Below are 57,671 nucleotides of genomic sequence, written 5' to 3'. Positions count from 1 at the left end.
CGGTGGAAGCAGCGAGAGCTTCTTTTGAGCGAGGTACCTGGGCGGACGCGGCCCCGGGCGAGCGGGCTGCGGTTTTGCTGAAAGCCGCGGATCTTTTGGAACAGCAGGCCCAGGAATACGCCGAACTGGAAACCCGCCAAACCGGTAAGCCTTTGAAGCTGTCGGCATACTCCGACATCCCCGCGGCCATCGATAACATTCGCTTCTTCGCGGGGCTCGCCCGGCATATAGAAGGAAAGGCCACCGGGGAATACCTTCCGGGATACACATCTGCGATCCGCCGGGATCCCGTGGGGGTTGTCGCTTCCATCGCCCCTTGGAATTACCCGCTGCTGATGGCGATATGGAAGCTGATGCCGGCCCTGGCCGCCGGGAATTCTGTGGTGATCAAACCCGCCCCTAACACGCCGCTGACGACGCTGAAATTCGCGGAAATCCTGCATGAAGCCGGCCTTCCCGACGGTGTGATGAACGTCGTGACCGGCGACGGCCCCACGGTGGGCGCGGCCCTGACGAGCCACCCCGCCGTGAACATGATCTCTTTTACGGGATCGACCCAGACCGGGGCGAAAATCATGCAGGCGGCATCAGATACCACGAAACGCCTCCATTTGGAACTGGGGGGCAAGGCGCCGTTCATCGTATTCGACGATGCGGATCTCGAGGCGGCCGTTCAGGGGGCAGTGGTGGGCGCTTATGTGAACAGCGGCCAGGATTGTACTGCGGCCACCCGGTTTTATGTGCATCACTCGGTATATGACACCTTTGTGGCACAGTTCATCGATCGGGCCCGGAAGGTGCGGGTGGGACTGCCTGGGGACTGGACCACGGACATGGGCCCTGTGATCTCCCAGGTTCACCGGGACCGCATCGAAGGATATGTGGAGCGGGCCCGGGCGGCAGGTGCTGAGGTTCTGCTCGGGGGCAAGCGTCCGGCGGATCCAAAGTTGGCCGCCGGGTCCTACTATGAGCCGACGATCTTGGCCGGACTTGCCGACGACGCGGAAGCGTGTCAACGGGAGATCTTTGGGCCGGTGGTGGTGGTGATGCCTTTCTCCGACGAGGAGGAAGTCATTCGCCGGGCCAATGGGGTCGTTTATGGACTCGCCTCATCTGTCTGGACCCGAGATCACCAGCGGGCACTGCGGATGTCGAAGGCCCTCCGCTTTGGGACGGTGTGGATCAATGACCACCTGCCCCTCACGTCGGAGATGCCCCACGGCGGATTCAAGCAAAGCGGATTTGGAAAGGACCTCTCCGCCTATGCCCTGGAAGACTATACCGTGGTTAAACACGTCATGTCCGAACTGAGCGGGCAAGCGGTCAAACCCTGGCATTTTACAATCTTTGGCGACGTACCCCAGGAATGAAAGCGAGAAGATGCCTCAGGGCCCCCTCTCCGGTCTCAAGGAGGGGGCTCGTGAGTGGCTGGCTCTTACGAGTTTCCGCCACATGAGCGGACTGCACGTATGCGTCCCGGGCCCGGTCCGCCCCCGCGTTGTAAAAATCGACAGTGTTCAGTTCGTCCCGAATGGCGAACTTTACTCCTTCCTCAAAGGATGACGGTTCCGGACCCCGTGGTCCATGTACATCGCCTGGAATCCCCCTTTCTCCCACCCATCTGATGGTCATCCGTCCATGAAGGTGCCTTTCTCCCGGCCACCCAAGGTTTTCCGCCTCATCCGGACATACTAAAAGCAGCGCGGCCCGCCGGGCGGGCCGCGGAATCAGAGCTGCAGTGAGCTGTCGAGGAGGCTCAAACATGGATCAATACCATCGGATACCGTTTGCTATTGCGGGTGAGGGGGAGGAGACACCGGGCGCCCCTCCTCAGGCCACACCGCCCCCTTCCGGCCCTTTACAAGCGTTAGAACGATTGGGGCAAACCCAGGTTCCGGATGTGGACAGCGATCTGTATTGCATCACTATTATCGGGCAGATCGAAGGCCATATCGTTTTGCCCCCGCAGAACAAGACGACCAAGTATGAGCACGTGATTCCACAACTGGTGGCGGCGGAGCAAAACGACAAGGTGAAAGGGGTGCTCATCGTTCTGAACACCGTCGGAGGGGACGTGGAGGCGGGGTTAGCCATCGCCGAGATGATCGCGACCCTCACCAAACCGACGGTGACTTTGGTGCTCGGCGGGGGGCATTCGATCGGCGTGCCCATCGCCGTGGCCGGGCAGTACAGCTTTATCGCCGAATCGGCGACCATGACCATTCACCCGATCCGATTGACGGGTATGGTCATCGGCGCGCCAGCTTCCTGGGAGTACCTGGAGCGCATGCAGGAACGGGTGGTGCGCTTTGTGGTGGATCACTCCAAGATCTCTGAAGCCCAGTTTCGGGAATTGATGATGAAAACCGGAGAGTTGGCCCGGGACATCGGAACCACCGTGGTGGGCAAAGATGCCGTCCGCTACGGCCTGATCGACGAGATCGGCGGCATTGGTCGGGCGCTCGGAAAATTGCGGGAGATGGTGGACGCGGCAGCAACACGCCAACCTCCCCCGGGAAAGCCGGTGATCCAATGATTCTCTACACCGCGGTGCCTCTTTCCCTTGTTTTTGCAGGAGAAGCGCGGCCTGCTGCCCCCAAAATGGAAATCCGGGTCGGGTCCGCCTGCCTGGAAGTGGAGTCCATCGGCGCGGATCGCGTGCGGATCGTGCGTTTAATCAGCCCAAACCCCGCCGATTATCTCCGGCCGGAATACCAGCCGGGCCGCGAACTTTGCCTTTATCCCGGAATCCCATAACAATTTTGCCGATGCCAGCCGGGGCGAAACCGGCCCTGGAACCTCGTCCGGAAGGAAAAGCCGACTCCCTTGGAGAAATGTAGTAGAACGTACAGCGGTTTTTCCGAGGGAGTGGGCATGGCGTGAGTAAGGTCGAGCAGGCCAAGGAATGGATGAAAACGGAGATTACGGGGCTGGTCATTGTTGCGGCCTCCTTGATTTGTCTAGCGCAGCTGGGGTGGATCGGCCGATCTCTCGCTCACCTCGCCATGTGGGTGGCGGGGGGGTGGTATGTCCTCGTCCCCCTGGCCATGCTGTGGGTCGGGGGCTATGTGATTGTCAAAGGCCGCGCCCCTTCTTGGAACCTTCGGGTGACGGGAGTCTTTCTGTTTATCGCCGTTCTTCTCACCTGGGAGCAGCTCAACCTCTACACCTCCCTTATCCGCAGCCATCCTTTGACTCCACCGGATCTGTGGACGATCACCACCCACCGGATTGACCAGTTGTATTTGGCCAGCACCGGTGCAACCGAAGGCGGGCACCCCGTCGCACCCCCGGAGCGTGTGGGGGGTGGGGCGGTGGGGTATGCCCTTTTTTCTGCCACTCACTTTTTATTCGATACTTTAGGCACCGAGATCGTGTTGCTCATATCCGCCATGGTGGCGATCATTCTGGCCACCGGCCGGTCGGCCCTGTCAGTGTGGGAGACCTTGAAAAGGTGGGGTGTCCAGTTGGCTCAGGGGATTTCCACCCGCATCAAGGCCCTCGCCGACGCCTGGCGGGCGGCTTCCGAAGCGGATGCCCGAGCGGCCGGACGCCGTCGAACACCAAAGGGGGGCCGAAAGGCGTCCGAAGAAGCGTTTCCCATTCGCGATTTTTCCGAGGCCGGGGCGTGGGTCGAGGAGGAAGCGCAACCCGACACCGTCGTTGCTCCACCCGCTGTCGATGCGGGAACAGAGGCCGACGAGGACGACCCGGTTGCCGTTGTCGATGAGGCCAAATCCCGGATTCAAGTACGGCTGTCCAAGGACCGGCCATCTGGAGTTGGGCCGACCCCGGAGGAAGGAATCGTGGTGTCCTCCAGTCCCCTTGGACGCACGTACCACCTGCCGTCCATCGGGCTATTAAACCCTCCGCCGCCGGGACGACACGGGTCGGATCTGAAGGACGTTGCGGCTAATGCCCACAAACTTGAGCAAACCCTCGAAAGTTTTGGCGTAAAAGCAAAGGTGTTGCAGGCTTACCGGGGGCCAGCGGTTACCCGTTATGAGATCCAACCGGCCGTGGGCGTTAAAGTATCCAGGATCGTGGCCCTGACGGATGATTTGGCTTTGGCTCTGGCGGCCCCGGATATCCGCATGGAGGCTCCCATCCCGGGTAAGTCGGCCATAGGCATTGAGGTTCCCAACCGGGAAATCGCGATCATCCCCTTGCGGGAGGTGTTAGAAACCCCGGAGTTTAGTCAGGCGAAAAGCCCGCTCATCCTGGCTTTGGGCCGGGATATCGCTGGCGCGCCGGTGATGGCGGATCTCGCTAAGATGCCCCATCTACTCATCGCCGGTGCCACGGGATCCGGTAAGAGCGTATGTATCAACAGTTTGATCATCAGCCTGCTCTTTCGCGCCGACCCGGATCAAGTGAAACTTGTCATGATTGATCCGAAAATGGTGGAACTGGGGGTTTACGGGGGGATCCCCCATTTGATGGCTCCGGTGGTCACCGACATGAGGAAAGCGGCCGCCACTTTAAAAAAAGTCGTGGAGGAGATGGAAGGGCGGTACGCCTTGTTCGCCCGGGAAGGGGTCCGGGACATGGAACGGTACAACGAATTGGCCCATCGATTCGGACGCCCTCTCTTGCCATACATTGTAGTCGTGGTGGACGAGTTGTCGGATCTGATGATGGTCGCTCCTGGAGATGTGGAGGATGCGATCTGCCGCCTCGCCCAGATGGCCCGGGCGGCCGGGATCCACCTGATCGTCGCCACCCAGCGGCCTTCCGTGGACGTGATCACCGGGCTCATCAAGGCCAACATTCCTTCCCGGATCGCTTTCGCGGTCTCCTCCCAGGCAGATTCCAGGACGATCCTCGACATGGGCGGTGCAGAAAAATTACTCGGCCGGGGGGACATGCTGTTCCTTCCCGTCGGCGCTCCAAAGCCGATTCGGGTACAGGGTGCTTTTGTGTCCGAGGCGGAGGTGGAACGGGTGGTGGAAACGGTGAAAAACCAAATGCCGGCCCAGTACCGAGAAGATTGGGATGTGCCGGGCGGGGAAGAGAGTCCTCAAGAGGATTTGGACCCTTTGTTCGACGAGGCCGTCGCCCTGGTGGTGGGATCCGGGCAAGCATCGGTATCCCTTTTGCAGAGGAGGCTCCGCATCGGATACACCCGGGCCGCCCGGCTTATCGATCAGATGGAAGGGCGCGGCGTTGTCGGCCCTTTTGAAGGCAGTAAACCCCGGGAAGTTCTGTGGACTCCGGCACAGCTCGAACGGCGCCGGGGCTCTCAGCACTCCTGATGCCAGGCATCCTCGCACCCGCTGGCTCAGTTTTCGTAACCGAGGCGTCGGCCTTGTACCACCGGAGCGAAACCGGCGGCAAAGGCGGCACAACCGGCGGCAGTCAGAAAAAAACCGAGGCGAAAGGCGGTTTCGGTGGGCAAGACCAGAGCGCCAGCCATGAGAATCGTCAAAGATCCGAGGCGTCCGGCCGTGAGAAACCACTCTCGCATCAAAAAATATTGTCCCATGTGGGTGTCCGCTTGAGGAAGACCGCCTATGATATCCATGCTCGCGGCCCCGTAGGAGGCGGCGGCAAAGGGCACAGCCAGCGCATTGGCTGCACCAAAGATGTAGAGGGCTACCGAGCTGGGAAACAGGGTGGGCCCGAGCCCGGCTATGACGAGCACCGCAGCGGACAGCCACAACAGTCGACGGCGGGACCGGGCAGTGAGCCATCTTTCCACCAAGAATCCGCCCATCAGCGTCGCGGTGGAAGAAAGGATGAGATAGAGACCGCTGGCCGTCTCGGTGCCGGTGATGACGTACACGAACACGAGAGGGAGAGCGAGCACCAGTGACTCTCGGCTTCCCCACAGGAGACTCGCACCGAGGAGGCCCCGCCAGCTGCCGGACAGGGGAGGTACTTCTTTCCAATCGAATGGCTCCGGCGATGGAGGGGCGAGACGTCTGGATGTCCGGTATAATAGGACCAGCAACACAGTAACGAGGCCAAACAGGAGAGGGTGTTCCCCTCGCGGCAACGTGCGGAACACCATTTCAGCGGCCAAGGGCGTAGCAATCGAGGCCGTGGAGGCGGTGAAAGTGTGAAGCCGCTGGTAATGGTCCCGGGTGCGGGGGGCGGTGGCCCGTAGCCACTGTTTGTTGAATCCCCACCAGTAGAGGCCGATCCCTGAGCCGTTCAGAAATCCCGCCACGAGGGGGCGGTGCCCCAACCAGTGTTCCGCCAGAGCCGCCCAGACGGCCAGGGCGGCGAGGACCGCCGCCCCGGCGCGCATAGGGATGCCGGGGTCGAAGCGCTCCAGGATCCCTGCAAAAGCAAAACCGAGTCCGGCGAACAGAAACACGGCGGCTTGGTAGGTTAAAAAGGGAACCAGATCTGGGTAGGACGTCCAAATGACCAGGTTGAGCAGTGCCGTTTCCAGTGTGGTGGCGGCGGCAAACAGCCCGCCGACGAGGGCCAAGGTTCGCCCGGGGTTGACACCGCGGTTGCGGGCCATGCCAATCCCCCCTCTCCTTCTTTGAGACTAACCGGATTCACCACGCTTTACACACTGGGGATTTCGGGATTTTTTTGACATGGGGAGGAGCTCGAATTCATGGAGGACTGGTACTTCGAGTACGACATTCACAAAAACCGCCCCGGGCTTCTGGGGGATATTTCTTCTCTCCTGGGTATGCTATCCATAAACATCCTCACAATCAACGGCGTGGAAAACACTCGTCGGGGTCTTCTCATTCAAGTCGAAGACCGGCAAAAAATTTCGGTGCTGCGCCAATTGCTGAGACATGTGAACAGCATCCAGGTCACCGCTCTCCGGCAGCCCACGTTGATCGACCGCATCGCCCTGCGCCACGGCCGATTTATCGCCCGGGAGTCGAGTGATTTAAAAACCTATAAATTTACCCGAAACGAGTTGGGAATCCTGGTGGATTTTTTGGGGGAGCTGTTGAAGCGACCCGGGCATCAGGTGATTGGGGTGCGGGGGATGCCCAGGGTGGGGAAGACGGAGTCCATCGTCGCGGCGAGCGTTTACGCCAATAAACATTGGACCTTTGTCTCGTCGACGTTAATCAAGCAAACCGTTCGCACCGATTTTGACCCGGACGAGCGCAATCCGTCCACCAACGTCTATATTATTGACGGCATTGTGTCCACTCGAAGGGCCGGGGAAGAACACCGCCGGCTGGTTCGAGAAGTCTTGAAAATCCCTGGTCCGAAAATCATTGAGCATCCGGATATTTTCGTGCGCCATTCGGAGTACGGATGGGATCTGTTCGACAGGATCATCGAATTGCGGAATACCCCGGACGAAGAAATTACGTACGAAGAGTTGCCTTGTGTGTTGAGTGATTATGAGTAAAACCACCGCCCAAGGAGGAGGAGCCATGGAGGACGTCGGGCAATTGCTCCGGAAAACCCGGGAGGGCCGGGGGTTGACTCTGGAGGAGGTCGCCGAAGCGACGAAAATCCGTTCAGTATACCTAGAGGCGATTGAACGGGGGGATCTGAGTGCGCTGCCCCCAGGGGTTTATGCCCGAGGGTTTGTACGGGCGTACGCTGAGTTTCTCGGATTGGACGGAAATGAGGTGTTGATCCAGTCGGGACTGTCGGCGCGTGCCGCCCCGCTGTCTCAGGAAGTCTCAGGGAATGGGGACGTGAGTACCCTGTCTCAGCCCGGCCGCATCCGCCGAGCCATCCCACAAATTGCCGCGAGCGCGGCCCTCCTGGCCGTGTTGCTTGGCGGGTACTGGTTTCTCGCAAACCGGCACCCCGGTTCGGCGCCCCCTGCGTCCCAACCGAATGGCACGACCGCTTCACAGTTGCCAGCAACCCCGCCGGCTACCCAACGTCCTCCTGCCCCCGCGGCTCCTCAACCGGTGCTTCAAGTGGTGAAGCGCAATGCTTCTCAATATATGGTGGATGTGGAGAGGGTGGATCAATTACAGGTCGTTTTACGGGTCGGACCCCATCCGTGCTGGATTGATGCGGAAGCGGACGGCCACCCGGTCGAGCAGAGGACATTGCAACCGGGGGAAACCAGAACCTTTACAGGAAATCAGGAGGTGAGGATTGTGGCGGGTCGGGCGTCCTCGTTAACCGTCACGGTCAATGGTCAGGAGCTCGAGCCGGTTACCTGGGACGTCCTGACCTATACGGTGAAGAAAAGCTCCTCCTGAGGCACGGCGTCGGGGAGGCTGCGCATAGTTGCGATCGGTGCGGCGATACTAACGGTACCTAGGGTGAGAGGGGGACTGTCATGGATCGCCGTACGTTGATCGCCATGACATTGACAGCGACCATATCGTTGTTTGCAACTGGATGCGGGGTATCCCGAGAGGCCAATCCTGGAACTCCGGCCCCGGCGCCCGCGCCGGCTCCAGCACCGGGGGGGGCTCCGGCTCCGGTGCCCGCGCCGGCACCCCGTGCAATGGGCGTGCGGGTGGCGGACGACCTGGCGCAAAAAGTCGTTCAGATTCCCGGCGTTCGCGCCGCTACGGTCTTTGTGTCCGGAGATACCGCCTATGTGGCCTTGGATCAGGGAACCACCCAAGGACGGCCGCCGGCACCCGGTGGTGTGGCGCCCGGACAGCCAGCGCCCAGTCCTTCACCCAGCGGCGGAGCCACTTACGGACAAACCGATGTGGCGGTGTCCAATCAATTGAAACAACGGGTCACCGACGTGATTCGAAAAGCGGATCCGTCGATTCGCATCGTCCGGGTCAGCGCCAACCCGGCGGTGATGCAACGGTTTCAGACGTTCTCCCAAGATCTTCAAAACGGTCGACCTGTTTCAGGGGTTGCCGATCAATTTCGGGCATTCGTCCAACGGCTGTGGCCGGCACCTTATTATTGAGGCACTACAATCACAGGCAAAGCCAGATTGGTGATGAATGCTCCCGGTTGACATCGGCGGCTCTGCGAACCCGGAAACCACCCGGTTTCCGGGTTTCCTTTTTTCTCCCTGGACTGTGGTATAATATACCGTGGTGATGGGAGGGAGTGCCGTGGCCAAAGAGAATAGTTTTGATATTGTCTCCAGGGTCGACCTCCAGGAAGTGGATAATGCCGTCCATCAAACGATGAAGGAACTGGAGACCCGTTTTGATTTCAAAGGCAGTGTCAGTCGCGTGGAACGCCAGGGGGAGGAACTGGTGATTCTCAGCGACGATGAATATAAACTCCGCAGTGTCATCGATATTCTTCAGGGAAAGCTGATTAAACGCGGAGTGTCGTTAAAAGCGCTGCAATCCGGCAAGATTGAGCCCGCCGCCGGGGGAGCGGTGCGCCAACGGGTGAGTATTCGTCAAGGGATTGATGCGGAAAACGCCAAACGGATTGTCAAAATCGTGAAGGATAGTAAGCTCAAAGTCCAGGCAGCTGTTCAAGGCGATCAAGTGCGGGTTTCCGGAAAAAGCCGGGATGACCTGCAAAAAGTCATTCAATTGGTCAAAGCTGCGGACCTTCCGTTAGATGTCCAGTTTACCAATTTTCGTTAAAATGGTAATCTGAGCGCCTGTACACGCCCAACAGGTTTGGAGTATACTGTAGTGTACATGTCAATCGACGGCGGTTGGAGGATTCGTAATGGGGCGTCGGATTGCGGTGGTCACCCTCGGGTGTGAAAAAAACCAGGTGGATTCCGAGGTGATGATGGGCCTCATGGAACGCTGGGGGTTTTACTTGGTCGCTGATCCCCAGGAGGCCGATGTCATCGTCGTGAATACCTGCGGGTTCGTCGACCAAGCCAAGGCCGAATCGGTGAACACGATCCTTCAGATGGCTCAGTATAAAGAAACCGGTCATTGTAAAGCCTTGGTGGTGGCCGGATGCCTCGCCCAGCGTTATCAGGAGGAACTCATGCGGGAGATTCCCGAGATTGACGGGATGCTTGGAACGGGCGAGTTTCACCGCGTCCCGGAAGTGGTGGAACAGGCTTTGGCGGGCAGGCACCCGATGCGATTTGGAAATCCTGTGTATCTCTATGACGAGGTCACTCCTCGAAAACGAATTGGTCTGCCGTATTCTACCTATGTAAAAATCGCCGAAGGATGTGACCACGGCTGCACTTTTTGTGCCATTCCCTTAATGCGCGGAAAGTTTCGCAGCCGCCCGATCCCGTCCATCGTTGAAGAGGCTCGGCGCCTGGCCGCGGATGGGGTTCGGGAGATCAGTCTGATTGCCCAAGACTCCACCCAGTACGGTTTGGACTTGTACGGTCGGCGAAGGTTGCCCGACCTGTTAACAGCCTTAAACGATGTGGATGGATTGCGGTGGATTCGCCTGCATTATGCGTACCCGGGTTATTTTACCGACGAGTTGATCGACGCGATGGCCGGGTTGCCCAAGGTGTGCAAGTACGTAGATTTGCCGCTGCAGCATTCCGAAGACGAGGTTCTTCGGGCCATGCATCGCCCGGGCCGAAAAAGTCAAGTTCGGAAGCTGTTGGAGCGGATTCGAACCCGCATACCGAACGTGGCGATACGCAGTTCGTTTATCGTGGGGTTTCCCGGGGAAACCGAAGAACAGTTTTTGCGGCTGGCTGATTTCGTAGAAGAGATGGCTTTTGACCGGATCGGAGTTTTTGCCTTCTCACGGGAGGAAGGTACCCCTTCAGCTTCCATGGAAGGCCAGATTTCCGAAGCGGAAAAGGAGCGCCGGGCAGCCTGGTTGATGGAAGTGGGGCGAAAAGCCTCGGCGGCCCGTGGAGCGGCCCGGGTGGGCCAGGTGATCGATTGCCTGCTCGAACGTCAAGACGACCGGCGCCCGGATATCTGGATCGGTCGCTCCGAGTACGACGCTCCGGAGATCGACGGACAGGTTTTTGTGTCTGGTGTAAACGGGCGGCCCGGGGAATTCGTCAAAGTGCGAATCACCCATTCCTTCGATTTTGATCTGGCCGGGGAGGGCGTCTAGGTGAATCTGGCCAACCGCATCACCATCGCCCGCATTTTCCTGGTGCCGGTTGTCATGTTTTTCCTCTTGGTGCATTATAACTTCGGTCGAGTGTCTCTGGCGGGGCATGTGCTGACGGTCAATGAAATCGTGGCTGCGCTGATTTTTGTCGTCGCCGCAAGCACCGACGGGTTGGACGGGTACATTGCGCGAAAGCGAAGGATTGTCACGAACTTCGGGAAGTTCCTCGATCCCTTGGCGGACAAACTCCTGATTTCGGCGGTACTCATTTCCCTGGTGGAAATGCACCGGGTCGAAGCCTGGGAAGCGATCGTCATCATCAGCCGGGAATTCGCGGTGACGGGATTGCGGTTGGTGGCGGCAGCGGAAGGCACAGTCATCGCCGCAAGTCGGATGGGTAAGTTGAAGACGGTCACCCAGATCGTGGCGGTCGTCGCGTTAATGATGAACAATTTGCCTTTCGCGTACGTCGGCATTCCGGTGGCAGCCTGGATCATGTACCTGGCCGTACTGATCACTGTCATTTCCGGAATCGATTATTTCGTGAAGAATAGACACGTGATCGGGTTTGGGAAAACTTGAGCGAGCATGACGGGAAACTCGAATCACGAGGCGGGGGCAGCGGGATGAAGGCGGAAATCATCGCTGTGGGTACGGAACTCTTGCTGGGGCAGATTGCCAACACCAACGCCCGGTTCGTTTCGGAACAATTGGCTCTGGCGGGGGTTGGGGTATACTTCCATACAGTGGTGGGGGATAACCGAGGCAGGCTGTTGAGTGTGTTACAGACGGCCCGGCAGCGATCCGACCTCGTGATCTTGTGTGGCGGATTGGGGCCGACCGAGGACGACTTGACCCGGGAGACGGTGGCGGAGTTTCTCGGGCGGCCTTTAGAGCTTCACCCGGAAGCGCTTCGTGCGGTGGAAGGGTATTTTTCTGGGTTGGGCCGGGACATGCCGGAAAACAATCGCCGCCAGGCCATGGTCATTCAGGGAGGGAACATGATTCCCAATCCCCGGGGAACGGCGCCGGGACAGTATGTGGAGGCGGAGGGGCGGCGGTACGTCCTTTTACCCGGCCCCCCCACGGAGTTAGAACCCATGGTCAGGGAATCGGTGATTCCGTTGGTGCAAACCTGGATGGGCGGGAACGAAACCATTCGTTCCCGGGTGCTTCGCCTTTACGGGATCGGCGAATCACACCTGGCGGAACGGATTGCCGATTTGTTGGCCGCCCAAGATAACCCGACGCTGGCCCCTTTGGCCGCCGAAGGGGAGGTCACTCTCCGGTTAACCGCCCGGGCTGCCTCGGAAAAAGAGGCGTGGGAGCGGATCGCGCCGCTGGAGGCAGAGCTGCGCCGGCGCTTGGGGCGATATATCTACGGCGTCGACGAGGAAACCCTGGAGGTGGCCGTGGGGCGAGTTTTACAAGCCCGAGGAATGACCGTTGCCACCGCCGAGAGCTGCACCGGCGGGCTCCTGGGAGAGATGATCACCAACGTTCCTGGGAGTTCCCGGTATTTTGTCGGCGGAGTGATATCGTATAGCAATGATGTGAAGAAAGCGGTTCTGGGCGTTTCCGGGGAGATCCTGGAACGGCTCGGAGCGGTGAGCGAACCGGTGGCCATCCAGATGGCTCAGGGAGTCGCCGAGCATCTCGGAGCGGACTGGGGAATTGGAATTACCGGGATCGCTGGGCCGGACGGCGGTACGGAGACAAAACCGGTGGGTTTGGTGTATATCGCAGTCCATCATCGGAATGCGGATTCTTGGGTAAAAGAATTTCGATTTCGTGGAGACCGCCGCCAAGTGCGCATTCGGGCCGCCAAAGCGGCACTGTTCGCCCTGTGGCGAAAACTCGGGGCGATGGATGAAGGGTTAAGTCCTGCAGAAAGGTGAGAGAATGACAACATTTACTGATTTTCAATTGAGCCGAAGAGTGCAGCAAGCCATTGATGATATGGGATTCGAAGAACCTTCTCCGATTCAGGCAGCTTGTATTCCTCTGGTGTTGCAAGGAAAAGACGTCATTGGTCAAGCTCAGACGGGAACGGGGAAAACTGCGGCCTTCGGGGTGCCGATTATTGAGATGATGGGTACGGGTCGGCACGTTCAGGCCTTGATCCTCACTCCTACCCGGGAATTGGCGATCCAGGTGGCCGGGGAGTTGCGCAAAATCGCGAAGTATGCCAGAGTGAGGACGCTGCCGATCTATGGCGGGCAATCCATTGGTCACCAGATTCGGGCGCTCCAGCAGGGCGTGGGAGTGGTCATTGGAACTCCCGGGCGGGTGTTGGACCATTTGCGCCGGGGTACCTTGAAGTTAGACAAAGTGCGCACCGTGGTTCTGGACGAAGCGGATGAGATGTTGGATATGGGGTTCATCGAAGATATTGAGGCGATTTTGAAGGAGACACCCCAGGAACGCCAAACGCTCTTGTTTTCGGCCACATTCCCCCACGAAGTGAAACAGTTGGCAGTCCGGTACATGAAAAATCCGGAGCACGTGACGGTCAACCGGGGGGAAATGACCGTCCCCCTGATTGATCAGATCTACTATAAAGTGCTGGAACGCAACAAGCTGGAAAGCTTGTGCCGGATCATCGACAGCGAGGACGTGTCGCTCGGCATCATTTTTTGCCGCACCAAGCGTGGGGTGGATGAGCTCACCGAGGCACTCCTGTCCCGGGGGTATCTCGTCGACGGACTTCACGGCGATTTGTCCCAGGCCCAGCGGGATCGGGTGATGAAAAAATTCCGCAATGGGGATATCGAGTTTCTGGTGGCCACGGATGTCGCGGCCCGGGGGATCGACGTGACCAATGTCACCCACGTGATTAACTATGACATTCCCCAGGATCCAGAATCGTATGTGCATCGGATCGGCCGGACGGGCAGGGCCGGTCGGCGGGGACTGGCCATTACCTTGGTAACACCCCGGGAGTTCAAATTGCTGAAACAAATCGAGAGGGAGACCAAAGCTCCCTTGGTGGGGCGGGAGGTCCCCACGTTGGCGGATGTGGCGGAACGGGTAGCTGAAAACTGGCGGGAGCGGTTGCGGCGCACGGTCCAAGAGGGCGGAATCGCCAATTACCGCGCCATTCTCGGCTCTCTCGTAGACGAGTTCGACCCGGTGGATCTGGCCGCCGCCGCTTTGAAACTGGCCAGCGCCGACGATCTGCACACCGGTGAGGAGGAGGACTACGATTTTGGCGAGACCGGGGCATCCCCTGGCATGGTCCGCTTTTTCCTGAACATTGGACGCAGCGCCAATGTGGGACCCGGGGATCTTGTGCGGATGATTTCGGAGGAGACGGGCATCCCCGGTCAGGCGATCGGCAAGATCGACTTGTATGATCGGTTCGCCTTCGTCGAAGTGGAGGAGGAATCGGCACCCTTTGTATTCGAGGCGCTGCGCCAGGCGCGCATCAATGGACTTCGGGTGAACTTGGAACCGGCGCGCCCTCGAAGCCGCCGGGCCTGAAGGCCCGGGCGGTGAATCCCCGCCCCGGCGGGGATTTTTTTCGCCACAGATCCCAAACGAATGTTCGTGACGGTCAAGCTTTGCTATAATAAAGACGCACAAAGGTTAGCAGGAACGGACGGGCCCCGGGGCGAATTAGTCAAGCGAGAAGAAGGGAAGGAGTGGGCAGGGGTGGCGGATCGGAAGGCGGCACTGGACATGGCGCTGCGCCAGATTGAGAAACAATTCGGGAAAGGTTCGATTATGAAACTGGGAGAGGCCCAGGCGAGTATGAACGTCGAAGTGGTCTCTACCGGTGCTTTGGCGTTAGACATTGCTTTGGGGGTCGGTGGATTCCCCCGGGGGCGTGTGATCGAGATTTACGGTCCGGAGTCTTCGGGCAAGACGACGGTGGCTTTGCACGCCATCGCCGAGGTACAGAAGTTGGGCGGACAAGCGGCGTTTATCGATGCTGAGCACGCCTTGGACCCCGTGTATGCCCGCAATCTTGGCGTCAACATCGATGAGCTGTTGATTTCCCAACCGGATACGGGGGAACAAGCTCTGGAGATCGCCGAGGCTTTGGTGCGCAGCGGCGCAGTGGATATTATTGTGATTGACTCGGTGGCTGCGCTGGTTCCCAAAGCCGAACTGGAGGGGGACATGGGAGATTCCCACGTGGGTCTGCAGGCCAGACTCATGTCCCAAGCGTTGCGTAAGCTTTCCGGGGCGATTTCCAAGTCCCGGACGATCGCAATTTTTATCAACCAGATTCGGGAGAAAGTCGGCGTCATGTTCGGCAATCCCGAGACCACCACCGGTGGGCGGGCGCTGAAGTTTTACTCCTCAGTGCGCCTGGAAGTGCGGCGAGCAGAGGCTCTCAAACAAGGGAACGAACTGGTCGGAAACCGGACTCGGATTAAGGTGGTAAAAAACAAGGTCGCCCCTCCTTTTAAACAAGCGGATGTGGACATCATGTTCGGGGAAGGAATCTCCCGGGAGGGCAGCATTGTCGATTTGGGAGTGGAGATGGATGTCATCGAAAAGAGCGGGGCCTGGTATTCCTTCGAAGGTGAGCGATTGGGCCAGGGCCGGGAAAACGCCAAGCAATTTCTAAAGGAACACCCGGAGATCGCCGATCGTATCGAAGGAAAGATTCGCAGCCTGTGCCACGCCGAGGGCTCGGCGGGGGCCCGCCCCGCATCGGGCTTGATCGGGTCGGACGAAGGTGAGTTTTTCGATGAGTGAAACTACCGGCGAAGTCGAAGCGTGGAACCGCGCGCTCCAATATTTGGCGCGAAGGTCCCGGTCGGCAGCCCAGGTGAGAGAACATTTGCAAAGACAGGGCCATCCGGTTGAGGTGGTGGACCGGGTGATTGACCGCTTGCGGGAGCGAGGGTGGATCGACGACGTCGCCTACGCCCGGCGCTGGCTGGAGATACGCGTGGAGGCGGGCCGGACCAGCATCTGGCGAGCTCGGTGGGAATTGACCCGTCAGGGGGTCCGGGGCGAAGACATCGATCGAGCCCTGGCGGCCATCCCGAAAGACCGGGAAAAACAAGCGGCCATAAGGTGGTTGCGCCTTCACCGCCGCCGGCATCGGAACGACGACCTCACAACCTGGCGGGCCAAGGCGTATCGAGGGTTGATGCAGAACGGGTTTGACCGGGATCTGGCTTTTAGTCTGGTGGCATCCTGGGATGATGAGCAGATGGGCGGTAGTTGACAACTATTGACACACCCCGTACAATAGGTAATGCGTATGAGAAGTTTTTCCGGTCTCTGCCGAACGCGGCGGCCGTAGCATACCGATCCGCACCCGGTACAAGGGATGGGTGCCGGCGTGTGTTCTGCGTCCATGCTCAGGTCCGTTATCCTGAGCAAAGGGGCGATGGATCGTGTGGATGTATGGGGTGTCTATCCTGGCCGCATTATTGATCGGGGCCGGGATTGGATATTGGATTCGCCGGGCTGTGGCTGAAGGAAAGGTCCGCACGGCTGAACAACGCGTTACAGACATGTTAGAGGAAGCGGGCCGGGAAGCGGAGCGCACCCGGAAGGAAGCGCTGATCGAGGCGAAGGAAGAAGCCCATCGAATTCGCTCGGAGGCGGAACGGGAGATTCGCGAACAGCGAACCGAGTTGCAGCGGCTGGAGCGGCGCCTTCTTCAGAAAGAGGAACACCTGGACCGAAAAACGGAGTCCGTGGAACGAAAGCTCGAGGCGGTAGCCCAGCGCGAGCGCGAGGTTGAACATCTCCGGGCGGAAGCGGAGCAGATGGTGCACCGGCAGATGGCGGAGTTGGAAAGAATCTCCGGCTTAACCCGGGAGCAGGCGAGGGAGACGATCCTGGGGAGCGTGGAGCGAGAGTGCCGCCACGACGCGGCCATCATGATCAAAGAGATTGAGCAACAAGCGCGCCACGAAGCGGAAAAGAAGGCCCGGGATATTGTGGTCACCGCGATCCAGCGCTTTGCCGCCGACCACGTCGCGGAAACCACCGTGTCGGTGGTCAACCTGCCCAATGACGAGATGAAAGGCCGGATTATCGGTCGCGAAGGGCGAAACATCCGGGCCCTGGAAACCCTGACGGGGATTGATCTGATCATCGACGATACCCCGGAAGCTGTGATTCTGTCGGGTTTTGATCCCATCCGGCGGGAGGTTGCCCGGGTGGCTCTTGAAAAACTGGTGGCGGACGGCCGCATTCATCCGGCCAGGATTGAAGAGATGGTGGAGAAAGCCCGTCGGGAAGTCGAAGAGCGGATTCGGGAAGAAGGGGAGCAGGCGGTGTTTGAAACCGGGGTGGCGGGCCTGCACCCCGATTTGGTGAAGATCCTCGGCCGGCTGAAGTACCGGACCAGCTATGGGCAGAATGTGCTGAAACACTCTGTGGAGGTTGCTCATCTGGCGGGTTTAATGGCAGCCGAACTCGGCCTTGATGTACAATTGGCGAAACGGGCCGGTTTATTGCACGATATCGGCAAGGCGATCACCCATGAAGTGGAAGGGTCCCATGTTGAGATCGGTCTGGACCTGGCCCGAAAGTATAAGGAGCATCCCGTGGTGCTCAACGCCATTGGAGCCCATCACGGAGACACGGAATACACCTCGGCGATCTCCATTCTGGTAGGGGCAGCGGATGCGATTTCCGCAGCGCGACCCGGGGCCCGGAGGGAAAGTCTGGACGTGTACATTAAGCGGCTGGAGCGCCTTGAGGAGATTGCGGAGTCCTTCGAAGGTGTGGAGAAGTCCTACGCCATTCAGGCCGGCAGAGAGATTCGTATTATCGTCAAACCTGAGCTGATCGACGACGCAGAATCGGTACGCATGGCTCGGGAGATATCCAAGCGCATTGAAAACGAGCTCGACTATCCTGGGCATATTAAAGTCACGGTGATCCGCGAGACCAGAGCCGTCGAATACGCAAAATAAGGTAGCCGTCAGGCTACCTTATTTTTTAGAGAGGATGTCACAGGGTGCGGATTCTATTTATCGGGGATATCGTGGGAAGCCCGGGAAGACAGGCTGTGGAGCGCTATCTTCCCCGGGTTCAGGACGTGGTCCAAGCGGATATCGTGATTGCAAACGGCGAGAATGTCGCGGACGGGCGGGGAATCACTCCCAATCTGGCCGAATGGTTGTTTGACCACGGGATCGACTTTATAACCATGGGAAATCACGTCTGGGACCACCCCAAGATTTTCGATTTCATCGATCAGGAGAAGCGCCTGGTTCGGCCCGCGAATTTTCGCCTGGCTCCCGGCCAGGGTTATGCGCTGTGTTCCGTTGGCGGCCGTCAGCTCGCCATTGTCAACGTATTGGGCCGGGCTTTCATGGGGGAATGGGACGATCCCCTGGCGGTCCTCTCCGCGGTGCTGGAAGAAATCGCCGACCAGGCGACATGGATCGTGGTGGACGTGCATGCGGAAACCACGTCGGAAAAGCAGGCGCTTGCGTGGTATTTTGACGGCCGGGTCAGCGCGGTGGTGGGAACCCACACCCACGTGCAGACGGCGGACGAGCGAATTCTGCCAGGGGGCACGGGATATATCACCGACGTAGGAATGACCGGTCCCTTTAACGGCATCATCGGCATGAAAAAAGAGCCGATTCTTCATAAAATGATCACCCATCTGCCGGCGCGCTTTGAAGTGGCCGATGGGGATTGCCAGTTTTCGGCGGCGATCATCGATTGTGAAGACGAAAACGGACGCTGCGCGGCAATCCGCAGGGTGTTCATTACCCCCGACCATCCCTGGCCCGACGGGGCGACTTTTGAACGCCCATGATCCGGGTCGGGTTTCCGGGAGAAGAATTTTTCGAATAATAGCCATTGAAAAAAGGAATTTCCTAAAGGAACCGCGAATATAAGTATCAATGTCCTTCTCAACCCAACAGCAAGGGAGGAACCTCACGATGGAAGTATTAAAAGTTTCAGCAAAATCCAACCCCAATTCTGTTGCCGGAGCCCTGGCCGGCGTATTGCGGGAACGCGGCGCGGCGGAAATCCAAGCGATTGGGGCCGGGGCCCTCAATCAAGCAGTGAAAGCCGTAGCGATCGCACGAGGATTCGTAGCGCCCAGTGGAATCGACTTGATTTGCATCCCCGCCTTCACCGATATTTTGATCGATGGGGAAGAGCGGACGGCGATCAAGTTGATCGTCGAACCTCGCTGAGGCACAGGGACCGACATCACCGATGTCAAGATGATTATTGGACAACGCCTGTTTGCTCCTCTTGACAAACAGGCTTTTCGTTTGTTCGGATCTAGGGGGGGAAACCGGTTGGAGCGCAGAGTATGGGATGCCCATGCCGATGTGCTGTGGCGTATCGCCGCCGAGCGGGAAGATTTCTACGGGTCGACATCGTCATTGGCAGCGGGTTGGCACCGCTTGGTGCAAGGTGGAGTCAAGGTTCTGGGGTTTCCCCTGTTTGTGCCCCCGGACCGCCCCGCCGCCGAAGGGTGGAACATGCTCCTCACCCAGGCAGCGTCCTTTCACGATCGGATCGTGGGGGATGGGGAGCGGGTACGTCCCCTTTTGTATCGGGAGGATGTGGCCCTGGCAGAGAAATCTCAGACGATATACGGCTTGTTGTGCCTCGAAGGGTGTTCCGCACTCGAGGGCAGTGTCGAGCGTCTCTCCCTGTGCATGCACCTCGGGGTGCGGATAGTGGGACTGACGTGGAACGAGGCCAACGAGTTGGCCGATGGTGTCGGAGAACCCCGGGGGGGCGGGTTGACGGCTCTGGGGCGCCGCTTTGTTCGGGAGGTCTGGCAGCGGTCCGGCGTGGTGGATGTGGCTCATCTGGGCGAGGCGGCCTTTTGGGATGTCCTGCGGGAAGCCCGGGGGCCGGTGGTGTGCACCCATGCCGGGATAAAAGCGGTCTGGCCCCATCGCCGCAACCTGTCCGATGGCCAACTCAAAGCGTTAGCCGAACTCGGCGGCGTACTGGGCATAGCCTTTGTACCCGCGTTTCTCGGGCCCAAGGGGGGATTGGATGATCTTCTTCGGCACATCGAGCACGCTCTGGAGGTCGCCGGGGATCGCCATGTGGCCTTCGGATCGGATTTTGACGGGACCGACGAAGTCTTGGAAGGCATGGAGACCGCAGCCCAATATCCGGCCTTGGAGCGGGCCCTGAAAGCCCGTTTCGGCGAGGAAACAGCCCGGCGATTATTGTGGGACAATTGGCGGGATCTCTTTGATCAGGCCCTGGCTCCGGGTCCCTCGGGAACGTGAGAAGTTCCCCGCGCAGAGGGAGACGAGCAAGGGACGCCGGTGGGTTGAAAAGAAAGGGGGCGCCGATCTCCGCGGAGGGATCGGCTTTTTTCGTGGGCACGGGGACGACCGGGCCGCAGCACCAAAGGCAGATGCCCCGCATAGAATTGGTACTAAACATGCGCCTGTTTTTACCGTCCTCACCAACCCCGGGCGTTGCAGAGAAGAACTTGGCATAAAGGGGAGGGAGTATCGTGGCAAGCACAGCGAGAGACGCAGGGTGCCGCGAGATCATTACCGATGCTGTGTGCGGTCGAGGCAGCCGGTATTCGCAAATGACGTACACGATTCATCCCACGAACCGACCGTCCACCATCGGGGGATGTTGGGTAATGAATCACACCTACGAGGGTCATTTGATCGGCGACTTGGTGGAAGTTCGGGGGAGAATGGACATCAATGTCTGGTATGCATACAACAACAACAGTGAAACCGCTGTGGCAAAAGACACCGTGTCTTATGTGGAGCAGATTCCCCTGCGGGATCTGGACCCCCACTGTCTGCAGGATCGCCGGGAAGTGATGGTCAAAGTTATTCAGCCGCCCCACTGCCTGGATGCTGTAATTGCATCCGGCGGCACCGACATTGCCGTCCGGGTGGAAAAAGAGCTTGCGGCAGAAGTAATCGGACGCACGAAGCTGTTCGTGATGGTCTGCGAACCGCCGGGTAAAAAAGATGAAGATGAAGACCTGATCGAGGACGAAGCCGAGGAAATGGCGTGAGCCGGCGCGGGGTGGCGACGGGATGGGGTGTTGCCCATGGTGGAAGGGCCCTTGCGGATCGAATCCCTGGTACACACCCGGGACGTGATTTATGCTGCGGCGCCCCTGCTGCGTCGATATGGCATGCAGCAGGGGTCGTCCGTGCAGATCCGAGCCGGTTTGGGGCCAGTTTGTACAGTTCAGATTCGGTCCCACATTCTCGATCCGAATATCTTGTTGATGGCACGCCCCGTGTTGCGCCGGCTGGGCCTGCAGCGGGGCGACCGAATTCATGCAAAATGGGGCGGGACACAGCTCGAGCTCGGTCCCGTCGTTGCTTTATGGTTGCCGGTTCGCCGTCGATCGCCTACCCCCGCCTTTGGCGCCCAGACTGCTTGGGCTCGGGACGCCCTGGTTGGAGCCAGGGACATGGGCGTCCTCGCCTACGTGCTCGATCCCCAATCGTCACCGGACAGCCTTCGGGCATGGGGGTGGTCCAGCAAAAACGGCTGGATACGACGACCGGGCCCCATGCCCGATGCCCTGTGGAGGCGGGGAGAACGTTTGGGTCCTCCCCGTGGGTTACGAGAGGCCAAAGAGACGGGTCTCCTAAACCTTGCACCAGATATCGGGGATAAATGGAGAATCACAAAATTTCTCCTTTTACAAGGTTTCGGCGATCACATTCCCTGGACGCGGCCCATGTCTCTCCGCCGGGCGGAGGCCGCTCTTCTTCGCTTTGGCCGGGTTTACGCCAAACCCCGCCGGGGAAGCGGCGGCCGGGACCTCTTGCTGTTGGAGCGGCGGGGGGAAACGATTCGATGGTGTCGGTTCGACCCGAGCCCAGCCCAGGGCATGTGGACTATTCCGCTCCGCCTGTCGGATTGGCACCGGGTGGCAGGGCACCGGGCTTACATCGTCCAAGAGGCCCGCATCCCCCTGACGGCTTTTGGACGCCCCGTGGATTTTCGCTGGTTCGTCCAACGCGGGGGATCCGGAGCTTGGGATGTCACCGCCGTGGTGGCACGTCTTGCTCCGGAGGAGGATGGCCCCACCAATGTCTCCTTAGGAGGGAAGGTTCTCCCCGTCGACGAAATCCTTCAGGATGGGGAACGGGAACGGGGAACTGCCCTGGCCTTATCGGTGGCTGAAGCAGTGGGCGAGTTGTTCCCCCACCTGGTGGAACTCGGGATGGATTTGTTGCTGGATAAGAGCGGTGAATGGTGGATATTGGATGTAAATCCACGTCCGGGTCGATCGACCCTGAAGCAAATCGATCCAGCCTTGCGCCAATTGTCAATTCGAAAGCCCTTCGAATATGTTAAATACGCAACTGGGTACATGACGGCGGATCTGGCCGAAGAGAGAACCGGCCCATCGGAGGAGTGATGACCTGTGGCGCAGGTGACCCGTTTAATGGTGCACCGGGCGGACGGTTTACAGGGAATATTGACCGTTCCGGATACCCTGCTCGGTGGACGCCGGTCGGAGGTGACATTGCGACACGGTCACCATGAAACCATCGCCCGGCTCGTTCCGATGAAGGAAGCGAACGGGGTACACCTGGCCGGAGACATCTGGAAAAGGTTGTCTTTGCCTGATGAAAACGTGTTGGACGTCCATGTTCTGTGGGATGAAGCGGAAAACCTCTTACGGATCGGTCCACTTCTGGCCATCATGGCCCGAGTTCGCCGGAAAAAAGGGCAACTCACCGGGGCTCAGGCGCCAGTTTTTGAACGGCTGTCCGAGGCTGGACGGACGCTGGGCGTCTTAACCTACGTTTTTTCTCCCTTAGAAATTCAATGGACCAAGGGCACGGTCCGGGGAGTTTATTGGAATGACGAACGAAAATGGACCATGGGCACATTTCCCTTGCCGGATGTGGTTTACGATCAGGTGGTTTCTCGCAGATTTGAGGACCGCCCGGATGTCAAAGAATCCAGGACCAAACTCATCCGGCTTTTGTACCCGCGCTATTTTAACGCGGGTTTCTTTGACAAATGGACGATGTTCCAATGGCTCTCCGCCGATGACCGCACCCGCCGCCAACTCCCGGCTACCACTCTTTACCGGGCGCCGGGCCAGGGGACCCAATTTCTTGTGGAATGGGGAGACATTTACATGAAACCGGCCCGGGGGAGTCTGGGGCAGGGGTTGGTCCGGGTGCAACTGGCGGTCAACGGGCAGGCCTTGTACCGCTGGCGTAAAGGTCCCGGGCGGACAGAGACGGGGGTCGCCAAGGATCCCCGGGCGTGGTTTGAACAGCATCATCGTTTCCTCCGTCGCCGGCGTTATATTCTACAACGAACGATCCCGATTCCTTCCCTCGAAGGTCGGGTGTGGGACGTTCGGGCATTGATGCAAAAAGACGAGTCCCGGGCCTGGAAGCGCACCAAAATGTTCGTGCGCATCTCACATCCCGGTGAGGTCGCTTCCAATCTGGCCGCCGGGGGGCGGGCGGAGCGTGTAGAAAAAGTGCTGCCTCACATGGCTTTGGGTCTTTCGGCGGAGCGAGGGTTGGTGCGGCGGTTGACTCGCACGGCGCACAACGTGGCGCAAGTGGTGGAGGAGAGCTCGGGCCTCCAATTGGGGGAGATGGGTGTGGATCTCGGGGTGGACGACCGCGGCGGTGTTTGGATTATCGAGGTGAATGCAAAGCCGTGGAAATCGCCGGATACCGACGAAGGCGATGAACGGCTGCTCGAGAGATCATTTCTCCGCCCAGTCGCTTACGCAAAATCTCTCGCCGGGTTTTCTCCCTGACGGCCGTCGATAGGGCGGCCGGCGTTTTGGGCCGGAATGTCCGGCGGACGTGGGAAAGGGGGGAACCGCGTGCCAGTCACCGTTATCCACACCGGCCAGGCCTCGGCAAAACGGCTAGAACGTCTATTGTCACAAAGGTTTGAAGACCGGGAGTCTGTCCGGGAGCCCGACGTGACCATTCGATGGGGCCTGACCGATGTTCCGGACCCTCCGGGAGTCGTCCTGAACAGTCGCCGGGCTTTGGCCGACGCTTCGGTGCGGGAACGGATATGGACGCTGTTGGCCCGCTACGGCATTCATACCCCAAAGGAGTCCCCGGAATCGGAGATTCGGCGGTTGAATCTGATCCGCCAATACCGAATTCCGGTTTTCGACCACGCGACCCTGTCTTGTTTTCGCTCGGAAGACCGCAATATCTGGCTGAACAAGCGACTGAGCCGAATTCGGGATGATTATGTGGAAATCCCGGAGGATGCGGACCGAGAGACCATTCGCGCCTGCCGGCTGGCGCTGCGAGCCACCCATGCCCTTGGGTTGGATTTTGGCCTGGTGAGCCTGGGGGTTGGTCCAAAGGGGCGCCTGTTCGTACTGGACGTATCACCCACCCCGGTCTTGACCGGCCGGCTTCTAGACCTGTTCAAGAATGGAATTGCGCGGTATGTAGAAACTCTCGCCAGGCCCCGGGGTTCGGCTCGATTGATGTTGGGGGCGGACCTGGAGTTTATGCTTCGGGGCAAGACGGGCAAAATCGTGCCGGCGTCCCGTTATTTTCCACGAAAGGGCGAAGTGGGATGCGACGATCGCACACTGCATGGAGATGCCAGTCTTTTACCTTTGGCGGAAATTCGACCGCCGGCTGCCACCTCACCGCTGAGACTCGTCGAACATATCCGGAGTGCATTGACGGAAGCCGCCCAGCTGTGCCCTTCGCGAAAAATTAAGTGGGTGGCGGGATCGATGCCCTTTCGGGGTTTTCCCATCGGCGGGCATATACATTTCAGCGGGGTGGCGCCCGGAAGCCGATTGGTGCGCATGCTAGACACCTATGTCGGCCTTCCGGTGGCTTTGCTGGAAGAACCTCTCACCGCCCGGGTGCGCCGGCAAAAATACGGGTTTCTGGGGGATATCCGGCGAAAACCCCACGGTGGGTTCGAGTATCGGACGCCGGGCAGTTGGCTCGTCTCCCCGGAAATCTCCACCGCCGTGTTATGTCTCGCCGACATCGCGGCTCGGGAGTTCGAGCATTTCACCGAATGGCCTTTCCTCGACCCAGAGGTTCAAGAAGCCTTTTACACGGGAAATCGTTCCGTTCTGAAGCCGGTATTTTTTTCGGTGTGGGAGCACTTAAAACGTTCTTCCCTATTCGAGACCTATGAAGATTATCTGTCGGTCATTCCTTGGATGATTGAGCAAGATCTGACATGGGATGAATCAGTGGACATCCGAGAAACGTGGGATATTTCGATACCAAAACGAAAGGCCCGGGCTAGGGCCGCGGCTCGATGACGGGATCGGAAAAGGAGGGGGCAGGTATGGGGCATGCGGATTCGGTGATCGTCACGCTCCCGCTCCCGTGGGCACGGGAACTCGGGATCGCCCCTGGGGAGATGACCCAGTTGCGATTCGGCCACTGGCGGGGGCCGGCCCAGGTCGATTATGCCCGCAACCCAGGCAACTCCGTCGAAGTGATATGGAACTGGCCGGATACCCAGGAACGGATCCCCATTCCTTCCCACCATAAGCCCCGGCAAGTTCGAGGGGTTCTGGATCTTGGCCCGGTTCTGGCGGTCCTCATCGGGGCCAAGGCCAAGGACGTGGGCCATCGGCGAATTCCGCGGTGGGCGCCTTCGCTGTTCCGGGCGGGAAATCAAAAAGGCATGCCGGTCTACGTGTGTTATGCCGATGAAATCGACTGGCAGTACGGCCGGGTTCGGGGCGGGCGGAGGTGGAGACCAGGCACAGGGGTGGATTGGCAGTGGTGGCCCCTGCCCGATGTGATCTATAACCGGGTTCCTCACCGGTGGGAGGAAGATCTGGCACCGGTGAAACAGGTGAAAACCGAAGCCGAGCAACGGGGCATCGCGGTGTTTAATTCCGGTTTCTTAGACAAATGGAGCACGTTTCGAATCCTCCACCGCGTTTCCCACCTTCGTCGATTCCTGCCGCGGACTGAACGAATGGGGGATCCGGGAGCGATCGGCGCTTGGGTACAGGCCGGTCGAGCGTTTTTTGCAAAACCCGTTCACGGAAGTTTGGGAGAGGGGCTGGTTTTTTGCGAACCCCATCCCGACGGTTGGCGAATCGGTACCCAACAGGAAGGCCGGGTCCAGCGGGCCGTGGTAAGCCAGGAACGGTTGATTCATAAATTAACTGCTCTTACCAGTCGCCGGGCGTATTTGCTTCAGGAGAAAATCGAGTTAAAAACTTATCACGGGCGGAAAGTGGATTTCCGCGTGCACCTGCAAAAGGACCGCCACGGGCGCTGGAGGATGGTGGCCGCTGCGGGGAAAGGGGCGCATCCCGAGGCGCTGTCCACCCACGTGCGGTTTGGCGGGACGGTCTGGCCCGCAGAGGAAATACTCAGCCATTGGTTCGCTCATGACAGCGATACCTGGCTGAATCGCTTCTCTGACGTGGGGTGTGCGGTGGCCCGGAGCCTGGAACGGGTTGTGGGAGGGAATTTCGGCGAAATGGGGCTTGACATGGGAATTTGTACGGAAGGTCGCCTGTGGATGTTCGAAGCCAACGCCAAACCCGGACATCATATTTTCCATCATCCGGAATTGAAAGGCCGACGCACGCAGTGGGCACAAATGGTCATCGACTATGCCTCCAGGTGGAGCCGGAGCCCGAGGGGGATGACCGAATGAAACTGGCCGTTCTCCTCTGGGAAAGGCACCGGCGGCCCCTCGGCAATCTCCGGCTGTGTCGGGAACTCGCCGTAGCCGGGGAAAAACTCGGCTGGGAAATATCTGTCGTCACTCCTGGGGGTCTGTTGCACTCCTCACCTCGGGAGTATCGCTGGAACGGAACAAACTGGGTAATGCGGCCGTTTCGAGGGGCGGACGCCGTGTATAACCGGGTGCCCCACCGCCGCTTTGAGGCGCAGCCATCCTTTTTTTCGGCATTGGAGCAATTGCGCCTGTGGGGCACCCCGGGGTGGAATCCGGGATTTTTCTCGAAGGACCAAGTGATCCGGAGTTGGCTGGCCCGTCCGGATCTAGCCAAGCGGGTTCCCGGGACCCAACTGGACTTTGAGCCTTACCAGTTAATGTCGGAAGGAGATCGCTGGCTCCTGAAACCCTGCGACGGCCGGGCAGGAGAGGGGATCATTGAAGTCCATCGGGTATCCCAGAATACCTGGGCCTGGCGTTGGCAGCGCCGAGGTAGAGTGAGCAAAGATCGGGGAAGCCTGGAGCGGTGCTCCGCGTTTGTGCGTCGCTACACCCGGGGAAGACACTATCTCGCTCAACGCCAAATCGCTCTCGCGACCTGGCGGGGACATCCCTTTGATTTTCGCACCCTTTGGCAAAAAGATTCGGCAGGGCGCTGGCGCCTCAGAGGGGTCGGAGCCCGGGTGGCGGGACGGGATCGCATGACCACGCACGTCCCCTGGGGAGGCCGCATTGCCCATCCCCATCAGACTCTCGAAGATTCCTTCGGTACCCGGGCGGAAGAAATCCTGGATGAAGTCCTCAAGACAGCGGCTTCCGCAGTTGCGCAGCTCGATCGGTCCCAGGCGGGACGACTTGGTGAAATGAGCATTGATCTCGGATGCGACCGGGAGGGGAACGTGTGGCTGTTTGAAGCCAACGCCAAACCCATGCGCTTTGATGAGCCGGAGATCCACCCGGCTTACCTCGACGGAGTCTTTGAAACCGCACGTTGGGCCAAGGGGCATCTCACCGGACTCGGCGAATCTGAAGGTGCCAATCGTCCACCAGTTTCCGGGCGGCCTGCGGCGCGCGGAGTGCCACGATCCATTCGTGATTGACCTCAAACGCCCTCCGGGTCCAGTTGGCACTGCCGATAACGAGGATATCTTGATCGATCACCGCAGCTTTCGCATGCAGTCGTTCCCCGGCGCTTCGGTACAAATGCACATCCGCCCCATCCTGGAGAAGACGGCGTTGTGCCACCGCCCGATCGGGCTGGCGGGGATCGAGGAGGACGTGCACCCCCACGCCCCTTCGGGCCGCCTCCCCCAGTGCTGCGAGCAAGGATTCATCGTTAAAGTCGAACATCTCCACATAGATCGAAGAGCGGGCTTCTGAGATCAGGGCGAGCAGCAGGTTCCGAGCGGGTTTTCCGGAGTAGGTCCAAGAACCGGCCTCGTCCCGGTGGCCGATCCGTCCCGACCAGTCCCGGTCGAGGTGACTCTTGGACTCCTGGCAGACGGGGTGCTGGGGGTCGCCGATCCACAAGGCAAAATCGTGGTTTGCCCAGGATCCGGGGCCCCAGTTGACGCTGCCGATGACGCATCCGCCATCGGTGACGAGAATCTTGGCGTGATCGATTCCGCCGGACACTTCCGCTTTTCGAAGCTGGACACCGGTCCCTTTGAGAAGTTGCGCGGCCTGCCGGCTGTGAGGTTCACTGGCATCCACGATGACCCTCACCGAAACGCCCCGGGCGGCGGCCTCAGCCAGTGCGGTCACCACGGCGGGGTCTCCGAGCTCATACATTTCGACGTCCACGGATCCTTTGGCGCCGTGGATGGCTCGAATCACGACATCCCGCAATTGTTCTCCCGGCAGTAACTGGGGGGGAGAACCCTGGGTGCCACAGCCCGGCAAAAGAAATAAGATCATGAGACCCACTAGGGCTGCGACAAGAAACCGTGGCAAGCGGACTGGGGGCAGTCGGCGGGATCTTCGGAGGAAAAGCTCCCGGTTCACGCGTCGGCCTCCTTGCCAGAGGGGGCATAATCGGCCGATCGCCACATAAAGTAGGAATGTGCCTCGACGTCTTTCTCGCTGTGCCGACTTCCTCCGGGAAGTCGGTTTTTTTGTCGGCCGCTCCCTCTCCCGGAATCATTGGTGAAAAGTCAACAATCTCCTTTGTTTGAACAGCAAGTCCCGGATTTAACGGATAAAAAGGTGCAGGACGCGCCTGCACCCTCCCATACCGACACGCTTCGAAGTGTCAGTTTTCCTTACCAGAGGAGTAAAGCGAAGGCCAGCAACCAGGCCCAGGCTATCCACCACCACCACCAGCCGCCGTACCACCATCCGTATCCCGGAGCAACCCACCCTACGGGCTCAGCGTTCAGATAGGTGTCGACGGGCCGGGCCAACGCATGACGAATCTGATGCAACTGTTTGACATCTCCCCCGGACACCGGAGCGCTGGCCCAAGCCTGGGCGAAGGCAAACCGGGGAGCATAGTGACGCGGCACGCTGACCAGAACACCGTGAGGAGAGACCCGACGAATAATGCCGCGGTGCCTGCCCCAGGGTGTGCGGAAGTCCATCCACCGGCCCACATGTCGGCTGCAGACGGCGTACGCGTGAGCAGCAGCCATTCCAAGCACCTCCTTCCGTCGTCCTCTAATAAGAAATGTGGCAGAGAACGCTGCGGCAACGGACAACTGTACGGAAGGCACGGCAGCCTAGTCCCATTCGCCGTTCGGTGCGCCTGCGGCGCCAAGCCCAGGCCGGCCCGGTCAGATGCGGGGCGGTGTCAAATATGGTATGATAAAGACAATGTGCATGTCTGGAAAGGGGTCGTTCGTCATGAGCGAGCTCATTCAAATAAATGACATTGTCCTGGAGCGGCACCGGCCGGGTCCCGAAAGATCGCAAAGGGTCGATTACCGGGCGATGGCCCAAGCGGTCCCCGCCGTGGGAGTCGGAAAGCGCTACTGGATCCGCACCTACGGATGTCAGATGAATGAACACGATTCGGAGATCATGGCCGGCATGTTGCAAGAGATGGGTTATCGCCCGGCCTCGGCCCCCGAGGAGGCCGATCTGATTCTCTTTAACACGTGTGCCGTCCGGGAAAACGCCGAGGACAAGGTGTTCGGGGAGATCGGCCGGATCAAGCCCCTCAAGCGCCGCCACCCGGAACTGTTGCTGGGGCTGTGCGGTTGCATGGCCCAGGAGGAAAAGGTGCGGCAGTTTGTGCGGGATACGTTTCCCTATGTCGACCTCGTTTTCGGAACCCACAATCTCCACCAACTCCCGGAGTTGGTGGTACAAGCCATGGCCAGTCAGGAAACGGTGTTCGCCGTATGGGATCGGCCGGGCCAGGTTGTGGAAAACCTGCCCAAGCTCCGCCAAGACGGGGTGAAGGCCTGGGTCAATATTCAATATGGGTGCAACAAATATTGCACGTACTGCATTGTTCCGTTCACCCGGGGTCGGGAGCGAAGCCGGCTGCCCGAGGACGTGGTGGCTGAGGTGAAACAACTGGCCGAAGAAGGGATTCGGGAAGTCACCCTGCTGGGGCAGAATGTGAACGATTACGGACTGGACCTGGGGGATGTGGATTTTGCCGACCTGTTGCAATATGTGGCGCGGATCCCGGGGATTGAACGAGTGAGGTTCACCACCTCCAACCCGTGGAATTTTACAGACAAACTGATCGATGTCATCGCTGCGGAAGAAGCGATTTGTGAACACATTCATCTGCCCGTCCAATCCGGGAATAACCGTATTCTCAAACGCATGAATCGGGGGTATACCCGGGAGACTTATTTGCAGCTCGTCGAGCGGATTCGCAACCGAATCCCCGGGGTCAGCCTCACGACCGACATCATCGTGGGATTTCCGGGTGAAACGGAGGAAGAGTTCCAGGACACGCTGGACCTCGTTCGGACGGTGCAGTTCGACAATGCCTTTACGTTCCTGTATTCCCGGCGACAGGGGACGGCGGCGGCCCGCATGAAGGATGAGACCTCCTTGGAGGCAAAAAAGGATCGCCTGCGCCGGCTCAACGAACTACAAGCGACGATATCTCGGCGGTATCACGAACAGTTGGTGGGGAAGACGGAGGACGTGCTGGTGGAGGGAGAAAGTAAGACGAATCCGGAGATCTTGGCGGGACGGACCCGAACGAACCGTCTGGTCCTGCTTCAGGGATCCCGGGAGTTGATCGGTCGGACTATTCCAGTCCAGATCGTCGGGGCACAAACCTGGCTGTTGCGGGGGGAACCGCACCCCGCGATCCGGGAGGTCACAGGATGAGGTGCGAGACGGCGGAGGAAATTCGCCAAAAGGCACAGATCCTGGCTCAGATGATTCGGGAGTCCGAGGAAGCGGCCCGCTACCGGGCCTGCCGCCAGAAGATCGCCAGCAACAGTGAGGTGCAAAGTTTGTTGAAGTCGCAGAAACGCTTGCAGATGAGCGTCTCTGCCCTGAAGATGCGCTGTGCGCCGATGGAGAAAATCCGCGCGGCGGAACGCGCCCTCGAAGAGGTGGAGGGGCGGCTCAGGGCTATCCCGGCGGTGGGACAGTACCAGGCCGCTCAAGAGGAGGTCAACCTCTTGGTGCAAGGGGTGGCCGAGATCATCGCCCAGACGATCTCTTCCCGGTTGCCCGTAAAAGTTTCCGCAGGAGGGTGTTCCGGGGGCTGCGGCGGATGTACCACGTGTGGGGTGCAACCGGTGCCGTAAATCCCCGCCGGATTGGGGATGTCGAGAAAACGGGATAGCCGTCGGCGTGTCGGCGGCTCTTCCATTTTATTGTCGGTTGTGCGAAACAGAGATCACGGAAAGGAAGTCGGGACAACATGTCTTACACCCCGATGATGCAACAGTACCTGGACGTCAAAGGCCGTTGTCCGGACGCCTTGCTGATGTTTCGCCTGGGGGATTTTTATGAATTATTTTTTGAAGATGCGGAAATTGCCGCCCGGGAATTGGAGATCACATTGACCGGCCGGGAAGCCGGGGGTGGTCGGCGGGTTCCCATGTGCGGCGTCCCGTACCACGCGGTGGAGGGCTACATCGCCGCCCTGGTGGAGCGGGGCTATAAGGTGGCGATTTGCGACCAGATGGAGGATCCGGCCCTCGCCAAGGGATTGGTCCGGCGGGAGATCACACGAATCGTAACGCCGGGAACGCTTCTGGAAGACCGGGGGAAAGAAGAGAAGGAGCAACGCCTCATTGGCGCCGTCATTCCGATTCCGGAAGGGTGGTCTGTAGCTTTTGCCGATCTCTCCACCGGAGACCGTTGGGCCGGGGCCGCCCACAGCATTGAGCAGGTGATGGATGATGGGCTCCGGTACCGACCCGCCGAATGGCTCATTCCCGAGGAAGCGGCTGGCGAGCCTTGGGTCACTCAACTTAGCAAGTCCACGGAAGCCATTCTGACACATCGGGGCCACGGAAAAAAAACATTCACTCGGATGGAGAATGGGGGCTGGGACGACCTTCCGGAAGCCGGTGGGGAAGAGGCTCTTGCAGCCATCGCGTCGTACATCGAGGAGACCCAGCGGCGCCAGCTCGTTCACTGGAAGCCCGTTCAACCCCTCCACGACGCCACCTACATGGCGGTGGACGCCTTTGCCCGGAGAAATCTGGAGTTGGTTCAAACGGTTCGGGAGGGACGGCGGACGGGGTCATTGTTGTGGCTGTTGGATGAGACGGTGACCGCCATGGGCGGGCGGCTCCTCCGGCAATGGCTGGAAAGGCCTTTAATCGACCCTGGCGCCATTGCCAGGCGCCAGGATGGTATCGAAGAGTTGGTTGGACAGTGGATGCGGAGAAATCAACTGCGAGAGGACCTTCGCTGCGTGTATGACCTTGAGCGGTTGCTGGGCCGGGTGAGCTATGGCAGCGCCGGGCCCCGGGATCTGCGCGCCGTGGCCCAAAGCTTGAGCCAGGCTCCAAAACTGGCCGCCGGGCTGGCCGGCGCCAGATCCTCCATCTTGGCCGATATTGAGAGACGCCTGGACCCTTGTGAAGAAGTGCGGGATCTCCTGGACCGGGCCCTGGCCGACGACCCTCCGGCCACAGCGAAGGAACCGGGCGTCATCCGGGACGGGTTCTCTCCAGAACTGGATGAACTGCGCCGGGCATCCCGGGAAGGGCGAAGCTGGATCGCCGCCCTCGAACAGCGAGAGAGGGAGCGAACGGGAATCAAATCCCTCAAAATCGGTTATAATCGCGTATTCGGCTATTACATAGAAGTTACCAAAGCCAATCTCGCCCTGGTTCCAAGGGAATATGAGCGCCGTCAGACCTTGGCCGCCAGCGAGCGGTATGTGACCCCGGAATTGAAAGAGATGGAAAGTCGTATCCTCGATGCCCAGGAGCGGGCGGAGACCATCGAGTACCAGTTGTTCGTCGAGCTGCGGGGCACCGTGGTAAAAGCGCTCCCCCGCCTCCAGCGTCTGGCCGGGGCGATGGCCGAATTGGACGTCCTTTGTGCTCTCGCCGAGGTGGCGGCAAAACGCCGATACACCCGTCCTGTTGTGGATGACAGTTCGGTCATTGAGATTCGCGGCGGCCGACACCCGGTGGTGGAGGCGGTCCTGCCCGATGGCACATTTGTGCCGAACGACACTTTTCTTGATGGTGACAATCGGCGGGTCGCCCTCATCACCGGTCCGAACATGGCGGGGAAAAGCACCTACATGCGCCAAGTGGCCCTGATCGTACTCCTCGCCCAAGTCGGGTCTTTCGTTCCCGCGGATTCTGCCCGGATTGGCATCGTCGACCGTCTCTTCACCCGAATCGGCGCGGCGGACGATCTGGTGGCGGGCCAAAGCACCTTTATGGTGGAGATGGTGGAGTTGGCGACCATCCTCCGAAACGCCACCCCCCGCAGCCTGATCATCCTCGATGAAATCGGGCGGGGAACCTCGACCTATGACGGGATGAGCATCGCCCGGGCTGCGGTGGAGTATATTCACGATCCCACCCGGGTGGGGGCCCGAACTCTGTTTGCGACCCATTATCACGAGCTGACTGGCCTCGCCGACGAACTACCAGGAGTCCATAATTTTTCCACAGAGGTCCGAGAGGATTCCGGGGGAATCGTATTCTTGCATCGTTTAGTGGACCGTCCTGCCGACCGCAGCTACGGCATTCATGTGGCCAGACTGGCGGGGCTTCCGGAAGACCTGTTGGAGCGGGCTGAAGCCATCCTCACAAGCATGGAGCAGGTACAACAGGGCCTCTCCCAGACGGCCGCGGCTTGTGTCGGGGGAGAAGGGGGCGGTGCTGACCGAGATCTGCCGAAAGTTCCGCAGGAAACTGGGGGGCGGTCCACCGCTGATGAAGCGGGGCGGAGACTCGACAAGGCCCCCCTGCACCCGGTTCTCGAACGCCTCCGCAAGGCCCGGGTTCTGGACATGACCCCGATTCAAGCCCTGCAAGAGCTCTACGAACTACACCTTTTGGTCCGGGAGGAGAATGAACCATGAGTGCCATACATATTCTGGATCCCGGCCTGTCCAACCGCATCGCAGCCGGGGAGGTGGTGGAGCGTCCGGCCTCGGTGGTGAAAGAGCTCATCGAAAACAGTATCGATGCCCAGGCCACCCATATTCGCGTCGCCGTGGAGGAAGCGGGGATGAAAACCATTCGGGTGGTGGACGATGGCACGGGCATGGATCGGGAAGACGCCCAGCTGGCTCTGCGGCGGCACGCCACCAGCAAAATCGCTTCAGAACGGGATTTGTTTCGGATTCGAACCCTGGGGTTTCGGGGGGAAGCCCTGCCCTCCATCGCCGCGGTCTCAAAACTGGTGCTGAAGACTCGTCGCCGGGAAGATGACGCCGGTACCGAAATTCGGGCGGAGGGGGGAACCATTGTCTCCACGGCCGAGGTCGGGATGGCGCCCGGGACGGATATTTTCGTTGAGGAGTTGTTTTTCAACACCCCCGCTCGGCTAAAATACATCAAGTCCCTGCACACAGAGGGCGCACATGTGGTGGATGCGGTGACCCGGGCGGCCCTGGCCCACCCGGAAGTTGCTTTCACCCTTTCCGCCGATGGGCGACCTGTCGCGACAACCCCGGGGGACGGGCGATTGCTCCACGCCGTGGCGGCGCTGTATGGACGGGATTTGGCGGAAAAATGTATCCCGGTGGAGGAGCGGGGCCTTGATCTGCGGGTCTGGGGGTTGGCGGGGTTACCCGAGATCCACCGGGCGGGCAGGGGGCACGTGATGTTTTTTGTCAATGGACGGCCAGTTCGCAACCCGGCACTGACCCGAGCGGTGCTCGACGTCTACGCGGGAAGACTCCCAATCCACCGAAACCCAGTGGTATTTCTTCATTTGGAGCTGGATCCCGGCCTCGTGGATCCCAATGTGCACCCGGCCAAACTGGATGTCCGTTTTAGTGAAGAAAGGGATGTGGCGGGGGCGGTGGAGAGGGCGCTGGGCCGGGTTCTGGACAGAACCCGGGCCATTCCAGGTCTGCACTCGCCCACCGGAGGGCCGCGAGAAGGGCGCAATCCCCCTCGCCAAGGGCCAGATGCGGCTGCAGGCGATGCGGCGCAGAAGGCTCACAGAGGCTCCGGGGCGCAGACTCTCCGGGAGAGCCAGATGGCGTTTCGGTGGGACAGTCCCCCGGGAGGAGGGAGGTCACCTTCGAGTCCGCTGGCCAGGCGGCGAACCCTGGAGGCCCTCGCCCCGATCACTGCTGAAGAACAACCCGAAGCTCCCGGGGAGCGAGAGGGGGAGACCGGATCTCGGAGCAGTCTTGGGCCAGAGGTCCCTGTGGATTCGGAAAGAACGGAAAGCAATAGGACAACGGAAGAGGCAGCGGCTACCGTGGAGCTTGAAGGAGTTGGAGCGGCGGGTGTCCGGCCCCGGGTTCCCGAACTGCGGGCGGTGGCCCAGGTGCTGAACCTGTACATCGTCGCCGAAGCGGAAAACTCTTTGTTCCTGATCGACCAGCACGCCGCCCACGAGAAGATCTTATACGAGCGGTTTTCCCGGCAGATCACCCGGCGGGAAGTGAGCCCCATGCCGCTGTTGGTGCCCATCACTGTGGAACTGAGTGTCGCCGAAATGCACCGGTTGGCTCCTCACCTCGACATGATGAAAGAGTACGGGCTGACCGCGGAGCCTTTCGGCGACAATGCCCTCGTGGTTCGCACGGTTCCCGACATCTGGGATGGCCAGGACGTCACGGCGCTGACCCGGGAGTTTTTGACCGAGTACGTCGAGCGGCCGATAGGACAAGATCCCCGAAGACGCCTGGAGCAAGGAGTGATCACCCGGGCCTGCCGGGGAGCAGTGAAAGCTGGACAGCCATTGTCCATGCCGGAGATGCAGGCACTTTGCGACCAACTCCGGGAACTGGACAACCCCTTCTCCTGCCCCCACGGGCGGCCCACGATTCTGCAATGGACCCGACGGGACTTAGATCGACAATTCCAGCGGATTCAGCACTAGGGGAGGGTGACCATGACGGCTGATCTTCAAGGGGTTGTGACCACCGCTGCCCGGCCAAACCCCGAACTCCTTCACCGGGCCGGGGAGATCGCCCGACGTCTGGGACTGCCCTTGGTGTCCCGGGACCGACGCACACTGGACGAGATTTTGGCTGAATACGCGGCATCTTTCTCCGCCGTGGCAACCCGGGAGGGAACATTCTTGTATGCGGACGGCCGGCAGTACCGTTATCATCCGGGAATGGCGGTGGTGCGCCTCCGTCAAGTGATACGCGGGCATCCCGATCCCCTACTCGAAGTGGGTGAGGTTCGGCCCGGAGATCGGGTGGTGGATGCCACCCTGGGCCTCGGGGCGGACGCGATCGTACTCAGCCACGCGGTGGGCCCGGAAGGGCGAGTCGTGGGCGTGGAGGGCCGGCCGGTGCTGGCATTTTTCGTGGAGGAGGGTTTGAGTACATACGCCTATCCGGCACTTCCTGAGCTCGAGGCGGCCATGCGACGCGTTGAGGTGGTGTGGGGGGATCACGTCGATTATCTGCGCCGACTTCCCGACCGGTCTGTGGACCTGGTGTATTTTGATCCCATGTTTCGCAAAACGATCTCCGCCTCCCGGGGCATTGATGCTTTGCGGGTATTCGGGGATCCGTCCGCTCTCCGCTTTGAAGCGGTGAAGGAGGCGGTGCGCGTGGCCCGTCGGCGGGTGGTGTTGAAAGATCGCCGGGATGGGGGAGAAATCGATCGCCTCGGATTTCAGCCGGTTCCAAAGGGCTCGGGCAGGATCCAGTTCGGTGTGATCGATGTCGGGGGTGGAAAATGAATCCGGTTCTGTTTATTGTCGGACCGACGGCCACGGGCAAATCGGACGTGGCCATCCGGGTGGCCCAACAGATCGGAGGGGAGATCATCTCCGCGGACTCCATGCAGATCTATCGAGGTATGGATATCGGCACGGCGAAAATCCCCCCCGAGGAGCGGCAGGGCGTTCCCCATCATCTGATCGACGTGGTGGATCCGGATACACCCTTCACCGTCGTGGACTATCAGAGGTTGGCCCTTGAAACGATTGAGAACGTGTCTCAGCGTGGAATGCGGGCGATTGTGGTGGGGGGGACGGGATTATATGTGAAAAGTCTCACCCATGGGCTGGATTTTTCCCCGGCCGGAGAGGACCCGGGGTATCGACAAGAACTGCGAGCCCGGGCTGCCCGGGAAGGTCCTGAGACCCTGCACCGACTTTTGGCCGAGGTGGACCCGGAGACCGCCCGCCGACTTCATCCCCACGATGTTCGGCGGGTCATCCGGGCCTTGGAAATCTACCATCTGACGGGGCTGCCCATGTCCCATGCGGCGGGGCGGCGGGGCTCCCGCATCCCCTTTCTTATGTTCGGCCTCACCATGGAGCGCGCAGCCCTGTATCGACGGATCAATGACCGCGTGATTCAAATGGTCAAACAGGGTTGGGTTCAAGAAGTTCAGAGGCTTCTGGAGCGCGGATATTCCCGGAACTTGACTTCGATGCAGGCCATCGGGTACAAGGAATTGGCCGATTATCTTGCCGGTGAGATGACCCTGGACGAGGCGATCGAGAGGATTCAACGCGGAACCCGGCGATACGCGAAGCGACAGTGGAGTTGGTTTCGGGCCCAGCCGGTTCACCAGTGGCTGGACGTTGGAGGGATATCCTTGGAGGAGGCCGGTCGGAAAATCGCAGAAGCTATAGGAGGGCGGAAGGGATTTCGTAAGGCGTAACGAATACATTAGGGAAAGATGGGTTAGAGAGGGGCCGTGTAGGTGAACAAACAGACAATGAATATTCAGGACACGTTTTTAAACCAATTGCGCAAAGACAACATCCCGGTGACGGTGTATCTGGTGAACGGCTTTCAAATCCGGGGCGTGATCCGGGCATTTGACAATTTTACCATTGTGGTGGAATCAGAAGGCAAGCAGATGATGGTGTATAAGCACGCCATCTCTACGTTCACCCCCCAGAAGGCGGTGTCCTTGCACCCACCCGCCCAGACCGGGGGAGACGAACGGCGCGACGTCCCTCCGACTGATGCTTCCCGGTCGTGACTTGCAGAACGGTGGGAGGGATTCGCATGCATTTTGATCCACATGAGCACCCCCACCCCTCTCGGCGAGTGGCCATTTATGCCCGGCGGGGAATGGTGGCGACCTCCCAACCTCTGGCTGCCCAAGCGGGACTCGACATGCTCCGGCGGGGCGGCAATGCGGTGGATGCGGCCATCGCCACCGCCATCGCACTGACTGTCGTGGAGCCGACATCGAACGGGATCGGAGGGGACGCCTTCTCCTTGGTCTGGAGCGGCGGCCGCCTTCACGGGCTGAACGCCAGCGGCCCGGCTCCCCACCGCTTGACCATCGCTGAATTGGAAAAGCGGGGGATACGGAAGGAGATGCCCAGGCTAGGCTTTGCGCCGGTCACCGTCCCCGGCGCCCCCGCAGCTTGGGCGGAGCTGTCCAAGCGGTTTGGCCGCCTCCCGTTCGCCGCGTTGTTTGAACCCGCCATTGAACTGGCTCAGGCCGGATACCCGGTCTCTCCGGTGACAGGGGCGGCATGGGAAGCCGCGTATCGCCGATACGAACAGGAACTTACCGGACCGGAGTTTTCCGCTTGGTTCAGTACCTTTGCCCCGGAGGGAAGGGCCCCTCGAATTGGCGAGATTTGGCGGTCGCCAGATCACGCCGAAACCTTGCGCAAGATCGCCGAGAGCGGGGCCGAGGCTTTTTATCGGGGGGAGTTGGCCGAGCGGATCGACCGATTTTCCCGGGAGTACGGGGGGTTCATCCGCTTGGAAGACTTGGTGGCATTCCGCCCAGAGTGGGTGGATCCCATCCATGTGGATTACCGGGGCTACGATGTGTGGGAGATTCCGCCCAACGGCCATGGCCTGGTGGCCCTCATGGCCCTCAATTTGCTCAAAGGCTTTGACCTATCCGGCCGCAGCCCGGCAGATCGATACCATATCGAGATTGAGGCAATCAAACTGGCTTATGCGGATGGCCGGCATTATATCGCCGATCCTCGGTTTATGTCCGCCCGGGTGGAGGATCTGCTCTCTGAGGGATATGCTGAAGAGCGCCGTCGGTTGATCGGAGAATCGGCCGCTCGTCCGAGCCCGGGCCGGCCGCAAGCCGGGGGGACGGTGTATCTTTGCGCGGCCGATGGCGAAGGAAACATGGTTTCCTACATTCAAAGCAATTATCAGGGGTTCGGATCGGGGCTGGTGGTACCCGGGACGGGCATTGCCCTTCACAACCGGGGAGCGAATTTTTCCCTGGATTCTGCCCACGTTAACGCCTTGGCGCCGGGGAAAAGGCCTTATCATACCATTATCCCAGGATTTCTGACCAAGGCCGGCCAAGCGGTCGGTCCCTTTGGGGTCATGGGTGCATTCATGCAACCCCAGGGTCACGTCCAGGTATTGGTCAACATGATCGATCTTCATCTTAATCCTCAAGCGGCCCTGGATGCTCCCCGGTGGCAGTGGCTCGAAGGGCGCAAGGTTGCCGCCGAATACGGAATCCCTCCCCATGTGTTGGAATCTTTGTCTCGCCGAGAACACGAAATCACTTGGTCGGCCGATACCGCTTCCTTTGGCCGGGGCCAGATCATCTGGCGCCTCGACAACGGCGTCCTTGTCGGTGCGACGGAACCCCGGGCTGACGGCCAGGTGGCGGCGTGGTGAGAGAGGGTTCAGGAATGATTCGCTGATTGAAAAGGTCATTGACAAAACTCGTTCTATTTTGATATAAGTAGACAAGGAGGAATCGTACAAAAGGGGGTATGTTTCGGGAGGTGGGATATAAAGCCGCGGAGGGATGGTCAGAAAAGCAGTATGTTTTTGCGGCAGGATTTGCTGAACTTCCCAAAGGGACGACCGCGCACGAGGCATACCGCATCGTGGCGTTCGTGATGGTCGTGGATTCACGAACGGACATCATAGTAGATGCGGAATTCTCTTTTGCCTTGCCCCTTACGGGGGAATTTGTTCGGTCATTGGTGATCGGACAAAATGTGATGAGTGGACTGGAAGAAATTCAAGACAGAGTCCGTACGCGGTTCTTGGCGCCGGCTCAAGGAGCCCTGCTTCAAGCTGTCCGAAGTGCTTTTGACCGGTATCGCGAATGGAAGGTCCAGAAACAATAAATTTTTTGCTGGTTGTTTGCGGGGGATGTGTATCGATGAGGTACACGGCTTCGTAGAGCAAACAGGCCCGGCTGATGATGATTCCCGTGGGGAAAAGGCATTGGCTGGGCTATTGTTTTTCATGTGGTTCGTAATCCAACAGTGGAGGTGTCTGCATGGGGAAAGGGTGGCGTTTTTTCGCGGCAATTGCATTATCCAGTTTTGTGATGACTGCCTGTGGTGCTGCAGGTACATCCACATCCGGGAATAATAACGCAGGAGAGGGAACCTCCGGAAAGGAGTACAAAATCGGGGTAGATCTGGAACTTACGGGACCCTCTAGTGTATGGGGCGAACCGCAGATTCACGCGGTGGAAATGTTGGTGGATGAGGTCAATCAGCAAGGAGGGATCAATGGAACGCCCATTCAGTTAGTTAAATACGACAATCAGTCAAAAGAGACTGAGTCTTTGGTTGTTGCCAAAAAACTTGTTGAACAAGATCACGTACTAGCCATCATCGGGGCAGGGGCGACACCGACGACAATGCCGCTTGTTCCGTATGTCACCGAACAAAGAGTTCCACTCGTATCCGTGGGATCAGGCGACGCCATCGCATCTCCAGCATCGGAACGCAAATGGGTGTTTAAAACGCCGGTTAGCAATCAGAGCATATCGAAAAAAATCAGCGAATACTTAAAACAAAAAGGATGGACCCGGGTGGGCTTTTTGTCGGTGAACAACGCCTACGGCGACAGCGGAAAGAGTGAATTCGTAAAGACAGCTCAATCCTATGGAATACAGATTGTAGCCTCTGAACGGTTCGGCGCGACGGATACCGACATGAAGCCGCAACTGACATCCGTAAAAAATGCCTCCCCAGATGCGCTAGTGGTCTGGGCGATCCCCCCTGCGGCGTCACTGGTGTTAAAGGGATACCATGAACTCGGGCTTAATACCCCGATATTCTTCAGCTCCGGAGCGGGATCGAACAAGTTCGTGGAGTTGGCGGGAACCGATGCTGCTGAAGGTGTTTATCAGCCCCAGAGCAAAATTTGGGTGATCGATCAATTGCCGGACAGTGATCCGCAGAAGAAAGTGCTCCAGTCGTATGCACAGTCGTATAAATCGAAATACAATATCGACGCGAGCCCGATCGATGGAATGGCGTACGATGCAACCCTGCTTATCATCGAGGCATTGAAGACCATCAAAGGCGAAGTGACTCGCGATTCACTTCGGGATGCTATTGAACACTTAAATGGAGTCGTGGGAATAACGGGGATTTTCCACCTGAGTCCCCAGGATCATGTCGGGTTAACCGATAAAGATTTGACCATGCTTCAGTTCCGCAACGGTCGGTGGGTTATCGCGCAGTAAATCGAAGGGTGACGGATATGGCAGACACGCTCCAACTTGTCCTTTCCGGCTTGGCATTGGGCGGCATTTACGCGCTGATTGCTGTGGGGTTTGTGACTGTTTTTAAAGTCTGCGGGCTTATCAACTTCGCGCAAGGTGATTTTGCCACCGTCGGCGCACTGTCGTTGGCAATGTTTTTCGCAATCGGATTGCCGACATGGCTGGCTCTTCTCGGCGCGATCGTGGTGGCGGCGATCGTCGGAGGGGTGTTGCACCGTGTTTTTTTAGACAGACTTCGCGATCAGGCGGAAACGGTTCAGATCATTGCTACGATCGGACTGTCCATCGTGCTGCAGTCTGTGGGACAACTGTTGATGGGGAGTCAACCCCGGGCTGTCCCCCCGTTTCTCCCCGGGCAACCGTATCATCTCATGGGCGGAGCCGTTCCACGGCAGGACGTGGTCATTCTCGTTGCCGTGGCCGTACTGTTCGTACTTCTGTACTTTTTCTTTGAGAAAAGTTACGCCGGTGCCGCTCTCCGAGCTGTCATGTTAAACCGTGACTCGGCGAGATTGCTGGGTATCTCTGCCCGATCAATGGCCACATTCAGTTTTATCATCGGAGCGTCCGTTGCGGGACTTGGCGGTGCAGTGATCGCCCCGGTGACACTGGTTTCGTATGATATGGGGCTTACTTTGGGCCTGAAAGGATTTGTTGCCGCGGTGGTCGGAGGACTTTCTGACGTCCCTGGTGCGGTTGCCGGTGCTTTTATTCTCGGTCTCCTCGAATCGGTGGGCGCCGGTTTTGTTTCGTCGGCCTATAAAGAGGCCATCGCCTTCGTTGTGTTAATCGTGATTCTTCTGTGGCGACCGAACGGTTTGTTTGGCAAGAGCGCCGATCGCGTGTGAAAGCGTGTAAGCCATGATGCTTTGAGGTGTCAAAAAGAGAGGAAGAATCCCATGCGACGAAAGTCTGTGTACCTGGCGCTCGTTCCCGTGATCGTTGTGGTCTGTCCGTGGATCGTGGGTCCGTTTTGGACACAAATCATGTTGTTGACCGGGCTATATGCCATCTGCATCCTGGGTCTTTCTCTACTGATCGGCCATGCAGGACTGGTATCCTTGGCCCAGGCAGCCTTTTGGGGGATTGGTGCTTATGTTTCCGCATTCCTGTCCTTGAAGCACGGGTTTCCGACAATTTTGGCGCTCATGTCGGGTTTGGCGGTTGCAGGCATTGTCGCCTTTCTACTCGGTTGGTTGACCAGGCGCCTGGCCGGTCATTATCTGACCCTTGTCACTCTTGGGGCCGGAATGATCATGAATCTCATTTTTGTCGAAGAATCGTGGTGGACTGGTGGAGCCTCCGGACTCAGCGGAATTCCTCACCTATCTCTGGGGTCTTGGGTGATCGATTCGGACCTGCGAATGTATTATCTGGTGTGGGGAATCCTCGGGCTTGTCATGGTATTGATTTGGAACCTCCTCCATTCGCCGTGGGGGCGCACCCTTCAGGCTACCAGGGATAGTAGTACCGCAGCGTCCGCGACCGGAGTGGATGTCGGACGATTCAAGGTCCAGGCCTTCGTGGCCAGTGGTGTCCTAGCGGCTTTGTCCGGAGCCCTCTACGCTCACTACATGACCTTCGTCAGTCCGGAGTTGTTCAGTTTTAAGCAATCGATCCTCTTTCTTCTCATGGCCGTCGTGGGCGGCCCTCTCTCAATATGGGGACCGATTATTGGTGCATTGGTTCTGACCGGTCTAACCGAAGCCTTGCGCAGCGTCATGCCGATGTTCGGCACGGATGCTGTGGGACCGTTGGAAACGCTGATCTTCGGGGTGCTTCTGCTGGTGGTTATTCTGTTTCTGCCTAGCGGGGTCATGTCTCTTCCGGCCAAAGCAAAGATCGTAAGGGGGGAAGGTAAACCGTGGCGCCGATACTCGTGGCCGAGAACCTGACCAAGCGATATGGCGGGATTTACGCCCTTCGCAAGTGCAGTTTCGAGGTAAACCATGGGGAAATCATCGCGGTGATCGGACCAAACGGCTCCGGCAAATCCACCCTATTTAATTGTATTACCGGGCTTACTCGACCCGACGAGGGTGAGATCTTGTTCAACGGCCAATCGCTCATAAATATGCCACCGCATCGAATTGCCGAGCTCGGCGTTGGCCGTACCTTTCAGAACATCAATCTATTTTCAGAACTTACGGTACTTCAGAATGTCCAGATCGGGATCGCTTCATTCCGCAAGGTAAAATTCTGGAAGGCCCTTCTCACAGGTGGAAGGGGAATCAGTCGTCGAGCCGAATCTGATGCCCGATCAACTCTTCAACACTTCGAGTTAGAGTCGCTAGCCGATATACCGGCCAGGGAGTTATCGTTCGGGCAGCAGCGATTGGTGGAACTGGCGCGCGCCCTAAGCCAGAAACCAAAGTTACTGCTTTTAGACGAGCCGGCTTCCGGATTGAATCAGAGCGAACGTGAACGACTACTGGAACTGTTGGTCGACATCAGTCGTCAAGGTATCGCCGTGATTTGGATTGAACATGACCTGGGTAGCGTCATGAAAGTGGCTCACAAAGTGGTGGTTCTCGAATTCGGCGAGCAAATTTGTTACGGAGCCCCAGAAGAGGTGCAAAAGGACCCGAAGTTCATTAAGGCGTATGTAGGCACAGAAAAGGAGCCCTATTTCAATCGAACGATTGAACGTAGTTTACAACAAAAAGAACCTCTGTTGACCGCCCAAGATCTTCACACCTCCCGGGGCACGGTGCGTGCACTGAATGGGGTGAGCCTGAGGATCGGTCAAAGTGAATTGGTCGCTATCATCGGCCCAAATGGAGCCGGGAAATCCACGCTCTTAGGTACCTTGGCGGGTCAGTTTCGTCCTCATCAAGGGCAGGTTCAGTTTCGGAACATGTTGATTACCGGTCTTGCTCCGGAGTCGGTGCACCGTTTAGGAATCACCCTGGTTCCCGAACGGCGTGGCTTGTTCCCGACCATGACTGTAGAAGAAAACTTAATGCTTGGCGCTTATGTAGAAGTTGCATTTATGAGATCGCTGGGTTTGCCGCCGAAGGAGGTGATGCAACGATGTGAGAAGATATACGCGCTGTTCCCTCGATTGAAGGAACGAAGAGAACAACTGGCAGGCACCTTGAGTGGAGGGGAACAACAGATGTTGGCCGTTGGCAGAGGTCTGATGGCCGAGCCCGTGTTGCTGATGCTAGACGAACCATCTTTAGGATTGGCGGAAAAGCTTGTGGAGCAACTGTTTGAAGCCCTGCGTCGACTAGCGGACCAAGGGACAACCGTCCTTTTGGTCGAGCAGAATGCCCGAGCGGCGCTGTCTATCGCGGACCGGGTCGTCGCCCTTGATCGGGGAACCGTTCGTTTTGAGGGCTTACCGGATGAATTCGGGGAAAAGGAGATTCTCCACCTCTATAATGCACGACCGATGGAAATCGGCCTATAAACGAAATGAAGTCGCCGAAGCCGGCGATCTTAAGCTGTCTACCCACGGGGGAAGGGGGAACACCCCGACCTCGGGAAGTGGGTCGGGCGCAGCCATGGATGTTCAGACAAGGCTGTGCTTTTTTGTCGATAAAAATGAAGATCTCGCAGACTTTTGTCCGCGATTCGGGAGGGATCACTGTGAAGTTCAGTTTGTTTACCGTCTTTGACAACTATTCGGAACTTGTTCCCCGGTCGGCGGGTCAATTTTTCGACGAGGTTTTGGAACAAACCATGCAGGCGGAGCAGCTAGGATTTGATGGCGTCTGGTATGCGGAACACCATTTTTCCGAGTACGGGGTCAGCCCCTCGCCGCCCGTCCTCCTAGCTGCTGCTGCCAAAATGACCGATCGGATCCGATTGGGAGTGGCGGTATCCGTCCTGCCGCTGCGGGATCCGGTTCAAGTCGCCGAAGATTATGCGGTGGTGGATGTCCTGTCCGGGGGACGCTTGAACATGGGCCTGGGAAGCGGATATCTGACTCATGAGTTCCACGGGTTCAAGGTACCGATGGGAGACAAGGCGCTGCGGTTCAACGATGCACTGGATGTGCTGCTGAAAGCATGGAGAGGGGAGACTTTCTCCCATGAGGGGCCTTATTTCCAATATCCGGAGATCCGGTTAAACGTGGTCCCGGTTCAACGTCCGCACCCGGAATTGTGGGTGGCATCTCTTCGCCAAGAGGGAGTCAAACACATCGCTCGCATGGGACACCGGATCATGGGCATCGCGTACGTGAACAGCAATTCCCGGGAAGAGCTGGCCGAGGTCATTCGGACGTACAAAGAACATTTTCGATCCCATGGACACGGAGACCCCGAGCAATTGGAACTTCCGGTGGCCTTTCATGTCCATGTCGCGCCATCCCTGGCCGAAGCAGAAGCTAACGCAAAAGAAGCCATCAATCTGTATTTGCGCACCCGCAAATACGGAAAGAACATCCAGTACGAAGATTTGCGGGCCAGGGAACAGGCGATCTTCGGCAGCCCCGATGAAGTCGTTGAACAGATTCAGCGCTATCGGGCAATTGGGGTAAACCACTTTATGGCCCTCATGAATTTCGGCGCCCTGGAACATCGAAAAGTCATGCAATCCCTCGAATTGTTCGCAAAGCACGTCATTCCTGCCCTGCGTTAGAAGACCGTGCAGGAGGAGGTGCAGTAATGGAACTGGATCCCGCGAGGTTCGATCGCCAACACAATTACAAGCTCCTGATCGGAGCGGTGCTGCCCCGCCCGATCGCATTCGTGACCACCAGGGGAAGAGACGGCTTGGTCAACGCGGCACCGTTCAGCTTTTTCAACGTGGCAGCCTCGGATCCGCCCATGATCACCCTTTCGATCATGCGGCGGGGCGGGGTCATGAAAGATAGCGCGCGCAACATTTCAGAGACCGGAGAGTTCGTGGTCAATGCCGTACACCGGGATCTCGTCGCCGTGGCCAACGCCTGCTCCGCGGACTACCCGCCGAACGTCAGCGAGGTGGAGGTGGTGGGAATCGATCTCGTCCCGAGCCGAAAAATCAACGTGCCGGGGATTGCAAAGGCCCGAATCCGCATGGAGTGTCGATTGGAAACCATGATTCCCTTGGGGCGCGGTCCGAATGCCGATTTGATCGTGGGGGAAGTGATCCACCTCTTTGTCGACGATGCGCTGTATCGGGACGGAAAAATCGACCTGCACCGATTTGATCCCGTGGGACGCCTGGCTGGCGCCGACTATTGCCGGGTGGAATCGATTTTCTCGCTGGTGCGGCCGACTCCCCCGCAGGCTGGTGAAGGAGGTAAAGCCCGGTGAAGTTTGTCTCCTATCAAACGGCTCATTTTGCCCCCCTCCGGCCCGGGTGGATACTATCAGACCGGTGGGTGGTGGACATGGAGTTGTCCCTTTACTGGGGCAGGGAGGAAGGTATTGTGGATATTTCCCCGACCATCTTTCCGAAAACCATGTATCAGGTGCTCCAACGTTGGGACCTGTGGCTGCCGGTGATCCGGACGATCGACACCCTCATGCGGGAACGCATGGCAAACTGGGGGGCGCAAGCGGAACCGGGAGAGCAGGCGCATCAGTTCCTTGGACCGCTTTTGCATTCTGCGGACACCGTCCACCTCGGCCCTCCGGTGCAACCTTCGACATTTCGCGATTTTTACGCGTTTGAAGAGCACGTGCGAAACGCCCGGGCTCGTCGGGGTCTGGACGTCGTTCCGGAGTGGTACGAATTCCCTGTCTTTTACTTCTCCAATCCGAATGCCTTACTCGGGCCGGGAGAACCCGTTCGGCGTCCGCCTTATACAACCATGCTGGACTATGAACTGGAGACGGCCTGCGTCCTGGGGAAAGGGGGGATCGACGTATCTCCGGAAGAAGCCGAATCCATGATCGCGGGCTACATGATTCTCAACGATTGGAGCGCCAGAGACGTCCAGCGGGCGGAGATGAAGGTGGGGCTGGGTCCGGCCAAAGGGAAAGATTTTGCTACGTCTCTAGGCCCGTGGTTAGTCACCCCCGATGAGCTCGAACCATACCGAATCGGCGATCGCTATGATTTGGAAATGACAGCCACGGTCAACGGGGAAGTCTACTCAAAAGGGAATTTGAAAGATATTTACTTCACGTTTCCGCAAATGATTTCTCGGGCCTCGCAGGGCGTGCGCCTGGAGCCCGGAGAACTGATCGGATCGGGCACTGTAGGCTCTGGATGCATCCTGGAACTGGGTCCAGAAACGCATCCGTGGCTGCAAGTGGGGGACACCGTAATGTTGACAATTACCGGACTGGGGTCGCTGAGTAACACCGTTGTTGAATGACGGTTGATTGAAATGAAAGGAAAAGGGGAGAGCCGTGATGCCCTTTTATCACAAACTCGGTATTGTGCCGAAGAAACGCCACATCCAGTTTCGCAATCCCAAAGGAGGTCTGTACCTCGAAGAGGTGTTTGGCACCCAGGGATTTTCGGGGATTCAATCGATTCTCTATCATCTGCACACACCATCGGCAGCGAGAGATTATGAGATGATTGGCCAAGTCCCGATGGATGAAGAGGGCAGCGATCAGCCCGGACACCACCGCCATTTTCGAACGTCGGCGCTGAAACCATCGGGGGATCCGGTTGCAAGCAGGCTACCTCTGTTGTTCAACGATGATGTACGAATTTGCCTGGCGAAGCCCACCGAGCCGATGAACTATTTCTACCGGAATGCCGAAGGCGATGAACTGATCTTTGTTCACCAGGGCACCGGGGTGCTGGAATCCGTATTCGGGGAGTTGCGATTCGGCCCCGGAGACTATCTGGTCATTCCTGTCGGCACCACGTATCGGCTCAACTTGGGCGAGGGCGATAACGTACATTATGTGATCGAGGCCAAGGGTCCCATCGCACCTCCGTCGAGGTACTTGAATCAATACGGGCAGTTTATGGAAGACGCACCCTTCTGCGAAAGGGATATCCGGGTGCCGGATCGGTTGGTGACCCATGATGAGCAGAGGGATCACGAGATCCGCATTCGGCAGAAAGGGAAGATTTTCCGCGCTGTGGTACCCCATCATCCTTTGGACGTTGTCGGCTGGGACGGCTATGTGTACCCTTGGGCATTCCACATTGAAGACTTCGAACCACGAGTAGGGAAAATCCATCTTCCGCCACCGGTTCATCAGACATTTCAAGGGCCGGGCTTTGTGGTCTGTTCATTTGTCCCTCGACTGTACGACTTTCACCCCGAGGCCATTCCGGCGCCGTATTATCACAGCAACATCGACTCGGACGAGGTGTTGTATTATGTGCACGGCGAATTCATGAGCCGTAAAGGCATTGAACCCGGATCCCTAACACTCCATCCCCGGGGGGTGGTCCACGGACCCCAACCCGGAAAAATCGAGGCGAGTATTGGTCAGCGGGAAACGAATGAGCTGGCAGTCATGGTCGACACCTTCCGGCCATTGACCGTCTCTACGCATGCCCGGGAATGCGAAGATTCGGGCTATCCCTTCAGCTGGTTGGCCTGAGAAGACGTCCGACCATCTTGCTCCAGCGGGGTTATACCCCGCTTTTTGCTCTAATCATAAATGAACAGATCAACTGCGTTTTAGGAGGGGTGGTCATGAAAATCTTGCGTCTTGGCCACGCGATGTATGCCTTCGCTACACGAGGCGGAAAGCGGTATCTCATTGATCCGTTCTTCGATTTGAATCCGGGTTGCCCGGAGAAGTACACACAAACGGAATTCTTGCAAAGTGTCGATGGCGTCTTACTCACGCATGGTCACTTCGACCACGTGAGCGGACTGTCGTTACTAAAGCAGGCAAACCCCGAAGTACTTGTGGTGTGCCAATATGAACTCGGGATGCTTTTGACACGGGAAGGATTTCAGAACGTTTACCCGATTAATCTTGGAGGCAGTGTGGCGTTGGAGGGTGTAACGGCAACAATGGTTCCGGCTCGCCATACCTCGTCTTACCGAGAAACGGAAGGGAACCCAATTTACGCTGGAGAGTCAGCCGGATACGTGTTGGAATTCACCGGTGATCATACAGTCTATCATTCCGGTGACACCGCGATTACCATGGACATGAAGCTCATCCAGGATTTATACGAACCGAAAATCGCCATTCTTTCTGCATCCGGGCATTTTACGATGGGACCGAGAGAGGCCGCCTATGCGGTGCGAAACCTTTTGCGGGTCCGATACGTCATACCGAGCCACACGTTTCCGACGGAAGCAACTGCCGCCCGGAAGGACGTGTGGCAGAACCTGGTGCAAAATGTGCCGGCTGTTAACGCGATGATGGGCCGGGACGAGGAGCTCGCCGAACTCCTGCAGGATGACCCCCATACCCGGGTAGTGATTCTGGGCTACGGGGAAGAACGAGATTTCGACATGTCAGACTGACCTGCTGTCGGATCCTCTTCCGCCTTCCGTCCGCGGTCCGCGACGGTGGATCTAGGCATTCACCCATCTCCAGCCTCGCGCATACACTGCAGCAACAAGCGCGAGGGGGAGTTGCCGTGAACAAGACGGGGAAACGACCAAGTCCTGCCGCGGAACGAATCCTTAATCGGTATGTCCAGGGGGAGTTGGCGCTTGCCGAAGCCCTGCGACAGCTCTATGCGTTCCCGTCCCGTACCCCTGAGCACTTTCAGCCGGCCAAATCGACGACACAGGTCGTCGACTTGGGGCATTCCCGGCTTCCAACGGTGAAAACTGCGGAAGACGGGGCCAAGAGGACATCAGCGGATTCCTACGAAGATCTTTTCCGCGAGATGCTCGACGAGTTAAACCGGTTTATCGGCCTTCACCGCCTCAAAAATGTCCTTCACGAGGCCTTTGCTTTCGCGGAAATTCAAAGGCGCCGGGAGGAGCTGAACCTCAAGGCGGAACCCGTGGTCTGGCACATGATTTTCCAGGGCAATCCCGGGACGGGAAAAACGACCATGGCCAGATTTATGGCCAAATGGCTGCATCGTTTCGGAATCCTCAGCAAGGGACAACTGGTCGAGGTAGAGCGCGCCGACTTAGTGGGTGAATATATCGGCCACACGGCCCAAAAGACCCGGGAACAAATCCAGCGCGCCCTGGGAGGGGTACTGTTCGTGGATGAAGCCTATTCCCTGGCCCGGGGAGGCTCTAAAGATTTTGGCCGAGAGGCGGTCGACACGCTGGTGAAGGCCGCAGAGGACCACCGGACCGACCTGGTCGTGGTGCTCGCCGGATACCCTCGGGAAATGGAGGCATTCTTACGCCTGAATCCTGGGCTTCCTTCCAGGTTTCCGATCCAATTGCATTTCGACGATTACTCGGCCGACGAACTTCTCGCCATCGCCGACCGCATGTTGGCCGAACGGGAGTATCGGCTCTCTCCTGACGCCCGGCGCCGGCTCAGCGCCTGGTTGAGCGAACAAACCGCCGCCGGAACTTGTTTTGGTAACGCCCGCTTTGGCAACGCCCGCCTGGTCCGCAACGTCTTAGAACGCGCCGAGCGCCGCCAGGCCCGCCGCCTCCTCCGAGAAGGAATCCCGGACCGGGAGGCGTTGATGACTCTTCAGGCCGAGGATTTCACCTGGGAGGTGGGGGAGAGGTGAGGATACAGGGGACGGTGGTCGGCATCACTGCCGCTGGAAAAACCATGTTCTGGCTACAACTGGGGGCTCTGCTCGCCGGCCGCAAGCTGCCCATTCGCCGGATGGATCAGCGGGGACGCACCGTCAAGGAGCGGTTAGCCGTGGAAGAAGCCCGCCGGCGGCTGTGCGCCTTCGGGCGGCACAAGACCCAAGAACCGCAATGGGTGGACGCCGCGGTACGGCGCTGGCACCCTTGGATCAAATTGCGGCTTGTCGATACGGCGGGTTTGGTGGCGGATATCCATCCCGACACACAACTTCGACAACATATGGGAGAGTCTCTTCGGTGTCTGTCGGAGAGCAGGATCTGGTTTCACGTCGTCGACCTCGGGCGCACCGCGGCCCAGGGCTTTCAACTGAGTGATGTCGATCGTACGCTGATGGAAGTGGGCAGGCAAACGTCCCATTACGTCGTCATCGGGAACAAAATCGACTTGCCTGGCGCGGCCCGGGCGGCGGAGATGCTTCTGAAACACGGGGAAGATATTCCGATCTTCGTGGTGTCGTCTCTTTATCGCACGGGCTTTACACCGGTGGTACAATGGTTGCGAGAGGTCTGTAAACATTCCGCTTGACGGGCGCGAAATGCGAAGACACCTCGTCACCCGTTTATGATAGAATCCGGAACATGGGGCCCGGAATTGCGGAGTTCACGGGCCGCGTTATCAGCAATGAGGTGAGCACCATTCACACAGAAGGTCCACACAGCGATCGCCAGGAGGATTTCACGCGGATCGCAGAAACAATCGAAGACCGGATTGCCCGGCGCCGCCGCGCCATTGAACGCACGGCCATGATGAATCAAGAGCGGGTACTGGAAGCTTTTCGGCACTACCGCGTCGCCGATGTGCACCTGCGGGGATCGACGGGATATGGGTACAACGACCGGGGCCGCGAAATTCTCGATGGCATTTATGCCCGTGTCTTCGGGGCGGAGGCCGCTTTGGTGCGCCCTCAGATCGTGTCCGGGACCCATGCGCTGGCCCTGGCACTGTATGGCGTTCTTCGCCCCGGGGATCGGTTGGTCTATGCAACCGGAGAGCCGTATGACACGTTGCGCACCGTGATCGGGAAGGGAACCGGTCAAAGTGAGGGTACATTGGTGGAGTGGGGGATAACCTATACACAGGTGGATTTGACATCGGATAACCGGGTGGACCTGGAAGCGTTAGAGAAGGTACTGTCCGCGGCCCCCGTTCGTATGGTGGTGTTGCAGCGCTCCGGGGGTTATTCGGGTCGCCGGGCGCTTTCGGTGGACGAGCTCGAACAGGCCATCTCCTTGGTCAAAAAAATCCAACCGGATGCGGTGGTTCTCGTGGACAACTGCTACGGAGAGTTCACCGAAACCCGGGAACCCACTGAAGTTGGGGCAGACTTGGCCGCGGGCTCGTTGATCAAAAATCCTGGAGGGGGATTGGCGCCCACCGGCGGGTACGTGGTTGGGCGAAAAGATCTCGTCCATGCGGCCGCTTGCCGCTTGACAGCCCCGGGAGTGGGGGAAGAGGCCGGGCCGACGGGCGTGGAATGGCGCCTGTTTTACCAGGGATTTTTCCTCGCCCCTCACGTGGTTTCCCAGGCGCTTCAATCCGCAGTGTTCGGTGCCGCCCTTTTTGAAACGTTGGGCTTTCCAACCCGGCCCCGGTGGAATGATCCCCGAAGCGATCTGGTCCAGCAGTTCGATCTGCCCTCGGCGGAGGCCGTGCTGACGTTCTGCCAGGCCATCCAGTCCGCATCTCCGGTGGATTCCTACGTCGTCCCCGAGCCCTGGGCCATGCCCGGGTATCCCGACCCAGTGGTCATGGCCGCGGGGACCTTCGTCCAAGGCGGATCCCTGGAACTGTCTGCGGATGCCCCGATGCGCCCCCCGTACCGGGTTTTTGTCCAGGGTGGTTTAACCTACGAACACGGTAAACTTGCTTATCTGCACGCGGCTCAGTCCTTGCGTTCCTCCGGCTTTCTCCCTAAAAGTGAGCGGGCCTAACAGTTACGTTAACTCACATCGAGTTGACAACTTTGCGCCCCTGGGGGTATAATGAGTGAGAAAATGAGTGCATTCCCCGTCCGTGAACCCCGTGATCAGTGGTGATCAGTATCGGAAGCCAAAGGGGATGATCGCGTATGTCAGATGATGTGCGGCGCAATTTGGCCCTCTTTCCCATCGGGATCGTACAGAAGTTGACCGAGTTGAGCGCTCGGCAGATTCGGTATTACGAACAGCAGGGATTGATTCAACCCATTCGCACCAAGGGCAATCAGCGCCTTTTTTCTTTCCGGGACGTCGAACGCTTGCTCGAGATCAAGAAACTGATCGATCAAGGTCTGAATATCGCGGGGATTAAAAAGGCCTTGGGACCGGCCGAAAAACCCACTGATGTCGAAGACCTTCCGAAGGAAGAGCGACTTGCGGTGGAAGGGAATCGCAACCTCACGGACCGGGACTTGCACGAGTTGCTGAAAAAAGAGCTCATCGCCCAATTGGAGCGACCGGGTAGACCGGCGTCGCTGATCCAAGGCGAGCTCTCCCGGTTTTTCCGTTAAAGAGCGAGACGATTCCCTGTCAGAGGGCGGGGAATCGTTTTGTTACATATCTGTGAAGAGAAGAAAGGAGTCCATCGATGCCACGCCAGTACACACGTGAAGACATTATGCGAATGGTGAAAGAAGAGAACGTCCGTTATATTCGCCTCCAATTTACTGACTTGCTCGGTATTATCAAAAACGTCGAAATCCCGGTGAGTCAGTTGCCCAAAGCCCTGGACAACAAGATCATGTTCGACGGTTCTTCGATCGAAGGTTTCGTCCGCATCGAGGAATCGGACATGTATTTGTATCCGGATCTCAACACTTGGCTAATATTTCCCTGGATCGGGGGAGACGGAGGGCGAGTGGCCCGGTTGATTTGCGATATTTACCTTCCGGACGGCACTCCCTTCCCCGGAGATCCCCGGGGAATTCTCAAACGAGTCCTGCGCCAAGCCCAGGACATGGGTTTCTCCACCATGAACGTCGGGCCGGAACCGGAGTTTTTCTTATTTAAGATGGACGAGTCCGGAAATCCCACCACCGAAGTGAACGATCAAGGGGGATACTTTGATCTGGCTCCGGTAGACTTGGGGGAAAACTGCCGCCGGGAGATCGTATTGGCGTTGGAACAGATGGGCTTTGAAATCGAGGCCTCCCATCACGAGGTGGCGCCTGGCCAGCATGAAATCGATTTTAAATATGCCGATGCCGTGTCGGCGGCGGACAATATCATGACCTTTAAGTTGGTGGTCAAGACGATCGCCCGGCAGCTCGGTCTGCACGCCACCTTCATGCCAAAACCGGTGTTCGGGATTAACGGATCCGGCATGCACACCCATCAATCCCTGTTCCAGGGGAGCGAGAATGCGTTCTACGATGAACGGGACGAGTTTGGCTTGAGTGAAACGGCGAAACAGTACTTGGCCGGAATCCTCGCCCATGCTCGGGCGTTCACCGCCATCGCCAACCCTACGGTGAACTCTTACAAGCGCTTGGTGCCAGGATACGAGGCGCCGGTTTACATCGCGTGGTCGTTCCAGAATCGGAGTCCCTTGGTGCGAGTGCCCGCTTCCCGGGGCTTGAGCACCCGGATCGAAGTGCGCAGCCCAGACCCGTCGGCCAATCCGTACCTCGCCTTGGCGGCCATGCTGGCTGCGGGACTGGATGGAATCCGCAACCGCATGCCCTTGCCGGAGCCGGTCAATCGCAACATTTACGTTATGACGGAAAGCGAACGCGTGCAGGCTGGGATTTTGACGCTGCCTGCCAGTTTGAAAGAAGCTCTGGATGAGCTGAGCCGGGATGAAGTCATCGTCAATGCCCTGGGGGAACACGCGTTTACACATTTTGTCGAGGCGAAATTGATTGAGTGGGATATGTTCCGCACCGCCGTCCATCCCTGGGAGCGGGACCAGTACTTGAACCTGTATTGATCGGTGCCGTAAAACAAAAGACGTGGAAGCTCGCCTTAAAGGAGACGAGCCAATGGAGTAAACAACCCCTGCAACACTCTGCAGGGGTTGTTGCCTATTGATGAAGTTCTGCGTTACTTTTGCTTCGCCAACCAGGCAGCCACTTGCTTGACTTGGTCATCGGACTGGAGTCCGCCTTTGGGAGGCATAATCGGTGGATAACCGGCTACCGGCTTCGGATTGTTGATATACTCCACCAGTTGCGCCTCGTTCATCTTGCTCCCGATGCCAAGAAGCTTGGGCCCAGTCTGACCTTCCAAATTCGCTCCGTGGCAACTCGCGCAGGATTGAGAGAAAATCTGTGCGCCCGGGTCGCTCGTATCAACGGGTCCGGAGCTACCCCCTGACCCCGAACCGCTCGCCGTGGCCTCGGTCGACCGTCCCGTTTGAATGGGGAACCAGTTGGCAAATACTCCGATGATAAAAACGAGGCCGAGAACCACCGGTAGGGCAGCCAGAGTCATGCCTTGCCATCTCTTCACACTGACGTCCTCCTGTTCTTAGACTGAGCTGAAACCATCTCTCTTCATTCTACTACTTCATCGAATCGAACGGTAGAGACCGATCACGAGGCCGAGAATTGTCACAGTCTTGTAATAGAGTGGGGTCATGGTGGAATTCTCCGGCTGAAGGCGAATGCGATCTTTCTCCTGGTAGAATCGCTTCACCGTGGCTTCGCCTTCATCTGTCATCGCCACAACAATGTCGCCGTTTTCGGCGGTGGGTTGCTGGCGAACCACCACCAAGTCACCGTCAAAAATCCCGGCCTCAATCATGCTGTCGCCGACCACTCGGAGCAAGAAGACGGGGTCTCCCCCGGTCCAGGACGCAGGGAGGGGAAAATAATCTTCGATGTTTTCGACAGCGGTGATCGGCAACCCCGCGGTAACCCGGCCCACCACTGGAGCCATGGTGACCGGCCCGACCGTTTGTGCATCCTCCTCCAGAATTTCAATGGCTCTGGGTTTCGTCGGATCCCGGCGGATGTACCCCATCTGCTCTAGCCGACCCAAGTGACGATGGACGGTGGCACTGGAAGACAAGTTCACTGCCTCGCCGATCTCCCGAACGGAAGGAGGATAGCCTTTCTCTCTCACTTCTTTCTTGATGAAATCGAGGATATCCTGCTGCCTTCTTGACAATTTCACGAACATCACCTCTTCTCATGGGTGGATCCTGCACGGATCTCGCAAACTGGACTTTGAACCAACGCTCACCTTTTGGGGCATGAGCTTTACAGGGGCACGGCGCCCATCTCTCAGCTGTCCCACGATCTCCGGAGGAAGATCCGTTCTGTCTCCGGGTCTCCCACCATCAAAGCGCTGCTCTCCCGTACCTGCACACCGTCGGGACGGATAATCGCGGGTCAAGCGCCTTCGTTCCAGGAAACCCGTCCCGAACCATCGGCCGGTGAATCGATGCCAGCGCATTGCAAGGGATGTACGGGTGCACTGGCGAAAAACCCGTATTCCTCGCTGTGCCTCCACAGCGTCAGGAGTCTGGCCAACTCTCCATACGACAACAGGGGGTACCCGGCTTTCAGCCGCCTCTTCTGCAAAGTGAGCGCCTTGTTCCAGACAAACCGCGCACATCCCCGGTATCGAGTGAGACACTGGGCCTGTTCTCTTGTCGGTTCCAGTCGACAGTGAAAGGGCTTGAGAATTTTCATGTTTCTATGATACACCCAATCTGCCAAGAAAACAAACGTATATTTGCCGAAAAAAGGAGCGGTCTTGTCTCCTTGATCTGACAGATTATCGAGAGTCAGAGAACACCTGAATGCCGCGCCTTATTCTCTTCCCGACATGATTCGAAAACCCTTGACACAAACGTTTGTTCCATCTACACTAAATACGAACATTCGTTTCGTTCTCTCTGTCGCATTCGAAGCATAGAGATGGGGGGACGAGCTGGCTCTCTGGGCGATTGTCGTCCCAACATGCTGACAGAGACAACAGATACCTAGGGAGAGGGGGAGAGAGGAGATGGGTACGCCTCTGAGGAGATCGGCCGAAAACGAGAAGGCGCAAGCGATCCGTTTCAGGGTGGATCCACGGAAGGCCGGGGCCCGAGCCTACCCTAGCCGCCACCGGGGCAGATTGGCGCGGGCAAACCGGGCGTGGAATCGGGCCGTGTTTGTGACGGGGCTTCTTGTTGTCATGGGGCTGGGGACAGCGGGAGGAGTTTTGCTGCACCACCATCCCAGGGCTGAAGCGGGAGAGGACAGAACCATCATGGTATACGAAGGGGACACCCTATGGAGCATCGCGTCACAGTACGCGGGACCCGATGTGGATGTGAGGGAGTGGATCTATCAGTTGCGCCAGCTCAACCACTTGACGGGGGAGGGCACCCTTTATCCGGGCATGATTCTTCACTTGCCCGCCTCGCAATGAAGAACCCGAATCGGTATCTAGGAGCCGTTGAGCGCCAAAGGCGCGGACGCCGCTGACAAAATCAACCTTCCGCCTTCGTTCCGATGAGTTGGATCCATTCGGTCAGCCCATCGGCGGTGGGCAGCTGGTCAAAGTGATGAACCTCCAACCGGCGGTGATCCGCTTCATAAACCGGGATGGTCCAG

Annotated in this window: 55 protein-coding genes (2 of these 55 running past the window's edge); 48 read left to right on the top strand and 7 right to left on the bottom strand. The window is 58.5% G+C overall.

Annotated elements, in window-relative coordinates; translation table 11 throughout:
* The 4 genes from K6T64_RS00860 to K6T64_RS00850 form a co-directional block, all read left to right on the top strand.
* Positions 1-1,370, top strand: partial view of a gamma-aminobutyraldehyde dehydrogenase gene (locus tag K6T64_RS00860; protein WP_288008219.1) — the 3' portion only. The gene continues 136 nt to the left of window position 1, outside the view; 1,370 of the gene's 1,506 nt are visible here — the last part of the coding sequence; the start codon falls outside the window, past its left edge; it ends in the stop codon at positions 1,368-1,370.
* Positions 1,371-1,762: 392 nt separating this feature from the next.
* The gene (locus K6T64_RS00855) at positions 1,763-2,536 is read left to right on the top strand and encodes a ClpP family protease (protein ID WP_170085618.1); all 774 of its coding nucleotides are present in this window, start codon (positions 1,763-1,765) and stop codon (positions 2,534-2,536) included.
* Positions 2,533-2,757, top strand: coding sequence for a YlzJ-like family protein (locus K6T64_RS16810; protein ID WP_353737777.1), 225 nt, complete (start codon positions 2,533-2,535; stop codon positions 2,755-2,757). Before K6T64_RS00855 ends, K6T64_RS16810 begins: the two co-directional genes overlap by 4 nt.
* Positions 2,758-2,909: 152 nt before the next feature.
* Positions 2,910-5,255 (top strand): FtsK/SpoIIIE family DNA translocase, encoded by a 2,346-nt coding sequence (locus K6T64_RS00850; RefSeq protein WP_288008285.1) that lies wholly within the window; start codon positions 2,910-2,912, stop codon positions 5,253-5,255.
* Between the two features lie 26 nt (positions 5,256-5,281).
* Here the strand turns inward: K6T64_RS00850 and K6T64_RS00845 are convergent, their stop codons facing one another.
* Complete coding sequence (locus tag K6T64_RS00845) at positions 5,282-6,475, bottom strand: hypothetical protein (protein WP_288008218.1); 1,194 nt, start codon at positions 6,473-6,475, stop codon at positions 5,282-5,284.
* A 99-nt stretch (positions 6,476-6,574) separates the two neighbouring features.
* Between K6T64_RS00845 and K6T64_RS00840 the strand changes: the two genes are divergently transcribed.
* The 20 genes from K6T64_RS00840 to K6T64_RS00745 all read left to right on the top strand — a co-directional run bounded on the left by K6T64_RS00840 (position 6,575) and on the right by K6T64_RS00745 (position 27,596).
* On the top strand, positions 6,575-7,339 hold the full coding sequence (locus K6T64_RS00840; RefSeq protein WP_100667746.1) for a DUF3388 domain-containing protein: 765 nt from the start codon (positions 6,575-6,577) through the stop codon (positions 7,337-7,339).
* A 25-nt stretch (positions 7,340-7,364) separates the two neighbouring features.
* Positions 7,365-8,156 (top strand): helix-turn-helix domain-containing protein, encoded by a 792-nt coding sequence (locus K6T64_RS00835; RefSeq protein ID WP_170085615.1) that lies wholly within the window; start codon positions 7,365-7,367, stop codon positions 8,154-8,156.
* Between the two features lie 80 nt (positions 8,157-8,236).
* Positions 8,237-8,833: a YhcN/YlaJ family sporulation lipoprotein gene (locus tag K6T64_RS00830; protein WP_100667744.1), complete on the top strand. Its 597-nt coding sequence runs from the start codon at positions 8,237-8,239 to the stop codon at positions 8,831-8,833.
* A 151-nt stretch (positions 8,834-8,984) separates the two neighbouring features.
* Positions 8,985-9,476: a YajQ family cyclic di-GMP-binding protein gene (locus K6T64_RS00825; RefSeq protein WP_100669320.1), complete on the top strand. Its 492-nt coding sequence runs from the start codon at positions 8,985-8,987 to the stop codon at positions 9,474-9,476.
* Positions 9,477-9,564: 88 nt separating this feature from the next.
* Entirely contained in the window at positions 9,565-10,893 is a 1,329-nt protein-coding gene (rimO, locus tag K6T64_RS00820; RefSeq protein WP_170085613.1) for a 30S ribosomal protein S12 methylthiotransferase RimO, read from the top strand.
* Positions 10,894-11,475: a CDP-diacylglycerol--glycerol-3-phosphate 3-phosphatidyltransferase gene (gene pgsA, locus K6T64_RS00815; protein ID WP_100667742.1), complete on the top strand. Its 582-nt coding sequence runs from the start codon at positions 10,894-10,896 to the stop codon at positions 11,473-11,475.
* A 44-nt stretch (positions 11,476-11,519) separates the two neighbouring features.
* Entirely contained in the window at positions 11,520-12,791 is a 1,272-nt protein-coding gene (locus tag K6T64_RS00810) for a competence/damage-inducible protein A (RefSeq protein WP_288008217.1), read from the top strand.
* 4 nt (positions 12,792-12,795) lie between these two features.
* Positions 12,796-14,376, top strand: coding sequence for a DEAD/DEAH box helicase (locus K6T64_RS00805; protein WP_100667740.1), 1,581 nt, complete (start codon positions 12,796-12,798; stop codon positions 14,374-14,376).
* Positions 14,377-14,547: 171 nt separating this feature from the next.
* Positions 14,548-15,603, top strand: coding sequence for a recombinase RecA (gene recA, locus K6T64_RS00800; protein ID WP_288008216.1), 1,056 nt, complete (start codon positions 14,548-14,550; stop codon positions 15,601-15,603).
* Positions 15,596-16,081 carry a regulatory protein RecX gene (locus K6T64_RS00795; protein ID WP_288008215.1) on the top strand — a complete coding sequence of 162 codons (486 nt, stop codon included), beginning with the start codon at positions 15,596-15,598 and terminating at the stop codon, positions 16,079-16,081. Before recA ends, K6T64_RS00795 begins: the two co-directional genes overlap by 8 nt.
* Positions 16,082-16,259: 178 nt before the next feature.
* Positions 16,260-17,789 (top strand): ribonuclease Y, encoded by a 1,530-nt coding sequence (rny, locus tag K6T64_RS00790; RefSeq protein WP_100669318.1) that lies wholly within the window; start codon positions 16,260-16,262, stop codon positions 17,787-17,789.
* A gap of 44 nt (positions 17,790-17,833) precedes the next feature.
* Entirely contained in the window at positions 17,834-18,646 is an 813-nt protein-coding gene (locus K6T64_RS00785; RefSeq protein WP_170099376.1) for a TIGR00282 family metallophosphoesterase, read from the top strand.
* A gap of 127 nt (positions 18,647-18,773) precedes the next feature.
* A complete protein-coding gene (gene spoVS, locus K6T64_RS00780) occupies positions 18,774-19,034 on the top strand; it encodes a stage V sporulation protein SpoVS (protein WP_013075606.1) in 261 nt (86 codons plus the stop codon).
* Positions 19,035-19,142: 108 nt separating this feature from the next.
* On the top strand, positions 19,143-20,099 hold the full coding sequence (locus K6T64_RS00775; protein ID WP_170085607.1) for a dipeptidase: 957 nt from the start codon (positions 19,143-19,145) through the stop codon (positions 20,097-20,099).
* A gap of 233 nt (positions 20,100-20,332) precedes the next feature.
* Positions 20,333-20,860 (top strand): outer spore coat protein CotE, encoded by a 528-nt coding sequence (gene cotE, locus K6T64_RS00770; RefSeq protein WP_013075608.1) that lies wholly within the window; start codon positions 20,333-20,335, stop codon positions 20,858-20,860.
* A 36-nt stretch (positions 20,861-20,896) separates the two neighbouring features.
* Positions 20,897-22,228 (top strand): YheC/YheD family endospore coat-associated protein, encoded by a 1,332-nt coding sequence (locus K6T64_RS00765; RefSeq protein ID WP_288008214.1) that lies wholly within the window; start codon positions 20,897-20,899, stop codon positions 22,226-22,228.
* Between the two features lie 6 nt (positions 22,229-22,234).
* Positions 22,235-23,602, top strand: a complete 1,368-nt coding sequence (locus K6T64_RS00760) for a YheC/YheD family endospore coat-associated protein (protein ID WP_288008213.1) — start codon at positions 22,235-22,237, stop codon at positions 23,600-23,602.
* A gap of 69 nt (positions 23,603-23,671) precedes the next feature.
* Positions 23,672-25,108: a putative amidoligase domain-containing protein gene (locus K6T64_RS00755; RefSeq protein ID WP_288008212.1), complete on the top strand. Its 1,437-nt coding sequence runs from the start codon at positions 23,672-23,674 to the stop codon at positions 25,106-25,108.
* 26 nt (positions 25,109-25,134) lie between these two features.
* A complete protein-coding gene (locus tag K6T64_RS00750) occupies positions 25,135-26,472 on the top strand; it encodes a YheC/YheD family endospore coat-associated protein (protein ID WP_288008211.1) in 1,338 nt (445 codons plus the stop codon).
* Complete coding sequence (locus K6T64_RS00745; protein WP_288008209.1) at positions 26,469-27,596, top strand: YheC/YheD family protein; 1,128 nt, start codon at positions 26,469-26,471, stop codon at positions 27,594-27,596. Before K6T64_RS00750 ends, K6T64_RS00745 begins: the two co-directional genes overlap by 4 nt.
* On the opposite strand, the gene K6T64_RS00740 is transcribed toward K6T64_RS00745, so the two are convergent.
* Both K6T64_RS00740 and K6T64_RS00735 read right to left on the bottom strand, forming a co-directional pair.
* Positions 27,505-28,500 (bottom strand): phospholipase D-like domain-containing protein, encoded by a 996-nt coding sequence (locus K6T64_RS00740; RefSeq protein ID WP_288008207.1) that lies wholly within the window; start codon positions 28,498-28,500, stop codon positions 27,505-27,507. The two genes, K6T64_RS00745 and K6T64_RS00740, sit on opposite strands and share 92 nt — an antisense overlap.
* A gap of 257 nt (positions 28,501-28,757) precedes the next feature.
* Positions 28,758-29,126 carry a hypothetical protein gene (locus K6T64_RS00735; protein WP_288008205.1) on the bottom strand — a complete coding sequence of 123 codons (369 nt, stop codon included), beginning with the start codon at positions 29,124-29,126 and terminating at the stop codon, positions 28,758-28,760.
* A gap of 211 nt (positions 29,127-29,337) precedes the next feature.
* On the opposite strand from K6T64_RS00735, the gene miaB reads away from it, so the two are divergent.
* The 23 genes from miaB to glnA all read left to right on the top strand — a co-directional run bounded on the left by miaB (position 29,338) and on the right by glnA (position 55,051).
* Positions 29,338-30,792, top strand: a complete 1,455-nt coding sequence (gene miaB / locus K6T64_RS00730; protein ID WP_288008203.1) for a tRNA (N6-isopentenyl adenosine(37)-C2)-methylthiotransferase MiaB — start codon at positions 29,338-29,340, stop codon at positions 30,790-30,792.
* The gene (locus K6T64_RS00725) at positions 30,789-31,220 is read left to right on the top strand and encodes a YlbF/YmcA family competence regulator (RefSeq protein WP_170085597.1); all 432 of its coding nucleotides are present in this window, start codon (positions 30,789-30,791) and stop codon (positions 31,218-31,220) included. The genes miaB and K6T64_RS00725 overlap by 4 nt, the downstream gene beginning before the upstream one ends.
* Positions 31,221-31,336: 116 nt before the next feature.
* Complete coding sequence (gene mutS, locus K6T64_RS00720) at positions 31,337-33,976, top strand: DNA mismatch repair protein MutS (RefSeq protein WP_288008201.1); 2,640 nt, start codon at positions 31,337-31,339, stop codon at positions 33,974-33,976.
* Positions 33,973-35,958: a DNA mismatch repair endonuclease MutL gene (mutL, locus tag K6T64_RS00715; RefSeq protein WP_288008199.1), complete on the top strand. Its 1,986-nt coding sequence runs from the start codon at positions 33,973-33,975 to the stop codon at positions 35,956-35,958. Before mutS ends, mutL begins: the two co-directional genes overlap by 4 nt.
* 12 nt (positions 35,959-35,970) lie before the next feature.
* On the top strand, positions 35,971-36,774 hold the full coding sequence (locus tag K6T64_RS00710; protein WP_288008197.1) for a class I SAM-dependent methyltransferase: 804 nt from the start codon (positions 35,971-35,973) through the stop codon (positions 36,772-36,774).
* The gene (gene miaA, locus K6T64_RS00705) at positions 36,771-37,706 is read left to right on the top strand and encodes a tRNA (adenosine(37)-N6)-dimethylallyltransferase MiaA (protein ID WP_288008195.1); all 936 of its coding nucleotides are present in this window, start codon (positions 36,771-36,773) and stop codon (positions 37,704-37,706) included. The genes K6T64_RS00710 and miaA overlap by 4 nt, the downstream gene beginning before the upstream one ends.
* Positions 37,707-37,763: 57 nt before the next feature.
* Entirely contained in the window at positions 37,764-38,033 is a 270-nt protein-coding gene (gene hfq / locus K6T64_RS00700; RefSeq protein WP_407928403.1) for an RNA chaperone Hfq, read from the top strand.
* A gap of 26 nt (positions 38,034-38,059) precedes the next feature.
* Positions 38,060-39,670: a gamma-glutamyltransferase family protein gene (locus K6T64_RS00695; RefSeq protein ID WP_288008192.1), complete on the top strand. Its 1,611-nt coding sequence runs from the start codon at positions 38,060-38,062 to the stop codon at positions 39,668-39,670.
* Between the two features lie 110 nt (positions 39,671-39,780).
* Entirely contained in the window at positions 39,781-40,131 is a 351-nt protein-coding gene (locus K6T64_RS00690; protein ID WP_232059659.1) for a DUF3870 domain-containing protein, read from the top strand.
* Positions 40,132-40,286: 155 nt separating this feature from the next.
* Positions 40,287-41,489 (top strand): ABC transporter substrate-binding protein, encoded by a 1,203-nt coding sequence (locus K6T64_RS00685; RefSeq protein WP_170085590.1) that lies wholly within the window; start codon positions 40,287-40,289, stop codon positions 41,487-41,489.
* A gap of 17 nt (positions 41,490-41,506) precedes the next feature.
* Positions 41,507-42,376, top strand: a complete 870-nt coding sequence (locus tag K6T64_RS00680; RefSeq protein ID WP_100667716.1) for a branched-chain amino acid ABC transporter permease — start codon at positions 41,507-41,509, stop codon at positions 42,374-42,376.
* A 51-nt stretch (positions 42,377-42,427) separates the two neighbouring features.
* Positions 42,428-43,423 carry a branched-chain amino acid ABC transporter permease gene (locus tag K6T64_RS00675; RefSeq protein ID WP_100667715.1) on the top strand — a complete coding sequence of 332 codons (996 nt, stop codon included), beginning with the start codon at positions 42,428-42,430 and terminating at the stop codon, positions 43,421-43,423.
* Positions 43,393-44,943 carry an ATP-binding cassette domain-containing protein gene (locus tag K6T64_RS00670; protein ID WP_100667714.1) on the top strand — a complete coding sequence of 517 codons (1,551 nt, stop codon included), beginning with the start codon at positions 43,393-43,395 and terminating at the stop codon, positions 44,941-44,943. The genes K6T64_RS00675 and K6T64_RS00670 overlap by 31 nt, the downstream gene beginning before the upstream one ends.
* A gap of 179 nt (positions 44,944-45,122) precedes the next feature.
* Positions 45,123-46,118, top strand: a complete 996-nt coding sequence (locus K6T64_RS00665) for an LLM class flavin-dependent oxidoreductase (protein ID WP_100669316.1) — start codon at positions 45,123-45,125, stop codon at positions 46,116-46,118.
* Between the two features lie 26 nt (positions 46,119-46,144).
* Complete coding sequence (locus K6T64_RS00660) at positions 46,145-46,777, top strand: flavin reductase family protein (RefSeq protein WP_100667713.1); 633 nt, start codon at positions 46,145-46,147, stop codon at positions 46,775-46,777.
* Positions 46,774-47,787 (top strand): fumarylacetoacetate hydrolase family protein, encoded by a 1,014-nt coding sequence (locus K6T64_RS00655; RefSeq protein ID WP_288008182.1) that lies wholly within the window; start codon positions 46,774-46,776, stop codon positions 47,785-47,787. The genes K6T64_RS00660 and K6T64_RS00655 overlap by 4 nt, the downstream gene beginning before the upstream one ends.
* 37 nt (positions 47,788-47,824) lie before the next feature.
* Positions 47,825-48,982 carry a homogentisate 1,2-dioxygenase gene (locus K6T64_RS00650; RefSeq protein ID WP_100667712.1) on the top strand — a complete coding sequence of 386 codons (1,158 nt, stop codon included), beginning with the start codon at positions 47,825-47,827 and terminating at the stop codon, positions 48,980-48,982.
* A gap of 95 nt (positions 48,983-49,077) precedes the next feature.
* Positions 49,078-49,866 (top strand): metal-dependent hydrolase, encoded by a 789-nt coding sequence (locus K6T64_RS00645; RefSeq protein WP_288008180.1) that lies wholly within the window; start codon positions 49,078-49,080, stop codon positions 49,864-49,866.
* Positions 49,867-49,982: 116 nt separating this feature from the next.
* On the top strand, positions 49,983-51,056 hold the full coding sequence (locus K6T64_RS00640) for an AAA family ATPase (protein ID WP_288008178.1): 1,074 nt from the start codon (positions 49,983-49,985) through the stop codon (positions 51,054-51,056).
* The gene (locus tag K6T64_RS00635; RefSeq protein ID WP_288008176.1) at positions 51,053-51,670 is read left to right on the top strand and encodes a GTPase domain-containing protein; all 618 of its coding nucleotides are present in this window, start codon (positions 51,053-51,055) and stop codon (positions 51,668-51,670) included. The genes K6T64_RS00640 and K6T64_RS00635 overlap by 4 nt, the downstream gene beginning before the upstream one ends.
* Before the next feature lie 53 nt (positions 51,671-51,723).
* Positions 51,724-53,076 carry a methionine gamma-lyase family protein gene (locus tag K6T64_RS00630; protein WP_288008174.1) on the top strand — a complete coding sequence of 451 codons (1,353 nt, stop codon included), beginning with the start codon at positions 51,724-51,726 and terminating at the stop codon, positions 53,074-53,076.
* Positions 53,077-53,213: 137 nt separating this feature from the next.
* The gene (locus tag K6T64_RS00625) at positions 53,214-53,633 is read left to right on the top strand and encodes a MerR family transcriptional regulator (RefSeq protein WP_013075637.1); all 420 of its coding nucleotides are present in this window, start codon (positions 53,214-53,216) and stop codon (positions 53,631-53,633) included.
* A gap of 77 nt (positions 53,634-53,710) precedes the next feature.
* Positions 53,711-55,051 carry a type I glutamate--ammonia ligase gene (glnA, locus tag K6T64_RS00620; protein ID WP_100667708.1) on the top strand — a complete coding sequence of 447 codons (1,341 nt, stop codon included), beginning with the start codon at positions 53,711-53,713 and terminating at the stop codon, positions 55,049-55,051.
* Positions 55,052-55,164: 113 nt separating this feature from the next.
* Here the strand turns inward: glnA and K6T64_RS00615 are convergent, their stop codons facing one another.
* The 3 genes from K6T64_RS00615 to K6T64_RS00605 all read right to left on the bottom strand — a co-directional run bounded on the left by K6T64_RS00615 (position 55,165) and on the right by K6T64_RS00605 (position 56,759).
* The gene (locus tag K6T64_RS00615) at positions 55,165-55,572 is read right to left on the bottom strand and encodes a c-type cytochrome (protein ID WP_232059657.1); all 408 of its coding nucleotides are present in this window, start codon (positions 55,570-55,572) and stop codon (positions 55,165-55,167) included.
* A 57-nt stretch (positions 55,573-55,629) separates the two neighbouring features.
* Positions 55,630-56,244, bottom strand: coding sequence for a transcriptional repressor LexA (gene lexA, locus K6T64_RS00610; protein WP_170085582.1), 615 nt, complete (start codon positions 56,242-56,244; stop codon positions 55,630-55,632).
* A 212-nt stretch (positions 56,245-56,456) separates the two neighbouring features.
* Positions 56,457-56,759 carry a helix-turn-helix domain-containing protein gene (locus tag K6T64_RS00605; protein WP_288008169.1) on the bottom strand — a complete coding sequence of 101 codons (303 nt, stop codon included), beginning with the start codon at positions 56,757-56,759 and terminating at the stop codon, positions 56,457-56,459.
* Between the two features lie 316 nt (positions 56,760-57,075).
* On the opposite strand from K6T64_RS00605, the gene K6T64_RS00600 reads away from it, so the two are divergent.
* Positions 57,076-57,486 carry a LysM peptidoglycan-binding domain-containing protein gene (locus K6T64_RS00600; RefSeq protein ID WP_170099367.1) on the top strand — a complete coding sequence of 137 codons (411 nt, stop codon included), beginning with the start codon at positions 57,076-57,078 and terminating at the stop codon, positions 57,484-57,486.
* A 61-nt stretch (positions 57,487-57,547) separates the two neighbouring features.
* On the opposite strand, the gene K6T64_RS00595 is transcribed toward K6T64_RS00600, so the two are convergent.
* Positions 57,548-57,671, bottom strand: the final stretch of a protein-coding gene (locus K6T64_RS00595) for a DsbA family oxidoreductase (RefSeq protein ID WP_288008165.1). It continues 482 nt past the right edge of the window; only the last 124 of its 606 coding nucleotides appear in the window; its start codon lies off the right edge, out of view; the stop codon is at positions 57,548-57,550.

It is taken from the genome of Kyrpidia sp. (genome assembly GCF_023512215.1).
GTDB lineage: Bacteria > Bacillota > Bacilli > Kyrpidiales > Kyrpidiaceae > Kyrpidia > Kyrpidia spormannii.
Note: the sequence above shows the minus strand (reverse complement) of the source record. Positions and strands in the feature narration are given on the sequence as shown.

What these genes read in the sequence shown, in the direction of transcription:
- mutS (WP_288008201.1), top strand. Translation starts at nt 31,337, where the DNA reads ATGTCTTACACCCCGATGATGCAACAGTACCTGGACGTCAAAGGCCGT.
- K6T64_RS00625 (WP_013075637.1), top strand. Translation starts at nt 53,214, where the DNA reads ATGTCAGATGATGTGCGGCGCAATTTGGCCCTCTTTCCCATCGGGATC.
- K6T64_RS00645 (WP_288008180.1), top strand. Translation starts at nt 49,078, where the DNA reads ATGAAAATCTTGCGTCTTGGCCACGCGATGTATGCCTTCGCTACACGA.
- miaA (WP_288008195.1), top strand. Translation starts at nt 36,771, where the DNA reads ATGAATCCGGTTCTGTTTATTGTCGGACCGACGGCCACGGGCAAATCG.
- K6T64_RS00630 (WP_288008174.1), top strand. Translation starts at nt 51,724, where the DNA reads ATGGGGCCCGGAATTGCGGAGTTCACGGGCCGCGTTATCAGCAATGAG.
- K6T64_RS00840 (WP_100667746.1), top strand. Translation starts at nt 6,575, where the DNA reads ATGGAGGACTGGTACTTCGAGTACGACATTCACAAAAACCGCCCCGGG.
- K6T64_RS00750 (WP_288008211.1), top strand. Translation starts at nt 25,135, where the DNA reads ATGGGGCATGCGGATTCGGTGATCGTCACGCTCCCGCTCCCGTGGGCA.
- K6T64_RS00725 (WP_170085597.1), top strand. Translation starts at nt 30,789, where the DNA reads ATGAGGTGCGAGACGGCGGAGGAAATTCGCCAAAAGGCACAGATCCTG.
- K6T64_RS00850 (WP_288008285.1), top strand. Translation starts at nt 2,910, where the DNA reads ATGAAAACGGAGATTACGGGGCTGGTCATTGTTGCGGCCTCCTTGATT.
- rny (WP_100669318.1), top strand. Translation starts at nt 16,260, where the DNA reads ATGTATGGGGTGTCTATCCTGGCCGCATTATTGATCGGGGCCGGGATT.
- K6T64_RS00650 (WP_100667712.1), top strand. Translation starts at nt 47,825, where the DNA reads ATGCCCTTTTATCACAAACTCGGTATTGTGCCGAAGAAACGCCACATC.
- K6T64_RS00830 (WP_100667744.1), top strand. Translation starts at nt 8,237, where the DNA reads ATGGATCGCCGTACGTTGATCGCCATGACATTGACAGCGACCATATCG.
- K6T64_RS00845 (WP_288008218.1), bottom strand. Translation starts at nt 6,475, where the DNA reads ATGGCCCGCAACCGCGGTGTCAACCCCGGGCGAACCTTGGCCCTCGTC.
- K6T64_RS00605 (WP_288008169.1), bottom strand. Translation starts at nt 56,759, where the DNA reads ATGAAAATTCTCAAGCCCTTTCACTGTCGACTGGAACCGACAAGAGAA.
- K6T64_RS00795 (WP_288008215.1), top strand. Translation starts at nt 15,596, where the DNA reads ATGAGTGAAACTACCGGCGAAGTCGAAGCGTGGAACCGCGCGCTCCAA.
- lexA (WP_170085582.1), bottom strand. Translation starts at nt 56,244, where the DNA reads ATGTTCGTGAAATTGTCAAGAAGGCAGCAGGATATCCTCGATTTCATC.
- spoVS (WP_013075606.1), top strand. Translation starts at nt 18,774, where the DNA reads ATGGAAGTATTAAAAGTTTCAGCAAAATCCAACCCCAATTCTGTTGCC.
- K6T64_RS16810 (WP_353737777.1), top strand. Translation starts at nt 2,533, where the DNA reads ATGATTCTCTACACCGCGGTGCCTCTTTCCCTTGTTTTTGCAGGAGAA.
- K6T64_RS00765 (WP_288008214.1), top strand. Translation starts at nt 20,897, where the DNA reads ATGGTGGAAGGGCCCTTGCGGATCGAATCCCTGGTACACACCCGGGAC.
- mutL (WP_288008199.1), top strand. Translation starts at nt 33,973, where the DNA reads ATGAGTGCCATACATATTCTGGATCCCGGCCTGTCCAACCGCATCGCA.
- K6T64_RS00660 (WP_100667713.1), top strand. Translation starts at nt 46,145, where the DNA reads ATGGAACTGGATCCCGCGAGGTTCGATCGCCAACACAATTACAAGCTC.
- K6T64_RS00675 (WP_100667715.1), top strand. Translation starts at nt 42,428, where the DNA reads ATGCGACGAAAGTCTGTGTACCTGGCGCTCGTTCCCGTGATCGTTGTG.
- K6T64_RS00685 (WP_170085590.1), top strand. Translation starts at nt 40,287, where the DNA reads ATGGGGAAAGGGTGGCGTTTTTTCGCGGCAATTGCATTATCCAGTTTT.
- K6T64_RS00855 (WP_170085618.1), top strand. Translation starts at nt 1,763, where the DNA reads ATGGATCAATACCATCGGATACCGTTTGCTATTGCGGGTGAGGGGGAG.
- miaB (WP_288008203.1), top strand. Translation starts at nt 29,338, where the DNA reads ATGAGCGAGCTCATTCAAATAAATGACATTGTCCTGGAGCGGCACCGG.
- K6T64_RS00600 (WP_170099367.1), top strand. Translation starts at nt 57,076, where the DNA reads ATGGGTACGCCTCTGAGGAGATCGGCCGAAAACGAGAAGGCGCAAGCG.
- K6T64_RS00695 (WP_288008192.1), top strand. Translation starts at nt 38,060, where the DNA reads ATGCATTTTGATCCACATGAGCACCCCCACCCCTCTCGGCGAGTGGCC.
- K6T64_RS00835 (WP_170085615.1), top strand. Translation starts at nt 7,365, where the DNA reads ATGGAGGACGTCGGGCAATTGCTCCGGAAAACCCGGGAGGGCCGGGGG.
- K6T64_RS00805 (WP_100667740.1), top strand. Translation starts at nt 12,796, where the DNA reads ATGACAACATTTACTGATTTTCAATTGAGCCGAAGAGTGCAGCAAGCC.
- glnA (WP_100667708.1), top strand. Translation starts at nt 53,711, where the DNA reads ATGCCACGCCAGTACACACGTGAAGACATTATGCGAATGGTGAAAGAA.
- K6T64_RS00735 (WP_288008205.1), bottom strand. Translation starts at nt 29,126, where the DNA reads ATGGCTGCTGCTCACGCGTACGCCGTCTGCAGCCGACATGTGGGCCGG.
- K6T64_RS00745 (WP_288008209.1), top strand. Translation starts at nt 26,469, where the DNA reads ATGAAACTGGCCGTTCTCCTCTGGGAAAGGCACCGGCGGCCCCTCGGC.
- K6T64_RS00710 (WP_288008197.1), top strand. Translation starts at nt 35,971, where the DNA reads ATGACGGCTGATCTTCAAGGGGTTGTGACCACCGCTGCCCGGCCAAAC.
- hfq (WP_407928403.1), top strand. Translation starts at nt 37,764, where the DNA reads ATGAATATTCAGGACACGTTTTTAAACCAATTGCGCAAAGACAACATC.
- rimO (WP_170085613.1), top strand. Translation starts at nt 9,565, where the DNA reads ATGGGGCGTCGGATTGCGGTGGTCACCCTCGGGTGTGAAAAAAACCAG.
- K6T64_RS00680 (WP_100667716.1), top strand. Translation starts at nt 41,507, where the DNA reads ATGGCAGACACGCTCCAACTTGTCCTTTCCGGCTTGGCATTGGGCGGC.
- K6T64_RS00810 (WP_288008217.1), top strand. Translation starts at nt 11,520, where the DNA reads ATGAAGGCGGAAATCATCGCTGTGGGTACGGAACTCTTGCTGGGGCAG.